This is a genomic window from Streptomyces sp. NBC_01244 (assembly GCF_035987325.1).
Lineage (GTDB): Bacteria > Actinomycetota > Actinomycetes > Streptomycetales > Streptomycetaceae > Streptomyces.
This window is the reverse complement of sequence record NZ_CP108488.1, coordinates 3,941,509-3,999,179: the sequence shown is the minus strand read 5'-3', so window position 1 is coordinate 3,999,179 and position 57,671 is coordinate 3,941,509. Positions and strand designations below refer to the sequence as shown.

Below are 57,671 nucleotides of genomic sequence, written 5' to 3'. Positions count from 1 at the left end.
GGGACTTCGACTCGGCCCTGCTGCCCTACGCCGTGGCCACCGTCTTCCTGGCCTTCGGCGTGGCCTACCGGTACACCGTGTGGGTCTCGGCGCCCAGCGCGCGCCGCCTGTTCAAAAAGGGCTTCGGCAGCTTCTTCTCGGCCGACAACTTCCGCAAGGCGCCCACCGCCGTGCCGAAGATGATCGCCACCTACCTCGGCTTCCAGAAGTTCCTCGGCGCCCGCTCGCGCCCCCGCTGGATCGCCCACCAGCTGATGTTCTGGGGCTGCCTCCTCGCCGCGGCGATCACCTTCCCGCTGACCTGGGGCTGGTTCACCTTCACCGGCGACAGCGCGACGGGCCCCGGGTACGAGATGCGGATCTGGGGCATCAAGGTCCTCGGATTCGACTCCCTGAACATCCTGGGCTGGCTGATGTTCCACGGCCTGGACATCGCCGCCGTCCTCGTCATCCCCGGAGCCTCGTACTTCCTGTACCGGCGGATGAAGGACCGCGGGGCCATGACCGGCCAGCGCTTCGCCTATGACCTGCTGCCGCTGATCTGCCTGATCGTCATCTCCGTGACCGGTCTGCTGCTGACCTTCTCCTCGATCTTCCTGCACGGCGGCGGATACGAGTTCCTCGCGATCCTGCACATGGTGTCGGTGGTGTTCACCCTCATCTACATCCCGTTCGGGAAGTTCTTCCACATCGTCCAGCGCCCGGCCGCCGTCGGCATGCAGCTCTTCAAGTACACGGCCCGCCAGGACGAGCAGGTCTTCCTCTGCAAGCGCTGCGAGGAGCCCATCGACACCACCCCGTACGTGGAGAACCTGCGCGGCACGATGAAGGACCTGAAGCTCGACTTCGACGCCTTCGTTGAATACTGCCCGCGCTGCAAAAGGTTGCTGCGCGGCAGCGTCTACCTGGCCCATGTCAAGAAAGGCTTCAATTGAAACCTCCCGCTCCCGGAGGAGGGGATTCCTGGCTCACGTCGCCTGGGCGGACCAGCGGCCCGTCAGGTCTTCCACGATCAGCGCCAGCCGGGTTGAGACCAGCCCGGAGAACAGCAATGCAAAGGGTGATGCGCGTGCTTGGTTCTCGCTACGCACCGCCCGCAAATCAGGCTACTCGCTTCTGTCGTGGCGCGAGCCCGATTCCTGAAGACGGCGCAATTCTCCGGAGGCTCAAGTGACCGCGACGGACCCCTCGAAGAGGGCCTCGCTGCCCATCGACCCCTCCATCGCCCCGCCCGGCACCCGCAACTTCCGCGACGCCGGAGGCATCCCCGCCGACCAGTGGCACGCCGACCAGAACGGCGAGACCCTGGTCCCCACCCACTGCTGCTTCTGCGGGGTGCAGTGCGGGATGTACCTGCGCGTGGACAAGGGCGGCAAGGTCTTCGGCGTGGAGCCCCGCAACCACGACATCAACCGGATGCGGCTGTGCCCCAAGGGCATCAACGCCTACCAGCAGGTCAACCACCCCGACCGGCTGACCGCCCCGCTGATGCGGCGCTCCCGGGACGAGGAGTTCAAGGAGTGCTCCTGGGACGAGGCACTGGACTTCACCGTCTCCGAGATCCGGCGCATCCAGGAAGCCCACGGCAACGACGCCTTCGGGCTGCTCGGCGGAGCCAGCCTGTTCTCCGAGAAGACCTACCTGGTCGGCAAGTTCGCCCGGGTCGCGCTGAAGACCAAGCACGTCGACTACAACGGCCGCCTGTGCATGGTCAGCGCCGCCGGAGCCAACAAGCTCGCCTTCGGCATCGACCGGGCCGGCAACCCCTTCTCCGACATCCTCCTCACCGACTGCCTGCTCATCGCCGGGTCCAACGTGGGGGAGTGCTTCCCCGTGATGACCCAGTACCTGTGGGGCGCGCGGGACCGGGGCGCCTCGCTGATCGTGATCGACCCGCGCGAGACGGCCATCGCCCGCACCGCCGACATCCACGTCGCGCTCAAGCCCGGCACCGACTCGGCCTTCTTCAACGCCGTACTGAACGTGGTCATCGCCGAAGGCCTCACCGACGAGGCCTACATCGCCGCGCACACCACCGGCTGGGAAGAGGTCAAGAAGACCGTCGCCGAGTACCCGCCGTCCCGCTCCGCGGAGATCTGCGGGGTACCGGCCTCGCAGATCGTCCAGGTGGCACGGGTCTTCGCCGGCGCCGACAGGGCCATGGCCTGGCACGCCCGGGGCATCGAGCACCACTCCCAGGGCGTCGAGAACTGCCTGTCCGTCATCAACCTGTGCGTGGCCACCGGCCACATCGGCAAGCCGGGCGCCGGCTACGGCACCATCACCGGGCAGGGCAACGGTCAGGGCGGCCGCGAGCACGGCCAGAAGTCCGACCTCCTGCCCGGCGGCCGCTCCATCGGCAACCCGGAGCACCGCAAGCAGATCTGCCGGATCTGGGGCATCGAGGAGTCCGAACTCCCCGGCGCGGGCACCTCCATGATGGAGATGGTCTGGCAGATGCAGCGGAAAGAGATCCGCGGCCTCATCGGCATCTGCAACAACCCGTTCGTCTCCCTCCCCAACTACGCGGTGGTCAAGGACGGCTACGACACCGCCGAGTTCCACGCCCAGTTCGACTTCTTCCTCTCCGAGACCGCGGCCAACGCCCACGTGGTCTTCCCCGTCACCACCTGGGCCGAGGACGAGGGCGTGATGGCCAACGCCGAGGCCCGCGTGGTCAAGCACAACAAGGCCCAGGAACCTCCCGCCGGGGTGCGCACCGACACCTGGGTCATCTGCGAGCTCGCACGGAGGCTCGGCGCCGGGAAGCACTTCGACTTCCCCGGCTCCCGCGAGGTGTTCGAGGAGCTGCGCGTCGCCTCCGCCGGCACGGTCAACGACTACTACGGCATCACCTACGACCGCCTCGACGAGACGGGCGGGATCGTCTGGCCCTGCCCCTCCACCGAGCACCCGGGCACCCCCCGGCTGTTCGAGGACGGCCGGACCTACCATCCCGACGGCAAGATCCACATGCAGGTCGTGGAATGGCACCCGCCCATGGACGCGTACACCGAGGAGTTCCCCCTCTCCCTCACCACGGGCCGCACCGTCGCGCACTTCCTCTCCGGCAACCAGACCCGCCGCCTGGGCGCCCTCGTCGAGCAGACCCCCCGCCCCTGGGTGGAGGTCCACCCCTCGCACGGCTTCCGCAACGGCGAACCGGTCCGGGTGGTCACCCGGCGCGGCAGCGAGGTGTTCCCGGCCCTGGTCACCGAGGCGATCCGCCCCGACACCGTGTTCATCCCGTACCACTGGCCCGTCCCGACGTCCGCGAACGCCCTGACCATCGACGCCCTCGACCCCCGCTCGAAGATCCCCGAGTACAAGGTCTGCGCCGCCCGGATCGAGGCCGCCGAACGCGTCGACGAGGTGCCGGCGCCGCCCACCCCGCCGGGGCGTGAGGCCTATCCGGAAGCCCAGGTCTCCCGCACCGACCCCCTGCCCCCCACGGCCCCGCAGGGCCGTGGCACGGCGGAGAGGAGCTGACCCGCCATGATGGGCCGCACGATCTTCATCGACCCGGGTCGCTGCATCGGCTGCCAGGCGTGCGTCTCGGCCTGCCGCGAGTGCGATTCGCACCGCGGCAAATCGATGATCCACCTGGACTACACCGAACCCGGCATGTCCGTCGCCTCCCTCCCCAGCGTCTGCATGCACTGCGAGGACCCGGTCGCACCCTGCGCCGAGGTCTGTCCCGCCGACGCGATCCTGGTGACCGCCGACGGAGTGGTCCAGCAGGCCGACACCACCCGCTGCATCGGCTGCTCCAACTGCGTCAACGCCTGCCCCTTCGGCATCCCGAAGATCGACCTCCAGGCGAAGCTGCAGATGAAGTGCAACCTCTGCTACGACCGCACCGCCTACGGCCTCGCCCCGATGTGCGCGACCGTCTGCCCGACCGGGGCCCTCTTCTACGGAACGCTCGAAGAGCTCCAGGCGGAGCGCCCCGGTGTCCAGGTGGCCGACTCCTTCGTCTTCGGCGACGTCGTCGTCCAGACCGGTGTGGCCATGGTCGTCCCCGCCGACAAGGTCCAGTGGCCCGTCCCCGGCGGCCTGCCCGTCGTCGAGATCAACGGAAAGGACGTCCGGTGAGCGTCACCGAACAGCCCCCTCCGCACCCAGGACGTCAGGGCGACGGCCACGCAGACGGCGGGGCGGCCGCCGATGCCGCGATCGAGCAGCTGCGCGACCGGATCAGTGCCGACTCCCTCACCACCCGCCGCGACTACCTGCGGATCGTGGCCACCGTCTCCGGAGGCCTGGCCATCGGCGGTGTCGGCGTGGCCGCCGGCATCCTGCACCGGCACGGGGACAACGAGGGCCTGCCCGACCCGAAGAAGGTCGCCGACCTGCTGCCCCCCGGCCAGTCCGTGGCCTTCCGGTTCCCGGGCGAGGACGACCGGGCCCTGGCGGTGCGCCTCGGGGACGGCTCCCTCGTGGGCTACTCCGCCGTCTGCACGCACCTGGCCTGCGGAGTGCTGTGGCGGGAGGACCGGGGGCCCGACGGGGAGCTGTACTGCCCCTGCCACGAGGGTGTCTTCGACGCCCGCACCGGTGAGGTGACGGCCGGTCCGCCGCCCCGCCCGCTGCCGAGGATCTACCTGACCGAGCAGGCCGACGGCAGCGTCTGGGCCGTCGCCACCGCCCGGTCGGGAGAGCCGGCCAAGGACGCGCTCTGCCGTCAGTTCGGCGACACCCACCCGCAGGAGTCCGCCCGCCTGGGCTGCCCGGGCTCGGCCCGGGCGGGCGCCACCGAGAGGAGGCCCACATGAGCGAGACTCCGCTGCCGCCCCGCCCGGAGTACCACCCGGGCAGCGCCCAGCCCCGGCTCAACCGCCCCGTGCGCGAGCGGTACCCGCAGATCCGATCCACCAGCGGGTACGGGGACCCGCGGATCCGGAACACGGGCCCGGGCCCGGGAGCCGGCACCGAGCAGGAGCCCGAGCGTTCCTCACGGCTCAACGCGCGCCTCGCCCTGGCCCTCACGGTCGTGATCGGCCAGCTCTGGGCGCTCACGGTGACCGTCAACGAGTGGATGAAGGGAAACACCGGCACGGCCTGGTGGGGAGCGGGATTCCTGATCCTGTCCTTCCTCGTAGTGATCGGACTGTGGCTCCTCGACCCGAAGGACCGATGACCATGTCGATGCCCACGCCGACTTCGTCGGCACCCCGCAGCCACCGCGCCGAGAGCTACAAGCCCGGCGCCACCATCGCCGACTGGCGGCCCGAGGACGAGGGCTTCTGGCAGTCCAAGGGCCACCGGGTCGCCCAGCGCAACCTCTGGGTCTCGATCCCGGCCCTGATGCTCGGCTTCGTGGTCTGGCAGGTCTGGTCGGTGACCGTGGTCAGGCTGAACGACGTCGGGTTCGGATTCTCGAAGTCGCAGCTGTTCTGGTTGACCGCCATCCCCGGTATCACCGGCGGCACCTTCCGCATCCTCTACACCTTCATCGGCCCGATGTTCGGCGAGCGGAAGTTCACCGCCTTCAGCACGATCATCCTGATCGCGCCGATGCTGTGGCTGGGCTTCGCACTCCAGGACACCGGCACTCCCTACTGGGAGCTGGCGCTGATCGCGGCCGTCTGCGGCATCGGCGGTGCGAACTTCGCCTCCTCGATGGCGAACATCGGCTTCTTCTTCCCCAAGCGGGAGAAGGGCAGTGCCAACGGCCTCAACGGCGGCCTCGGCAACCTCGGCGTGAGCGTGGTCCAGCTGGTCGCCCCGCTGGTGGTCACCGCGGCCGTTCTGGGCGCCCCGGCGGGCGGACCCCAGCACGACGCGAAGAAGAACACCGACGTCTGGCTGCAGAACGGCGCCTTCCTCTGGGTGCCGCTGCTGGTCATCATGGCGCTGGCCGCCTGGTTCCTGATGAACGACCTGAAGGTGGCCGCGGCTCCCTTCAGCCAGCAGAAGATCATCTTCAAGCGCAAGCACAACTGGCTGATGACCTGGCTCTACGTCGGCACCTTCGGCTCCTTCATCGGCTTCGCGGCCGCCCTGCCGCTGCTGATCAAGAACAACTTCGAGGGCCAGGGCTACCAGGCCACCACCTACGCCTGGATCGGCCCGTTCATCGGGGCTCTCACGCGCTGGGGCGGCGGCTGGCTCTCGGACAAGATCGGCGGAGCCAGGGTCACCATCCTGTCCTTCATCGGCATGGCGGCGGCCCTCGTCGTGGTGATCTTCGCGCTTCCGTCCGGTGGCCAGGAGGGCGACTTCTGGCCCTTCTACATCGGCTTCCTGGTGGCCTTCGCCTTCTCCGGCCTGGGCAACGGCTCGACCTTCCGGCAGATCCCGGTGATCTTCCGGGACCACCACATGAAGCAGGCCGAGGGCAAGGGCCCCGAGGCGCAGGCCGCGGCGCTCAAGCAGTCGGAGATGGAGTCGGGCGCCGTCACCGGTTTCTCCTCGGCCATCGCGGCCTACGGCTTCTTCTTCATCCCCGCGATGTTCGCGGCCATGGCCGTCACCAACGCGCTGTGGATCTTCATCGGCTTCTATGCCACGTGCCTGGTGGTGTGCTGGTGGTTCTACGCCCGCAAGGGCGCCGAGGCTCCCAGCTGAGCGGGGCCGGTGGCAGGGGCGGCCGTACTCTGGAGGCATGAGCGACGCCCCCGCCACCGACCCGCACGCCCCGAAGTCCGCACGGCAGGAGCCCGCGGCCGAGTCCCGGCCGAAGCCGCGGCTGGACTTCGGCGACCCGCTGGACCAGCAGTCCTCGGACGACACCGACCGGGGCTGGGGCGAGCGGCCGCCCGCCGGCGGGAGCGCGGCCGACCTGGCCCGGTTCCTCGACGAGAAGCCCCCGCACCACGTCTGACCGCAGGGCCCGCCTAGAGCCGCGGGCTCGGAGCGCCGGAGTGGACGTTCCCGCCACCCGCGTCGCGCTGGGCGATCAGCTCGTCGCGGATCTCCTTGAGGACCACCAGCTCGGTGATCTCCATGGTCTCCTGGACGCCCTCCTTCGCCCTGCGGCGCTGCTCCACCTTGGCGAGGTACTTCGCCATCGGCAGGACCATCAGGAAGTAGACGACCGCGGCGGTGATCAGGAAGGTGAGCGCCGCGTTCAGCACCGAGCCCCAGAGGAGCTCCACGCCCGTGGGCTTGCCGTCCGGGCCGACCCCGCAGGGGTCCTTGATGCAGCTCTTGTAGGCGTCCAGACTCTGTGTGCCGATGAGGCCGATCACGGGGCTGATGAGGCCCTTCACGACGGAGTTCACGATGTTCGTGAACGCGGCACCGATGACCACGGCTACCGCCAGGTCGACCACGTTGCCGCGCATCAGGAAGGCCTTGAAGCCTGCCAGGATGCTCTCCTTCTTCTTCTCGCTCACCACTGAGCCTTTCTTCGTATCTGCCGAACATGGAGCCAACGGTTCCGAAAGCTACGGCAGTTTGACCCCGGGGTGTCCAATCGACCCTCACCCCACGGTGACTTGACCGCACGTTCGTACGATTCAACACAACGTCACCGCCAGTCGGGACACGGTCCCCGCCCCCACGAGAGCCCGCGCGGTGTCCCGGGGCACGGACAGCACCACCAGGGCCCCGCCGTCCCCAACACCCTCCTCCGGAGCGGGTACTTCGGCGACGCGTGCCCCCGCCGCCACCACCCGGGGCGGCCCGCCGCGCTCCGCGGCGACCACGTCCACCCGGTCCCCGGGCCGCAGTAGCCGCACCGCCGCCGCGTCCGCGATGCGCACCGGCGCCGACACCAGCCGCACCGCCGCCGCAGGAGGCTGCGCCGCGGGCGGTGCGGAGCCCCGCGAGGCCCGCGCCTCGGTGCCGCCCACCGCCAGTACGGCCGCCACGACGGCCAGCGCGGCCGCGGCCCCGCGCCGCCGGCGCCGCACCGCCCTGCGCAGCCGGTCCCCGGCCCGCCCCACGCGGAGCGGGGCGAAGAGGGGAACGGAGCGCGCGGGGGGACACGTAGCGGAAGAGGGATGCCGGGAGACGGGGGAGGGGCGCACCGGGGCGTGGGTGTGGGCGTGGGTGTGGGGTGAGGAGAGGGAAGGGACACGGGAGTTCGCGGTCATGACGGCCACCACCTGACGGAGTGAGCCCGGACCCCGGGAGCGGAGTCCGGTGCCCGGACCCAGCGCCCGGACGTCCCTCACGATCCGCCCTCCCGCCGGATCCCGCTCGACCCTGTGGAGGATCCCCAGCTTGTGGATATCCCCGTCACTCGCGGGAGTTACCGCCCCACCGAGATCCTCCGCAGCGCCGCCACCGGATCCGCGGCCCGCGTCACCGACCGCCCCACCACGACGTGCGAGGCCCAGGCCGCGAAGGCGGCCCACGGCGTATCGGAGCGGGCGTGCCCGCCCGCCTCCCTGCCCGCCTCCGCGCCCGCCTCCCCACCCGGCAGCGTCACCCCCGGAGTGGCGATCAGCCGGTCCGGACCCAGCAGCGTCCGCAGCGGCCCGGCCTCCCGGGGCGATCCGACGACCCCGTCGCAGCCGGCCTCCGCCGCCAGCCGGGCCAGCCGCAGCACCTGCTCGTCGGTGCTCGCGCCGATGCCGATGTCGGCGAGGTCGCTCCCGGTCATGCTCGTGACCACCGTCAGGGCGAGCACCCGAAGCCGCGGGAACTCCCGGGCGGCGTCCACTGCGGCCGCCATGATGCCCGTACCGCCCATGGAGTGCACGGTCACCACGGACGCGCCCAGCGCGCCCGCGGCGCGCACGGCGCCGGCCACGGAGTTCGGGATCTCGAAGAGCTTCAGGTCGAGGAAGACCTCGTGGCCCTGATCGACGAGCCCGCGTACGAGGTCGGGCCCGGCGGCGGTCAGCAGCTCCAGCCCGACCTTGTAGAAGCCGCAAGCGCCCCCGAGGCGTGCCACGAGGGCCTCGGCGGCCTCGCGGTCGTCGAAGTCGAGGGCGACGATGATCCGGGGGTCGGCGGTGTAGTTCATCCCACCAGTGTCCGGGGCGGCTACGGCAGCTCGATGCCCAGGTCCCAGCCGTCGTGGGCGTGGGTGCACAGGCAGGCGCGGGATTCCGTCGGGGGCAGGGCGGCCACCGCGTCGAAGAGGACCTCGCGCAGCCGGCCGACGTTCTCGCCGAAGACCTTGAGGACCTCCGTGTGGGAGACCCCTTCGCCCGTCTCCGCACCCGCGTCCAGGTCCGTGACCAGCGCCATCGAGGTGTAGCAGAGCCCCAGCTCGCGCGCGAGGACCGCCTCCGGGTGGCCCGTCATGCCGACCACCGACCAGCCGGCCGCGGCGTGCCAGCGGGACTCGGCGCGCGTGGAGAAACGCGGGCCCTCGATGACGACCATGGTGCCGCCGTCCACCGGCTCCCACTCCCGCCCGCGGGCCGCCGCCAGTGCCACCGAGCGGCCCACCGGGCAGTACGGGTCGGCGAAGGTGGTGTGCACGACGTTGGGGACCGAGCCGTCCGGGAGCGGCTCCCCGTCGAAGAAGGTCTGGGCGCGGGACTTCGTACGGTCGACCAGCTGGTCGGGGACGAGCAGGGTGCCCGGGCCGTAGTCGGAGCGCAGGCCGCCGACCGCGCAGGGACCGAGCACCTGGCGGACGCCCACGGAACGCAGCGCCCACAGGTTGGCCCGGTAGTTGATCTTGTGCGGGGGGACGGTGTGGCTGCGGCCGTGCCGGGGCAGGAAGGCCACGGTCCGGCCGGCGAGCTCACCGAGGTAGAGGGAGTCGCTGGGGGGCCCGTACGGCGTCTCCACCTGGATCTCGGAGACGTCCTCCAGGAAGGAGTAGAAGCCCGATCCACCGATGACACCGATCTCTGCATTCGCCATGCGGTCCACCCTAACGGGGCATGCCGAAGGCCCCGCTGTCCCGTGGGGACGGCAGGGCCTCGGATGAAGCTGTTGCGGCCGGTGAAGCCTTGGAGCGCGTCAGGCGGCCGACGAGCTCGACGACGACGAGGAGGTCGAGGTCGAGGACGACGAAGCCGTCGAGGACGAGGACGCGGCCGGGGTGGCGGCCGGCGTCGACGCGGGCTTCGAGGCAGGGGTGCTGCTCGACGAAGCGCCGCGGCTGTCGTTCCGGTAGAAACCGGATCCCTTGAAGACGATGCCGACCGCGGAGAACACCTTCTTCAGGCGTCCGTCACAGCTCGGGCACACGGTCAGCGCGTCATCGGTGAACTTCTGCACGGCCTCAAGGCCCTCACCGCACTCGGTGCACTGGTACTGGTAGGTCGGCACGAATTTCCTCCTGGCACTCTCACTCAATGAGTGCTAACGACGCTCCATGGTGACGTATTCCGGCGGATCAGTCCACCGTCACCGGCACGCGGTGACCCAGGCCACGCTCGTTCACCCCCGCGGCGGGTGCCGCGGAGGTGGCCGAGGCGGCCGGCTTGGACGAGCTGACGATCCGGCTCGGGGCCTTCGGGGCCAGCTTCGCACGCAGTGCCAGCAGGATGGCCAGGGCGAGCACGGTGGCCACCATCGGCACGAGGAACCCGTACGAGGACCCGTGCGCGTCCGTCAGACGGCCGGCCAGGGTCACGGCGCCGGCCTGCCCGAAGGCGACGCCACCGGTGAGCCAGGTGAAGGCCTCGGTCCGCGAGGCGGCCGGGATCAGCTGCTCGATCATGGTGTAGCCGGTGATCAGCGCGGGGGCGATGCACAGACCGACGACCAGGCCGAGCGCGCCGAGCAGGATCATCGAGTTCGCGGCCCACAGGACCGAGGCGGCCGCGGTGAGGCCGATGTAGCCGAGGATCAGGCGGCGGCGCGGGCCGATCTTCCAGGCGATCGCGCCGCAGGCGATGCCGGCGATCATGTTGCCCGCGGCGAAGACGCCGTAGAGCAGACCGTTGGCGCCCGGGTTGCCGATCTCCTCGGAGAAGGCGGCGAGCGAGACCTGCATGCCGCCGAAGACGGCGCCGATGCCGATGAAGGCGACGATCAGGACGCGCAGCCCGTGGAACGACAGGGCCGGAGCGTGCTTCTCACCGTGTGCCGGACGGGCGACGGGCTTGGGCTGCGTGGCGCGCTGGGCGGCGAAGAGCAGGCCGCCGATCAGGGTCAGCGCGGCCTCGGTGATCAGACCGGCCGCCGGGTTGATGCCGGTGCACAGCGCGGTGGCGAGCACCGGGCCGACGACGAAGGTGAACTCGTCGGTGACGGACTCGAACGCGGCGGCCGTGGGCAGCAGCGGGGAGCCCTCGAGCTTGGCCGCCCAGCGGGACCGGACCATGGGTCCGACCTGCGGGACGGATGCACCGGCGGGGACGGCCGCCAGTGCGAGCGCCCAGACGGGCGCACCCAGCAGCGCGAACGCCACCAGGGAGCTGACGGCGGTGGCGTGGACGAGGGCCACCGGGACCAGGACGGCGCTCTGGCCGTGGCGGTCGATGAGCTTGCCCATGACGGGAGCGAACACGGCCATGGAGATACCGGTGAAGGCGGCGACGATGCCGGCGCTTCCGTAGGAACCGGTGGTGTGCTGGACCAGTAGCAGGATGCTGATCGTCAGCATGCCGAAGGGGAGTCGCGCGGCGAATCCCGGGAGAACGAAGCCGAGGGCGCCGGGCGTGCGCAGGAGCTGCCCGTAGCCGGGTCGGGTGGACGTGGCGGACTTGTCGGTCGTGACCGCGGATGTCACGGCCTGGCCTTTCCGCTGCCTGGTAGAACTCCCCGTCTGCGGACGATGCGGCGCCTTGTGAGCGATCGCACCCGTACATGTGGGAGCCCCGAGAGCTGTCCTCTTGCGCCAAACCGAGTGATACCTGGGCGCCCACTGCGGGAGGGTGCCACGGCCGCTTTGCGGTCGCGCCAGCTCTGCGTCAGACAGAGTTGGTTCGATGTGTTGTTCCTTAATCGTACAGGCAGATCGGCCGGTACGCCCTGTGATTCGGGCTACAGGGCGTGTCTTCACCTGCGATTAACTGGAGCTTCGCATTCAGGTCCTACGTAAACAGGGCTGAATCCGGACGGAAACCGTCGAATTCGAAGAATTAGAGCGCCGCTCTAACCCTTGGCGGAACCCTTTGCGGGACCCTTGGCGGGACCTTTCGAGGCCCCCTTGGCCGAGCTCTTGCCGGAGCCCTTGGCCTTCCCGCCCGAGGCCGCGCCGCCGCCGTCCCCGCCGGTCCCCAGCCAGCCCGCCAGCTTGCCGCCCCGGGCCACCGCCCGCAGCCGCGCCTCCGCGGCGTCCCGTACCGGGTCCGTGGCCACCACCAGCAGCTCGTCCCCGCGCCGCAGCACGGTCGACGGTGCCGGTACGAAGCTCCGCGCGTCCCGTACGACCAGCGTGACGGAAGCCCCCGGCGGCAGCCGCAGCTCGCTCACCTCGACGCCGTGCATCCGCGAGGCGGGCGGGATCGCGAAGGACAGCAGGTGTCCGCGCAGCTTCTCCAGCGGCGCCGACTCGATCCCCAGGTCGGAGGCGGCCTCGTCGCTGTTGCCCAGCTTCAGCTTGCGCGCGAGCCAGGGCAGGGTCGGGCCCTGGACCAGGGTGTAGACGACGACCAGGACGAAGACGATGTTGAAGACGCGCTCGCTGCCCTCGATCCCGGACACCATGGGGATGGTGGCCAGGATGATGGGCACGGCCCCGCGCAGGCCCGCCCAGGACATGAGCGCCTGCTCCTGCCAGGGCAGCCGGAAGGGCAGCAGCGAGACGAAGACCTCCAGCGGCCGGGCCACCATCGTCAGCACCAGCCCGATGATCACCGCCGGCCAGAAGTCGTGGACCAGCTCGTGCGGGGTGACCAGCAGGCCCAACAGCACGAACATGCCGATCTGGGCGATCCAGCCGAGCCCGTCCGCGAATCCCCGGGTGGCGGGCCAGTGGGGGAGCTTCGCGTTCCCGAGCACCATCGCCGCCAGGTACACCGCGAGGAAGCCGGAGCCGTGCGCCATCGCGCCGGCCGCGTACGCGGTGATCGCGATCGCCATCACCGCGATCGGGTAGAGGCCCGAGGCGGGCAGCGCCACGTGCCGCAGCCCGTACGAGCCCAGGAAGCCCACGGCCAGTCCGATCGCGACGCCGATCGCCAGCTCCAGCGCGATCTTGCCTATGAGGACGTACCACTGGTCGACCGGCCCGACGGTCGCGAAGGCCACGACCAGGATGACGACGGGGGCGTCGTTGAAGCCGGACTCGGCCTCCAGCACACCCGTCACCCGGGAGGGGAGCGGGACCTTGCGCAGGACCGAGAAGACGGCCGCCGCGTCGGTCGAGGAGACGACCGCGCCGATCAGCAGGGCCTGCCGCCATTCGAGTCCGACCAGGTAGTGCGCGCCCGCCGCGGTCACGCTCACGCTGACGGCGACGCCGACCAGCGACAGCACGATCGCGGCCGGCAGGGCCGGCTTGATCTCTTTCCACTTCGTGCCCAGACCACCCTCGGCGAGGATCACCACGAGGGCGGCATAGCCGATCACCTGGGTCAGCTCGGCGTTGTCGAACACGACGTTGCCGATGCCGTCCTGGCCTATCGCGACGCCTATGCCGAGGTAAATGAGCAGGCTGGGGAGTCCGCTGCGCGAAGAGACGCGTACCGCCGCCACGGCGACGAGCAGCACGAGCGAGCAGACCAGCATGAGCTCATTGAGCGTGTGGACAGTCAGCGGGCGGCCCTTTCCTCGATGTGCCAGGCGGCGGCGGAACGGCGGACCGGCCGACGACGGGTCGACGGATCGTTCCGGCGCGGGCACGGACGGCAAGTACTTCGTTACCTTACCTAATCTTTGGTGCGCCCTTTACTCGTTAGCCACATTGTGAAACGCCTGCGGGGCCCTGTCCTCATGACCCCTCGTCACGAGCCGCCGGCCAGGGGCCGACCACGAGCCCGACCCCTGGCGGATCACCGGGGGCGGTCCTGCGCCTATGGTTGCTCCCAGCACTCCCAGGACCACCCTGCCCCTCTAAGGACAGCGATGCCCGCCAACGAAACCGCCCCTTCCGTCAAGAAGAAGGGACGACGCGCCCGTCTGATCGTGCTCGTCCTGGTGCTGGCGCTCTTCGCTGGCCTCGGGTACGGGGCGTACTGGAGCGTGGACAGCGTGCGGGCCTCGTTCCCGCAGACCACCGGCTCCCTCAAAGTGCCCGGCCTGACCGGGACCGTCGACGTCAAGCGCGACGCCAGCGGAATCCCCCAGCTGTACGCCGACTCCGACGAGGACCTCTTCCGCGCGCAGGGCTTCGTGCACGCGCAGGACCGGTTCTGGGAGATGGACGTACGCCGCCACATGACCTCCGGGCGGCTCTCCGAGATGTTCGGCGCCGGCCAGGTCGAGACCGACGCCTTCCTGCGCACGCTCGGCTGGCGCCGGGTCGCGCAGCAGGAGTACGACACCAAGCTGTCGGCCGACACGAAGAAGTACCTGCAGGCCTACGCCGACGGGGTCAACGCGTACCTGAAGGGGAAGTCCGGCAAGGACCTCTCCGTCGAGCACGCCGCCCTCAAGCTCAGTGACTCCTACGCCCCCGAGCAGTGGACCCCGGTCGACTCGGTGGCCTGGCTCAAGGCGATGGCCTGGGACCTGCGCGGCAACATGCAGGACGAGATCGACCGTGCGCTGATGACGGGCAAGCTCTCGCAGGCGCAGATCGACCAGCTCTACCCGCCGTACCCCTTCGACCGGAACCGTCCGATCGTCGAGGGCGGCACCGTCAAGGGCGGGAAGTACGCCCCCGCGGCCGGTCCCGGCTCCGGCAGCCCCGTGGGCTCCGGCTCCACCACCACCGGCGGGCAGGGCGGCGCCAACGGCTCCCAGGTCTCCGCACGGACCGCCGGCGAGACCGGGCTGGCCGGCAACGCCACCGCCCAGGGCGCCACCGTGGGCCTGCGGACCTCGCTCAGCGCGCTGGCCGACACCCTCGACACGATCCCCGCGATCCTCGGCCCGGCCGGCAGCGGCATCGGATCGAACTCCTGGGTCGTCGCGGGCAAGTACACGACCACCGGCAAGCCGCTGCTCGCGAACGACCCGCACCTCTCCCCGCAGCTGCCCTCGGTCTGGTACCAGATGGGCCTGCACTGCCGGGCGGCTTCGGCCTCGTGCCGGTACGACGTGGCCGGCTACACCTTCTCCGGCATGCCGGGCGTGATCATCGGCCACAACGCCGACATCGCCTGGGGCATGACCAACCTCGGCGCCGACGTGACCGACCTCTACCTGGAGCAGGTCAAGCCCGAGGGCTACGTCTACGACAACAAGGTGCTCCCCTTCACCGCCCGCGAAGAGGTCATCAAGATCGCCGGCGGCGGCGAGAAGAAGATCACCGTCCGGTCCACGAACAACGGTCCGCTGATCTCCGACCGCAGCGACGAGATCACCACGGTCGGCGCCCGCGCCCCCGTGAGCAGCGCCGCCCCGGACCGCGGCAACGGCTACGGGGTCTCCCTGCGCTGGACCGCGCTGGACCCCGGCAAGTCGATGGACGCCGTCTTCTCGCTCAACCGGGCCAAGAACTTCCAGGAGTTCCGCACGGCGGCCCGCGACTTCGAGGTCCCCTCGCAGAACCTGATCTACGCGGACAACAAGGGCGCCACCGGCAACATCGGCTACCAGGCCCCCGGCCGGATCCCGATCCGCGGCGGCGGCGCGGACGGCAAGATGCCGACCCCGGGCTGGGACTCCAAGTACGCCTGGAAGGGCGGCAAGGACGGTAACGCCGGCTACGTCCCGCAGGACGAGATGCCGTGGGTCTACAACCCCGACCGCGGCTTCATCGTGACCGCCAACCAGGCCGTCACCGAGAGCGGCGCGGGCAAGTACCCGTACCTGCTGACCACCGACTGGGGCTACGGCGCCCGCAGTCAGCGGATCAACGACCTCATCGAGGCGAAGATCAAGGACAGCGGGAAGATCTCCACCGACGACATGCGCACCATGCAGATGGACAACAGCAGCGAGATCGCCGCGCTGCTGACCCCGATGCTGGCCAAGATCGACGTCTCGGACCCGGACGTCCGCTCCGCGCAGAAGCTGCTGGAGGGCTGGAACTACACCCAGGAGCCCGACTCGGCGGCCGCCGCGTACTTCAACGCGGTCTGGCGCAACATCCTCAAGCTGGCCTTCGGTGACAAGATGCCCAAGGAGCTGCGCGTCGAGGGCAGCTGCATGAACGTCCCCGAGTCGACCACCGGGCCGGCCGACGACCTCGTCAAGATGGTCCGCGAGTGCGGTGAGCGCGCCTCCGACTCGGCGCAGCCGGACGGTGGCGACCGGTGGTTCGAGGTGGTCCGCCGCCTGGTCAAGGACGAGAAGTCGCAGTGGTGGCAGGCGCCCGCCGTCGGCCGCACCGTCGCCGCCACCACCAGCCGCGACCAGCTCTTCGCGCGGGCCATGAAGGACGCCCGCTGGGAGCTGACCGCCAAGCTCGGCAAGGACCAGTCGACCTGGAGCTGGGGCCGGCTGCACCAGCTGATGCTGAAGAACCAGACGATCGGCACCGAGGGCCCCGGCTACCTCCAGTGGCTCCTCAACCGCGGCCCCTGGAACCTGGGCGGCGGCGAGGCCACCGTCAACGCCACCGGCTGGAACGCCTCCAGCGGGTACGGGGTCACCTGGGTGCCCTCGATGCGCATGGTGGTGAACCTCGCCGACTTCGACAAGTCCCGCTGGATCAACCTGACGGGCGCCTCGGGGCACGCGTACCACGACCACTACACGGACCAGACGACGCTGTGGGCCAAGGGTGAACTGCTGGACTGGCCCTTCGGCAAGGACGCCGTGGGCAAGGCCACGGTCGACACCCTGACCCTCCAGCCCGAAGGTTCGTGAGCTCGGGTTCCGGGCCGTCTAGGCACTGAAGCGGATCACCCCCGACGGGGTGGCCACCGCCCGTACGGGGTGGTCGTGCGGTTCCTCCGGGACCCGCGCGACCACCTCGTCGTCGTAGAGGAGCACGACCAGCGCGGGATGCGCCCCGGCGCGCTCCAGCCGTTCCAGTACCCGGTCGTACGAGCCTCCGCCCCGACCGAGCCGCATCCCCCTCCGGTCCACGGCCAGTCCGGGCAGCAGTACGGCGTCGGCGCCGGTCACCGCGTCGGGGCCGAGGCGGGGACCGGCGGGCTCCAGGAGCCGCATCTTCCCCGGGTGCGCGGCCTCGGCCAGGCTCTCCGGGCCTTCGTACGCCGCCCAGTCGAGGTCGTTGTCGGGCAGCAGGACGGGCAGCAGCACACGGGTGCCGGCCGCCCGCAGGGCGTCGAGCAGCTCGCGCGTGCCGGGTTCGGAGCCGATGGAGACGTAGGCGGCCACGGTGTGGGCGGAGCCGAGTTCGGGCAGTTCCAGGGCGGAGCGGGAGAGGGCGCGGGCCGCGGTGCGCAGGGCGTCGGCGGACAGGGCGCGGCGGGCCGCGAGGAGTTCGCGGCGCAGGTCCGTCTTGGCCGTCGCAGGCCGGTTCTCGGTCACGGTTGTCTCGTATCCCTTTCTATGGGGGTAAAGCTGATCATGTTCATCTGAATCTCACTCGGGCCTCATGACGAACGACTATCGTTCCGCCCATGACTCAGTTGCACCCCGTGATCAAAAAGGCCGTCATCCCGGCCGCGGGCCTCGGCACTCGGTTCCTTCCCGCTACCAAGGCGACACCCAAGGAAATGCTTCCTGTGGTGGACAAGCCGGCCATCCAGTACGTGGTCGAGGAGGCGGTTTCGGCAGGCCTCGACGACATTCTCATGATCACGGGCCGTAACAAGCGTGCTCTCGAAGACCACTTCGACCGCAACTACGAGCTGGAGTCCGCGCTCATCGCCAAGGGCGACGACGACAAGCTCAAGAAGGTCCAGGAATCCAGCGACCTGGCCACCATGCACTACGTCCGCCAGGGCGACCCCCGGGGCCTCGGCCACGCCGTGCTCTGCGCCGAACCGCACGTCGGCGACGAACCCTTCGCCGTCCTCCTCGGCGACGACCTCATCGACCCCCGCGACCCGCTGCTGCGCCGGATGACGGAGATCCAGCAGAGGGCCGGCGGCACCGTCGTCGCGCTGATGGAGGTCGACCCCTCCCAGGTGCACCTCTACGGCTGCGCCGCGGTCGAGCCCACCGACGAGTCGGACGTGGTCCGCATCACCGGTCTCGTGGAGAAGCCGGACGCCGCGGACGCACCCAGCAATTACGCGGTCATCGGACGGTACGTCCTCGATCCGGCGATCTTCGGCATACTGCGTGAGACCGAGCCGGGCCGCGGCGGTGAGATCCAGCTGACCGACGCCCTGCAGAAGCTGGCCGCCGACGAGACCGTCGGAGGCCCGGTGCACGGCGTGGTCTTCCGGGGCCGCCGCTACGACACCGGGGACCGCGGGGACTACCTGCGGGCCATCGTCCGACTCGCGTGCGAGCGTGAGGACCTGGGCCCGGAGTTCCGCACCTGGCTTCACCATTACGTCACGGAGGAGATGTAGGACCTTGAGCAAGCCCGAAGCACCGAGGGACACGGCCGCCCCCCAACGCCTCTGGTCGGTGGACGAGCACCTGGCGGACGTCCTCGGCACGGTCCGGCCGCTGGAGCCCATCGAGCTCCAGCTGCTGGACGCCCAGGGCTGCGTCCTCGTCGAGGACGTCACCGTACCCGTGGCCCTGCCGCCCTTCGACAACAGCTCGATGGACGGGTACGCCGTCCGGACCGCCGATGTCCAGGGCGCCAGCGAGGAGTTCCCCGCGGTGCTGACGGTCATCGGGGACGTGGCGGCCGGCGACGGCGAGCTGCCGACCGTGGGCCCCGGCCAGGCCGCCCGCATCATGACCGGCGCCCCGCTGCCCCCCGGCGCGGAAGCCGTCGTACCGGTCGAGTGGACCGACGGCGGCACGGGCGGCGGCGCCGCCACCGGAATGACCCCCGCCAGCGAGTCGCCCGAGGGCGCCGCGGGCGAGGTACGGGTCCACCGCCCCGCCGAGGCGCGGGCGCACGTCCGCTCCCGCGGCAGCGACGTACAGGCCGGGGACCTCGCGCTCGCCGCGGGCACCGTCCTCGGGCCTCCGCAGATCGCCCTGCTGGCCGCCATCGGGCGGGGCACCGTACGGGTGCGTCCGCGCCCGCGCGTGGTCGTCCTGTCCACCGGCAGCGAACTGGTCCAGCCCGGCGAGGCCCTGACGCCCGGCACGATCTACGACTCCAACAGCTTCGCCCTGGCCGCCGCCGCGCGGGACGCCGGGGCCATCGCCTACCGGGTCGGAGCCGTCGCCGACGACGCCGAGACCCTGCGCTCCACCATCGAGGACCAGCTCATCCGGGCCGACCTGCTGGTCACCACGGGCGGGGTCAGCGTCGGCGCGTACGACGTGGTCAAGGAAGCCCTCACGGCCGTCTCCACCGGGGACGACGAGGTGGACGGCGCCGGCATCGACTTCCGCAAGCTGGCCATGCAGCCCGGCAAGCCCCAGGGCTTCGGCACCATCGGCCCCGACCACACCCCGCTGCTGGCCCTGCCCGGCAACCCGGTCTCCTCCTACGTCTCCTTCGAGCTGTTCGTGCGCCCCGCGATCCGCGCCCTCATGGGCCTGCCCGCCTCCGAGGTCAGCCGGCCGAGCGTGCGCGCGGTGCTCAAGGCGGACAAGGCGCTCGGCTCCCCGGCGGGCCGCCGGCAGTTCCTGCGCGGCAAGTACGACGCGGAGTCCGGCACGGTCAGCCCGGTCGGCGGATCGGGCTCGCACCTGATCGCCGCGCTGGCGCACGCCGACTCCCTGATGGTCGTACCGGAGGACGTGACGTCGGTGGAGCCCGGGGCCGAGCTGGAAGTGGTCCTGCTCGGCTGAGGTCCGGCGGATGCGGGTAGCGTGTTGCACCACACAGGCCCTTGCGGGGCCCGGACGGGAGCGGCACGCAGATATGAGTACGCAGAGCAGCACCGGCGGCGCCGCCGGCACCAGGCTGACGCACATCGACGAGGCCGGCGCGGCCCGGATGGTCGACGTCTCGGCGAAGGACGTCACCACCCGGACGGCGCGGGCCAGCGGCCGCGTGCTCGTCTCCCCCCGGGTCATCGAACTGCTGCGCGGCGAGGGCGTACCCAAGGGCGACGCCCTCGCCACCGCGCGGATCGCCGGGATCATGGGGGCGAAAAGGACCCCCGACCTGATCCCGCTGTGCCACCCGCTGGCCGTCTCCGGGGTGAAGGTGGACCTGAAGGTCACCGACGACGCCGTCGAGATCCTCGCCACCGTCAAGACCACCGACCGCACGGGCGTCGAGATGGAGGCGCTGACCGCCGTCGCGGTCGCCGGGCTCACCGTCATCGACATGGTCAAGGCCGTCGACAAGGGCGCGGTCATCACCGACGTGCGGGTCGAGGAGAAGACGGGCGGCAAGTCCGGCGACTGGGCGCGCTCGTGAACGCCCCGCGCGGCGGCGAGGTCCACAGCCACGCCCACGCCCCGGAGGCGGCACCCGTGACGCCCGGGCCCGGCTCGCTGCGCGCGCTGGTCGTCACCGCCTCCAACCGGGCCTCGCAGGGCGTGTACGCGGACAAGGGCGGCCCGGTGCTCGCCGAAGGCCTGAGCGCGCTCGGCTTCGCGGTGGACGGCCCGCGCGTGGTTCCCGACGGGGACCCCGTGGAGGCGGCCCTGCGCGAGGGCGTGGCCGCCGGGTACGACGTCATCCTGACCACCGGCGGCACCGGCATCTCGCCGACCGACCGGACCCCCGACGCCACCGCCCGGGTCCTGGACTACGAGATCCCGGGCATCCCGCAGGCCATCCGGGCCGAGTCCCTGGCGAAGGTGCCCACCGCGGCCCTCTCCCGGGGGCTGGCGGGCGTGGCCGGACACACCCTGATCGTGAACCTGCCCGGTTCCACGGGCGGGGTCCGCGACGGGATCGCGGTCCTGTCCCGCGTCCTGCTGCACGCCGTCGACCAGATCCGCGGCGGCGACCACCCCCGTCCCGGGGGCAGACCGCCGGGGAGCCCGAGCTGAACGGCCCCACCTGGCCGGTGGCGCTGGCGGACGGCGATGTCACCCTCCGGCCGATAAAGCTGCGGGACCAGACCGCCTGGCGCGAGGTCAACCGCCGCAACCGCGACTGGCTCCGGCCGTGGGAAGCGACGATCCCGCCGCCCGCGCCCTGGGGGCCGGTGATCCAGCGGCCCACGTACCGGCAGATGGTGCGCCACCTGCGGGCCGAGGCGAACGCGGGGCGCATGCTGCCGTTCGTCATCGAGTACCAGGGCCGCCTGGTGGGCCAGCTGACGGTCGCCGGGATCACCTGGGGCTCGATGTGCGCGGGCCACGTCGGCTACTGGGTGGACCGGGACGTGGCGGGCCGCGGCGTGATGCCGACGGCGGTCGCGCTGGCGGTGGACCACTGCTTCACCAAGGTCGGGCTGCACCGGATCGAGGTCTGCATCCGGCCGGAGAACGGTCCGAGCCGGCGGGTGGTGGAGAAGCTCGGCTTCCGCGAGGAGGGGCTGCGCCCGCGGTACCTGCACATCGACGGGGCCTGGCGCGATCACCTCGTGTACGCGCTGACGGCGGAGGAAGTGCGCGAGGGGCTGCTGCGCCGCTGGCACCGCGCCCGTCATCCGCAGGGTCCCGCGCAGTCGGCCGAACAATAGAAATCCGATATCTGTTCGAATTCTTTCGCTCAATGACCGATTCGCCCATAACCTGATCCGAAGAATCACAAAAAAAGTCCGTGATATCAGCGAGATCGTGCGACACGCCGTCCCAATTGGCGGATCCGCCCGGCCGCGCCCCTCTACGGTGTGGGGTGTGAGCAGCAGCGGCCTCATCTACGCAGTCATTGTCGGGGCCTGGGCCGCCTACTTGGTGCCCATGTGGCTCCGGAGGCAGGACGAGCTGAACGAAGCCCGTCCGACGGAACGCTTCTCCACCGCCATCCGGCTGCTTTCCGGCCGGGCGGGAATGGAGCGCCGTTACGCCAAGGGGCTGCGTGAGCGCGGTGACGAGGAGGCGCGGCCCCAGCCCCCCGCGGACCCGGACGCCGCGACGGAAACGGTCAAACCCGTGGACGCCGCCGACGCCCGGGCTGTCGTCGTGCCCCCGCCGACCCGGGCCGAGCCGAGATCGGCCGCCTCCGAGCGGGCCGACCGCGTGGAACGGGCCCGCCGCGAGCAGCGCCTGGTCGTCCTGGCCCGCCGCCGGCGCACCACCGCGCTGCTCTTCCTGATCTTCACCCTCGGCGCGGTCGCCGCCGCCGTCGGCGGACTCCAGTACCTGTGGGCCCCGGCCGTCCCCGCCCTGCTGCTGAGCACGTACATCGTGCACCTGCGGGTCCAGGAGCGGCGCCGCTACGAGTTCACCATGGACCGGCGGCGCGCCGAGGCGGCCGCCCGCCACCTGCGCGAGAACCGCCCCCGGCGGCGCCACTCCGAAGATGCCGCGGTGGCCGGCTCCGACCCGGACCCCGCGCCACCCGTCTCCCCGCAGGAGGCCGGCCGGCGCGCCCTGGTCGAGCAGACCGACCACGCGGAGTGGGTGGACCAGCAGCGCGAACGCGAGCGCGGCCCCGCCCGGGGTGACAGCTGGGAGCCCGTCCCGGTGCCGCTGCCCACGTACGTGACGGCCCCGGTCGCCCCGCGCGCCACCGGCCCGGCCACCCCGGACCCCTGGAGCGCGGCCCGCTCCAGCACGGCCGAGCCGACCGAACCCCGCCTGCGCGCCCAGCCGTCGGCTCCGTCGCCGCGGACCCGCCCGCGCGACGCGGCCCGTACGCCGCTCTTCGACCAATACGAGGGCGACGAGCGCCCGCGCGCCGCGAACGAGTGATCGATGACCTGCGCGGACGCTCCCCGACATCGGTTTTGGAGCACCCGCGAGGGGATGCTAATGTTTCACACGTCGCAAGGGCCTGTGGCGCAGTCTGGTAGCGCACCTCGTTCGCATCGAGGGGGTCTGGGGTTCAAATCCCCACAGGTCCACAAACGACAGTTCACGGGTTGCTCCCGGGAACGTCACGAGATCCCGTCCGGTCGGAAGACCGGGCGGGATCTTTTGCGTTCAGGGTCAGGAGTCGCTTCCCGAGCCGCCGCCGAAGCTGCTGAAGTCCTGGCCCGTGCCGAAGTTTCCGTTCAGGTCGCGGTCCAGGGCCGGGGGACGGGATCTCAGGCGGTCCAGGACCGTCGGGGCGCGGGTGCCGGTGATCAGGTTGCGCAGGAGATGGTCCTCGATGGCGGACGGGCCCTCGAAGACGTAGGCGGGGTGCGTGCCCGCCGACTCGGCCTCCGCGAGCAGGCGGCGCGCGGCACGGGTGGGGCGGTGGCCGAAGCGGGAGAGGAGGCCGAGGGCACGCAACCGGCGGCCGATCTCCCCGGTCTCCGGGGCCTCGCGCACAGCCGCGATCGCGGCCGGGACGCCGCGTCCGCGCGAGCAGAACGCCGTGAGCACCGCTTCGACCGGGTGACGGGCGGGCGGTGCGGGCAAGGTCGCGCGGACGCGGGGGCCCGTGATGGTCAGCGCGCCGAGGTCCCGAAGGGCGACCAGGGCGGTTTCGGCGACGCGTTGGGGGCCGCCGGCCAGGTGGGCCAACTCGTAGACGCTCGGATCCGTGTGCATGGGCCCCCCGGTGGGTCATGGTGACGTCCTCGGCCCAGTGTGGGCGCGGTGCCCGGCGGATGGACCGTGATGGTGGGGGGTTCAGAGGCCGATCTGAGGTTCCGGCACCTGGCTGTGGTCGCGGGTCAGGCTCCCGGGTTCAGCGGCTTCGTCATGCAGCGGCTGTTGTCGTGGAAGCGGTAGTGACCGAACTTGGCTTCCGCCATGGTGTAGCCCTCGGAGAGGTAGAGGGCGATGGCCTCCGGCTGCTGGTCGCCGGTCTCCAGGGCCATGCGCAGGCGGCCGGCCGCGCGGGCGTCCGCCTCCAGGGCGGCGAGGATGCGGCGGGCCAGGCCCAGGCCGCGGGCCTCGGGGACCACGTACATGCGCTTCAGCTCGGCGTCGCCGTCGGCGTAGCCCTCGTCGTTCGCCTCGTGGCTGCGCCAGCCGCCGCTGGCGATCGGGGTGCCCGAAGCGTCGTAGGCGAGGAGGTAGAGACCCCGCGGCGGGTCGAACATCGCCGGGTCGAGGAAGGTGACATCGCCCTCGCCGTCATAGCGCTTCTCGTATTCGATCTGTACTTGGTCGTTGAGCTTGACCGCGTCCGGGTGGTCGTACGACACGGCGCGGAGCTGGATCTCCTGAGACATCCGAACAGCGTACGGAACGCTCCGGCTATCGTGCAGGGATGTTCTCTGTGACCTCCGTAAACGTGAATGGAATCCGCGCTGCCGCCAAGAAGGGGTTCTCCCCGTGGCTCGCCGGGTCCGACGCCGACGTCGTCTGCCTGCAGGAAGTACGGGCCGAGGAGGGGCAGATTCCGGACGAGGTGCGGGCGCCCGAGGGGTGGCACACCGTGTTCGCGCCGGCCGCCGCCAAGGGGCGGGCCGGGGTCGCGGTCTACTCGCGGCGGGAGCCGGAGCGGGTGCAGGTCGGATTCGGGAGCGAGGAGTTCGACACGAGCGGGCGGTACCTGGAGATCGACCTGCCGGGTGTGACCGTCGCCAGCCTCTACCTGCCGTCGGGGGAGGCCGGGACCGAGAAGCAGGACGAGAAGTACCGGTTCATGGGGGAGTTCCTCGGCTATCTGAAGGAGCTCAAGGCGCGGGCCGCCGCGGACGGGCGCGAGGTCGTCGTCTGCGGTGACTGGAACATCTGCCACCAGGAAGCCGACCTGAAGAACTGGAAGACCAACCGGAAGAACGCCGGCTTCCTGCCGGAGGAGCGCGAATGGCTCGGGCAGGTCTACGCCGCCGCCGGGTACGTGGACGTGGTGCGGAGCCTGCACCCCGACACCGAGGGGCCGTACTCCTGGTGGTCCTACCGCGGGCGGGCCTTCGACAACGACGCCGGCTGGCGGATCGATCTGCAGGTGGCGACGCCGGGGCTGGCGGCCAAGGCCGTCAAGGCGTTCGTGGAGCGGGCCGAGACGCACCCCGAGCGGTGGTCGGACCATGCGCCCGTGACCGTGGTCTACGAGCTCGGCGTCTGACCCGGCGCCGGCGGGCGCAGGCGCTCCATGGCCATCGTGAGTTCCGCCTCGACCACGCTCTTGGCCAGGGGGCGCAGGCGCGGGACCGCTTCCTCCGCGATGTGCGTGGAGATGAGTTCCGCGAACAGGGCCGCCATCGCGTCCGCGTGCTCGCGGACCCGGCGGCCCGCCTCCAAGACGGCCGAGAGCGGTACGCCCTCGCGGACCAGGGCGGAGGAGACGTCAAGGAGCCGGCGGCTGACGTGGACGATCTCCTCGCCGTCGGTGACGAGGTAGCCGAGGTCGAGCGAGGCCGCCAGGTTCTCCGGGGTGACCTCACCCTCGAAGTAGTCGGCGAGGGCCTCGGGTGTCAGGCGGACCGGGGTCTCCTCGGACCAGCCGATGCCGAGCAGCTCACCCAGCTGGCCGACGTCGCGGCCGTTTTCGAAGGCGACGGTCAGCTCGGCTATCCCGCCGAGGGTGTGGCCGCGCTCCAGCAGGGCGGCGATGGTGCGCAGCCGGGCCAGGTGGTGGTCGTCGTACCAGGCGATGCGGCCCTCGCGGCGGGGCGGCGGCAGGAGCTTGCGCTCACGGTAGAAGCGCAGGGTGCGTACGGGTATGCCGGCGGCCTCGGCCAGCTCTTCCGTGCGGTATTCGCGCACTGTGGTCCTTGCTTCGGTGGCTTCGGCGGCTTGGATGGGGCGCGCTGCGTCCTGTGTCGCATTGTGCGGCACGTGCGCAGCCTAGGGCGTACTCCCGGTAACTTTCCCGGCGCGACCCCTACCCATGAGTACGGGGCTGCTCTACTCTCCCGATTGTGCCAGTGATTGCTGGCAGCATCCGAATGGGCGTTGGCATCGGCATCCGAAGGTGGCTGGCATGGGCGGTGGCATGGACGGGCGCGAGCAGGAACGCGAACACGTACGCGTGGCGGTGATCGGGTCCGGGTTCGGCGGGCTGGGCGCCGCGGTGCGGCTGCGGCGCGAGGGGATCACGGACTTCGTCGTGCTGGAGCGCGCGGACTCCGTCGGCGGCACGTGGCGGGACAACAATTACCCGGGGTGCGCCTGCGACGTGCCCTCGCACCTGTATTCGTTCTCCTTCGCTCCCAATCCCGACTGGCCCCGCACCTTCTCCGGGCAGCCCGCGATCAGGGAGTACCTGGAGCACGTGGCCGACACCTTCGGGCTGCGCCGCCACATCCGGCTGAACCACGAGGTCCGGATGGCGCGGTGGGACGCGGACGGGATGCGGTGGGAGATCGAGACCTCGGGCGGGGACCTCACCGCCGACGTGGTCGTCTCCGCCACCGGGCCGCTGTCGGACCCGAAGATGCCGGAGATGCCGGGACTGGCCGGCTTCCCCGGCAAGGTCTTCCACTCCGCCCGCTGGGACCACGACTACGACCTGCGCGGCAAGCGCGTCGCCATGATCGGTACGGGCGCCTCCGCCATCCAGATCGTGCCCGCCATCGCGCCCGAGGTGGAGCGGCTCACGCTCTTCCAGCGCACCCCGCCGTGGGTCATGCCGCGCACCGACCGGGCGATCACCTCGGTGGAGCGCTGGCTGCACCGCCAGCTCCCCTTCACCCGGGCGGCCCGCCGCGGGCTGCTGTGGGGGATACGCGAACTCCAGGTCAGCGCCTTCACCAAGCGTCCCAACCAGCTCGGGCTCGTCGAGTCCCTCGCCAAGGCGAACATGGCGCGCTCGATCAAGGACCCGGAGCTGCGGGCCAAGCTGACGCCCTCGTACCGCATCGGCTGCAAGCGGATCCTGCTGTCGAGCGAGTACTACCCGGCGCTCGCCCGGCCCAACGTGGACCTCGTGGCCTCCGGGCTGAAGGAGATCAGGGGCTCGGTGCTGGTCGCGGCCGACGGGACCGAGACCGAGGTCGACGCGATCGTCTTCGGCACCGGCTTCCACGTCACCGACATGCCGATCGCCGACCGGGTGGTGGGCGTGGACGGCAAGACCCTCGCGGAGGTCTGGAAGGACGGGATGCAGTCGCTGCGCGGGGCCACCGCAGCGGGCTTCCCGAACTGGATGACGATCATCGGGCCGAACACCGGGCTCGGGAACAGCTCGATGATCCTGATGATCGAATCGCAGCTGAACTACATGGCGGACTACATGCGCCAGCTGGGCGTCCTGGGCGGGAAGGTCGCCCTCGCCGCGCGGCCGTCCGCGGTCAACGCCTGGAACCGGCAGGTCCAGACCCGCATGGAGCGGACCGTGTGGAACACCGGCGGCTGCACCAGCTGGTACCTGGACGCGCAGGGCCGCAACACCACGGTCTGGCCGGGCACCACCGGGGAGTTCCGCCGGGAGACGCTGGGCGTGGACCTGAGCGAGTACGAGGTCGTACGGGTCCGCGAGCGTGAACGGGTCCCGGTGGCCGGTGCGGCCGAAGCGGTGCAGGAGGAGGCCGCGTGAGCCGCCTGACGCACGTGACCGCGGGCCCCTACGCCCCGCCGGCCGCCCGCCGGGAGCTGGTCGCCACCTCCGCCGACGGTTCGCGCCTGCACGTCGAGGTGCACGGCGAGGACGGAGCCCCGGCCGTCGTGCTCGCGCACGGCTGGACCTGTTCCACCGCCTTCTGGGCCGCGCAGATACGGGCCCTGTCCACCGGGCACCGGGTCATCGCCTACGACCAGCGGGGTCACGGCCGCAGCCCCGCCGGCTCCCTCTCCGGCTACGGCACCGCCGCCCTCGCCGACGACCTGGTCGCCGTCCTGGAGGCCACCCTCGCCCCCGGCGAGAAGGCCGTCATCGCGGGCCACTCCATGGGCGGGATGACGGTCATGGCCGCCGCCGCCCGGCCGGAGTTCGCCGAGCACGCCGCGGCCGTGCTGCTGTGCAGCACCGGCAGCGGCCGGCTGGTCGAGGAGTCGCAGGTCCTGCCGTGGCGCGCCGGCCGCGCGAGGACCCGTATCACCGGGGCGGTGCTGGGCTCCCGGGCCCCGCTCGGACCCGTCACCCCCGTCGCCCGCAAGGTGCTGAAGTACGCCACGATGGGCCCCGGCTCCGCGCCCGAGAAGGTCGAGGCCTGCGCGCGGATCGTCCACGCCTGCCCCACTCGGGTGCGGCACGCCTGGTCCGGGGTGCTGGCCGCCCTGGACCTGGACGCGCAACTGGCCGCGCTCACCGCGCCCACCGCCGTGCTCGGCGGCAAGAGCGACCGGCTGACACCGATCGTGCACGCCCGAGGGCTGGCGGCCGCGCTGCCGAACTGCGTGGGGCTCACCGAGCTGACCGGGGTGGGGCACATGAGCCCGATCGAGGCCCCGGAGGCCGTCACCGCCGCCGTGCGCGAGCTGGCCGGGGTGTACCTCGCCGCGGGCACCGCCCCTGACGTCCCCATCGTCCCCATCGCCCCTGTTGCCGCCGCGGTCCCCGCCGCCGCTGCCGCCCCCGCCGTCCCGAAGTCCCCGAACCGCAAGCCCGCCAAGGAGAAGACGCCGTGAGTGCTCGCAGGAGTCTGGAAGGCCAGGTCGCCGTCGTCACGGGGGCCGCGCGCGGGGTCGGCGAACTGCTCGCCCGCAAACTGTCCGCGCGCGGCGCGAAGGTGGCCCTCGTCGGCCTGGAGCCCGAGGCCCTCAAGGAGGTCTCCGAGCGGCTGCACACCGACAGCGACCACTGGTACGCCGACGTCACCGACCACGAGGCCATGGCCCGGGTCGCGCAGGAGGTCAAGCAGCGCTTCGGCAAGGTGGACATAGTGGTCGCCAACGCAGGCGTCGCCTCCGGCGGGCCCTTCGTCGACTCCGACCCCGACGCCTGGCGCCGGGTCATCGAGGTCAACCTCATCGGCGGCGCCGTCACCGCCCGCGCCTTCCTGCCGGTGCTGATGGAGAGCCGCGGCTACTTCCTGCAGATCGCCTCCCTCGCGGCGATCACCCCGGCGCCGATGATGACCGCCTACTGCGCCTCCAAGTCCGGGGTCGAGGCCTTCGCGCACTGCCTGAGCGCCGAGGTCGGCTACAAGGGGGTCAAGGTGGGCGTCGGCTACCTGTCCTGGACCGACACCGACATGGTGCGCGGCGCCGACCAGGACGAGGTCATGCGCGAACTGCGCCAGCGGCTGCCGTGGCCGTCGAACCGGACGTACCCGCTGGGGCCGGCCGTCGACCGGATCGTGGCGGGCATCGAGCGGCGCTCGGCGCACGTGTACGCGCAGTGGTGGCTGCGCGGCATGCAGGGGATCCGCGGGTACCTGCCCGCGGTCATCTCGACGGTCGGACAGCGTGAGATGAAGCGTTTCGAACCGCGACTGGCCAGTGTTTCCAAGGGACTTGTGGGGGCCGGCGGGGCCGCGGACGAGCAGGAGCGCAGCCCGAGCCGCTGATCGGAATGCGAGGAATGTCCACCTGGGTGAGACTGGTCGGGTTCCCCTTACCGAACACCGCTACAGGAGTGAGGACACATGGGCATCAGGGACCAGTTCCAGGACAAGGCGAAGGAACTCGCGGAGAAGGCGAAGGCGTCCGGCAAGCAGGACGAGGCGTCCGAGCGCGCCTCGCAGGCCGCCGACCAGGCCCAGGACAGGGCGCGTGACGCCTTTGACGAGAATTTCGACAAGTAGCGGTACCCCGTAATACGCACTGAGGGGTGCGACCCGCCGTCCCGGGTCGCACCCCCTTCGCATGCCCTACGGTCCCCCGCCCCGCGGGGTCATCCCCGCGGCGGCAGCTTCGGGCGGCGCCGGTCCGGTACGTCCGTGTAGCCGGGCGGTACCGCGGCCGGGTCTTGTTCCAGCAGCTCCAGTGCCAGGTGCACGGCGTCGTCGAGCTGCGCGTGCCGCCCCTCCGCCCAGTCGAGCGGGGTGCGCAGGATCGGCAGGTCGGGCTCCACGCCCTGGTTCTCCACGGACCAGCCGTACTCGGGGAACCAGGCGGCGTTCATCGGCACCGTGATCACCGTGCCGTCGCCCAGGGTGTGCCGGCCGGTCATGCCGACCACCCCGCCCCAGGTGCGCTGGCCGACGACCGGGCCGAGCCCCAGCAGCTTGAAGGCGGCAGTGATCATGTCCCCGTCGGAGGAGGTCGCCTCGTCGGCCAGGGCCACGATCGGGCCCCGGGGCGCGTTGGAGGCGTAGGAGACGGGCTGCGCGTTGCGGGTCAGGTCCCAGCCGAGGATCGAGCGGGTCAGCTTCTCCACCACCAGCTCGCTGATGTGCCCGCCGGCGTTGCCGCGTACGTCCACGAGCAGGGCCGGCTTGGACATCTCGGCGCGCAGGTCGCGGTTGAACTGCGCCCAGCCCGAGCCGCCCATGTCGGGGATGTGCAGGTAGCCGCAGCGGCCGCCGCTGACCTCCCGGACCACCTCGCGGCGTTTGGCCACCCAGTCCTGGTAGCGCAGCGGGCGGTCGTCGATCAGCGGGACGATCGCCACCCGGCGTGCGCGGCCCTGTCCCTCGGCGGGTTCGAAGGTGAGCTCCACGGTGGTGCCGCCGGCCGCCGACAGCAGCGGGTACGGCCCGGTGACCGGGTCCACCGGCCGGCCGTCCACATGGGTGAGGACCGCGCCCTCGCGGATGCCGGTGCCCGCGAGGGGGGAGCGGGCCTTGGAGTCGGAGGACTCGCCGGGCAGGATCCGGCCGACGACCCAGGCCCCGTCGCGGGGGAAGAGGTTGGCACCGAGCAGGCCGATGGCCCGCTGGTAGTGCGGGGGTCCCTCGTTGCGGCGGGCCGGGGACACGTACGCGTGCGAGGTGCCGAGCTCGCCGAGGACCTCGCGCATCAGGTCGGCGAACTCGTCGGGGGAGGCGACCCGTTCGACGAGGGAGCGGTACTGGCGCAGCACCCCGTCCCAGTCGATGCCGCACATCCCGGGCTCCCAGAAGTAGGCGCGGATGAGCCGCCCGGCCTCCTCGAAGGCCTGGCGCCACTCGGCCGCCGGGTCCACCTCGTGCAGGATGCGCCGCAGGTCCAGGTAGACGGTGGAGTCGCTGTCGCCCGACTCGGTCGCCGGGACGGCGCGCAGGTCGCCGTCCTCGTTGACCACGAGCCGGGTGCCGTCGCCGCTGACCGCGAACCAGTCCAGCCCGGAGGCCAGCTCCGTCTTGCGGGCCTTCGTGAGGTCGAAGTACTCCAGCGTCGGCTTGCCGCTGACGTCGGCCGGATTGGCGAAGGTCTCGCCGAGCGCGCCCGAGATCGGCCAGCGCAGCCACACCAGCCCGCCGCCGCTCACCGGGTACAGGGCCGAGTACTTGGAGGCCGACACGGGGAAGGGCGTCACCCGGCTCTCCAGGCCCTCCACCTCCACGGTGACCGCGCCGTCGCCGGACTCCGAGTCCCCCTCGACCGGGTCGAGTCCGCCCGCCGCCGGGCGCCCGTCGGGGGAGAAGGCGAAGGGGGAGGGCGTGGCCGAGGACAGCGGCACCAGGTAGGGGCGGCAGCCCAGCGGGAAGGACAGGTCGCCGGTGTGGACGTCGTAGACGGGGTCGAAACCGCGCCAGGACAGGAAGGCGAGGTAGCGCCCGTCCCGGGTGAAGACCGGATTCTCGTCCTCGAAGCGGCCGTTGGTGACGTCCACGACCGTGTGCGCGCCGGGTCCGGAGATCCGGGCCATCTTGATCTGGCGCAGCGAGCGGCCGATGCCCGGGTGCGACCAGGTCAGCCAGCAGCCGTCGGGGGAGAAGGCGAGGTCGGTGACGGGGCCGTTGTCCGAGCGGATCAGCTCGCTGGCCTCGCCGTTGGACTCCTCGGTGGCGTCGATGAGCAGCAGCCGGCCGTCGTTGGAGGCGATCGCGAGCCGCTCCCCGTCCGGATCGGAGAGCAGCTCCAGTACGCGTCCCAGCGCGCCCGAGGCGAGCCGGCGCGGCTCGCGGTCGCCCGAGGCGCGGGGGAGGTAGGCGATCTCGATCGCGTCCTCGCCCTCCGCGTCGGTCACGTACGCCACCTGCCCGCCGCTGCCGAGCATCTCGGGCAGGCGGACCCGTACGCCCGGGGTGTCGGCGATGGTGCGGGCGGGCCCGTCGCGGTGCGTGAGCCAGTACAGGCTGCCGCGCACGACGACGGCGCTGGCCCGTCCGGTGGCGTCGACGGAGAGGGAGTCGACGTGGCTGGCGGCCGGGACCTGGTAGGTGCGGCGGCCCGCGCGGGGGCCGCCCAGGCGGACCTCCAGCTTGCGCGGGGAGGCGTCCGGGGCGAGCGACTCGACGATCCACAGATCACCGGCGCACTGGTAGACGATCCGGGAGCCGTCGCTGGAGGCGTGCCGGGCGTAGAACTCCGCGTGGTCGGTGTGCCGGCGCAGGTCCGTGCCGTCGGGCAGGCAGGAGTAGACGTTGCCGATGCCCTCGTGGTCGGAGAGGAAGGCGATCCGGCCGTCCACGAACATCGGCGAGTCCAGGTGGCCGTCGATGTCCTCCAGCAGCCGCTGTCCGTGCAGCCACAGCCGGCCGGTGGCGCCGCCGCGGTAGCGCTTCCAGGCCGCGGGCTCGTGCGGGGGCTTGCCGGTCAGCAGCAGGGTGCGCCGCTCGCCCGGCTCGTCGCCGTCGGGGGCCTCGTCGTGGACGGCGATGTCGGAGACGGGCCCCCAGGGGAGCGGGCCGCCGGGGCTTCCGTCGGTGGGCAGGCTGTAGGCCCAGGCGAAGTGGGAGAAGGGCTGGCCGTGCGAGGAGACGGCCAGGATGTCGCTGCGGCCCTCCTTGTCGGGCGGGGTCCAGCCGCAGACCCTGGTGTCGGTGGCGCCCCAGTAGCTGAGACGGCGCGCCGGGCCGCCCCCGACGGGGGCGAGGTGGATCTCGGGGTCGAGGCTGCGCCAGGTGGTGAACGCGATGTGCTTGCCGTCGGGGGAGAACCGGGGATGGCCCACCCGGGTCCGGTCGACGGTGATCCGCCAGGCCCGGCCGGCGGGCTCTCCGGGGGGTACCAGGGGCGCCACCCAGAGGTCGTCCTCGGTGGCGAAGCACAGCAGATCGTCGTGGAGATGGGGGAACCGGAGGTACGCCGCGTCGTGACTCACCCCCCAATGCTTTCCGCGCGGAGGGGGGCTGGCAACTCGTACAGGTGATCCAGGGCGCCTCCATGGGGCCTCGACGGGACCGTGATGGGATGTCCGTGGGACCTCCCGCTGGGTGGCGGCGGGCGGCCGGGGCGTGACCGACACCACTCCCCCAAGCGAAACGGAACGGTTTCGTTTCGCTTGGCGGCGGGGTATGGTCTATCCGTACGAAACGGTTTCGTTCGGTTGGGCAAGGTCGGGAGGAGACGCCGAGATGGTCGAAGAGGCGATGTCGCGTCGAAGCCGGATCACCCCCGAGCGGGAAGCCGAACTCCACGGGGCGGTCCTCGACCTCCTGCGCGAGGTCGGCTACGAGGCGCTGACCATGGACGCGGTCGCCGCCCGTACGAAGTCCAGCAAGGCCACCCTCTACCGCCAGTGGGGGAGCAAGCCCGAGCTGGTCGCGAAGGCCCTGCGCTGCACCCAGCCGGTCTCCCTCCGGGAGATCGACACGGGCAGCATCCGCGGGGACTTCGGGGTCATGATCGAGAACTCCGACGACGCCCAGATGGCGAAGGACACCGCGCTGATGCGGGGCCTGACCCACGCGGTGCACGAGAGCCCCGAGCTCCACAAGGCGCTGCGGGACCTGCTGGTCGATCCGGAGATCAACGGTCTGCAGCAGATGCTGCAAAGGGCGGTGGACCGAGGCGAGATCGCCCCGGACTGTCCGGCCCTGGCCTTCGTGCCGCACATGCTCATCGGGGCGTTCATCGCCCTCCCGCTCATCGAGGACCGGTCCGTCGACCGGACCTTCCTCGGTGACTTCATCGACGCCGTGGTCTTCCCCGCCCTCGGCGTCTGATCCCGCCCGGCTGCTCACCCGGCAGCCGCCCGCACGCGCTGTCCCCGCGCTCGAATCCTGCCTCTCCTGACACGCCGCTCTCGTCGTCGGAACGGCATTCCATGCCCTGATCCATCCCACGACCCGAACGGGAGAACCACCGACGTGGCCACCTTCCTTTACCGACTCGGCAGGGGCGCCTTCCGGCGCCGCCGATTCGTCGCCCTCGTCTGGGTGGCGCTGCTGTTCGTCGCCGGATTCGGCGCGGCAACTGCGTCCACACCCACCTCAGGCTCGTTCTCCATACCCGGTACGGAGGCCCAGAAGGCCTTCGACCTGCTGGACCAGCGCTTCCCGGGGATGGCCGCCGACGGCGCCACCGCCCGCATCGTGATCAAGGCCCCGGCCGGCGAGAAGGTCGACTCGGAGGCCGTCAAGCCCCAGGTCGAGAAGATCGTCAGTGAGCTGAAGGACGGTCCCGGCAAGGACCAGATCTCCTCGGTCACCAGCCCGTACGAGGCCAAGGCCGTCAGCCAGGACGGCTCCACCGCCTACGTGAGCGTCAAGTACAAGGTCAGCGGCATGGAGCTGACGGACGCCACCCGCGAGGCGCTGACGGAGTCCGCCACGGCCGCCAAGGCCGACGGACTGAACGTCCAGATCGGCGGCGACGCCCTGCAGGCCGCCCCCGAGACGGGCTCCGGCGAGATCATCGGCATCGCGATCGCCGCGATCGTCCTCGTCATCACCTTCGGCTCGCTCATCGCCGCGGGACTGCCGCTGCTGACCGCGCTGATCGGCGTGGGCATCGGCATCTCCTCCATCACCGCGCTCGCCAACGTGCTGGACCTCGGCTCGACCACCTCCACCCTCGCGATGATGATCGGCCTCGCGGTCGGCATCGACTACGCCCTCTTCATCGTCTCCCGCTACCGCGCGGAGCTCGCCGAGGGCCGTGAGCGCGACGAGGCCGCCGGCCGTGCCGTCGGAACCGCCGGTTCCGCCGTGGTGTTCGCCGGTCTGACCGTGGTCATCGCCCTCGTGGGCCTGGCCGTCGTCAACATCCCGATGCTCAGCAAGATGGGCTTCGCCGCCGCGGGCACCGTGGTCCTCGCGGTCCTCGTCGCCCTGACGCTGGTCCCGGCCCTGCTCGGATTCGCCGGCAAGAAGGTGCTGCCCGCCGGCACGAAGTCCCGCTTCCTCGGAAAGGCCAAGCCGGTCGCCGAAGGCGCCGAGCCCAAGCCCAACGGCGGCACCCGCTGGGCCCGCTTCATCCTGCGCCGCCCCGTCATGGTGCTGCTCGCGGGTGTGATCGGCCTCGGCATCATCGCGATCCCGGCGAGCCGGCTGGAGATGGGCCTGCCGGACGACGGCGCCCAGCCGGTGTCCACCACCCAGCGCCAGGCGTACGACATGCTCTCCGAGGGCTTCGGCCCCGGCTTCAACGGCCCGCTGATGGTCGTCGTGGACGGGGACAAGGCGCTCGCCGACCAGACCGTCGAGCGGATCAAGGGCCTGGACGGCGTGGCCGCGGTCATGCCGGCCACCCAGAACGAGGCCAAGGACGCCGCCGTCATCTCGGTCATCCCGAAGGACCGGCCGTCCTCCGTGGAGACCGAGGACCTGGTCCACGAGATCCGCGACGGCAGCGACAGCGGCAAGGTGTTCGTCACCGGCGCGACCGCGATGAACATCGACTTCTCGCAGAAGATGAACGACGCGCTGCTGCCCTACCTGGCACTCGTCGTCGGCCTCGCCTTCCTGCTGCTCATGCTCGTCTTCCGGTCGATCCTGGTCCCGCTCAAGGCGGCCCTCGGCTTCCTGCTCTCGGTGGTCGCCGCCCTCGGCGCCGTCGTGGCGGTCTTCCAGTGGGGCTGGCTCGGCTCGCTCTTCGGGGTGGAGCAGACCGGTCCGATCATGTCGATGATGCCGATCTTCATGGTCGGCGTGGTCTTCGGTCTGGCCATGGACTACGAGGTCTTCCTGGTCACCCGCATGCGTGAGGCGTACGTCCACGGGGAGCGGCCCGGCCAGGCCGTCGTCACCGGGTTCCAGTACAGCGCCCGGGTGGTCGTCGCCGCGGCCGTCATCATGATCGCGGTGTTCTCCGGCTTCATGGGCGCCAGCGACCAGATGGTGAAGATGATCGGCTTCGGCCTGGCCATCGCCGTCTTCTTCGACGCCTTCGTCGTCCGCATGACCATCGTCCCGGCCGTCCTCGCACTGCTCGGCCACAAGGCCTGGTGGCTGCCGAAGTGGCTCGACCGGATCCTGCCGAACGTGGACGTGGAGGGCGAGAGCCTGCGCAAGCACCTCGGGGAGTCCTCGGACGGCTCCGGTCCCGACAAGGACCGCGAGCTGGCCAACGTCTGACCCGTCGGCCCGCAGTACGCACGCGCAACGGCCCCGCACCGAGAGGTGCGGGGCCGTTGCGCGTGTCGGGCCGTCCGGATCGGGCGGGCCCCGCTGGGCCTAACGGGTGGCCGCGGGCGCGGGCGCGTACGTACGGCGCAGGAAGCGGCGCAGGGCGGCGATGTCGAACTGGACCACCGCGACCCCCTCCGGGGAGTGGAACTCGACGACCGCCTGGACGCGCCCGCAGGGCCAGACGCGCACGTCGCCGGTCCCGGTCGGGGCCTGGAGGCCGGCCTCGAGGAGGGCGCGGGGGAAGACCCACTCGTTGTCGGTGCCCTCGGGGGAGAGGTCGGCGGGGAAGACGATCCGTACGGCCAGTGGCTCGTCGGGGACGAAGCGCAGGGCGACCGGGATGGCCCGGTAGAGCGGGTCGTCGGTGATCACTCGGGCACGCACGCGTTCCTCGATGAAGGGGGCCTCGATGAAGGAGGCCTCGGCGAGGGGGGCCGTGGCGGTCGCGGACCGGGTCGCGGTGGCACCTGCGGATGGATTCTCGGCGGCGGCTGACATCGACAAGACTCCTCGAATCGGAACATTTGCGTCCGTATTGACCCCAGCCTCGCACATTCCCACGAATCCGCGCGGAGCTATTTGTGATGCCACCGCTCTTGCCAACGATTCGCAATTGGGCACTATTCTTGAACGGCTAAAGACTTTGTCAGTTCAACGGACCGCTCGCCGGACCGCAGGAAGCGGAGCAGAACCATGCATGTGCCCGACGGCTTCATCGATGCCCCCGTCTCCATTGCCGCAGGTGTCGCCGCCGCCGGAGCCGTGGCGGTCAGCCTCCGAGGCGCCCGCCGGGAACTCGACGAGCGCACCGCGCCGCTCGCCGGCCTCGTCGCCGCCTTCATCTTCGCCGTACAGATGCTCAACTTCCCCGTCGCGGCCGGAACAAGCGGCCACTTGCTGGGAGGCGCGCTCGCGGCGATCCTCGTCGGCCCGTACACGGGTGTGCTGTGCGTGTCCGTGGTCCTGCTCATGCAGGGCCTCCTGTTCGCCGACGGCGGCCTGACCGCCCTCGGTGTCAACATCGTCACCATGGGCGTCGTCACCGTGGTCGTCGCCTACGCCGTCTTCCGCGGGCTGGTCAAGCTGCTGCCCGGCGGCCGCCGCTCGATCACCGTCGCCGCCTTCGCCGGAGCCCTGCTCTCCGTGCCCGCCGCGGCCGCCTTCTTCACCCTCCTCTTCGCCCTCGGCGGCACCACCGACGTCCCGCTGGGCAAGGTGTTCGGGGCCATGGTCGGAGTCCACGTCCTCATCGGCATCGGCGAGGCCGCCATCACCGCCGCCACCGTCGGCGCCGTGATCGCCGTCCGCCCCGACCTCGTCCACGGCGCCCGCGGCCTGTCCGCCCCGCTGAAGCTGCGCGTCGGCGGCGAACTGGTCGACGCCCCCGCCGCCCCGGCCGCCGTGCCCGCCCCGGCCCGCTCCACGAAGCCCGTCTGGATCACCGGACTGGTCGCCGCGCTGGCCCTGGCCGGCTTCGTCTCCTTCTACGCCTCCGCCAGCCCCGACGGACTGGAGAAGGTCGCCGCCGACAACGGCATCGACCAGAAGGTCACCGAGCACGCGGCCGCCGACTCCCCGCTCGCCGACTACGGAGTCAAGGACGTCTCCGACGCCCGCCTCTCCGGCGGCCTCGCCGGGATCATCGGCGTGGGTGCGACCGTCGTGGTCGGCACCGGCGTGTTCTGGACCGTCCGCCGCCGCCGCAGCGCCGACCCGACCGCCGCCTCCACGGCCGTACCGGCCGCCTGACATGGGCGCGGGCCACGCCCACAAGCTCTACCGGCCCGGGAACTCCCCGGTCCACGACCTGCCGCCGCACTGCAAGCTCGCCGCGACCTTCGGCTTCGTGATCGTCGTCGTGTCCACCCCGCGCGAGGCGGTGTGGGCCTTCGGCCTGTACGCCCTCCTCATCGCGGCGGCCGCGGCCGTGGCCCGGATCCCGGCCGGCTTCCTGCTGCGCCGGCTGCTGATCGAGGTGCCCTTCGTCGCCTTCGCCGTCCTGATGCCCTTCGTGGCGCAGGGCGAGCGGGTGGAGGTGCTCGGCATGTCGCTCAGCGTCTCCGGCCTCTGGGGTGCCTGGAACGTGCTGGCCAAGGGCACCCTCGGCGTGGCCGCGTCCGTACTCCTCGCCTCCACCACCGAGCTGCGGGCCCTGCTGCTGGGCCTCCAGCGGCTCAAGCTGCCGCCGCTGCTCGTCCAGATCGCCTCCTTCATGATCCGGTACGGGGACGTCATCAGCGACGAACTGCGCCGGATGTCCATCGCCCGGCGCTCACGCGGCTTCGAGGCGCGCGGGATCCGCCACTGGGGGGTCCTCGCGAAGACCGCCGGAGCCCTGTTCATCCGCTCCTACGAGCGCGGCGAGCGGGTCTACCTCGCGATGGTCAGCCGGGGCTACGCCGGCTCCATGCCGTTGATCGACGAGGTGACGGCCACCCGCGCCCAGTGGGCGTACGCGGCCGCGCTCCCGGTGACGGCGCTCGCCGTCTGTCTGATGGGATGGACCCTTTGAACGACCCTGTGAACGCCTCCCAGGCCCCCACCCCGCCCTCGCTGGAAGTCGCCGGCCTCGCCTACGCCTACCCCGACGGCCACCAGGCCCTCTTCGGGGTCGACCTCACGGTCGGGCACGGGGAGCGGGTGGCCCTGCTCGGGCCCAACGGCGCCGGCAAGACCACCCTGGTGCTGCACCTCAACGGCATCCTGACCGGCGGCGTCGGCTCCGTGAGCGTGGCCGGGCTGCCCGTGGAGAAGCGGAACTTCGCCGAGGTCCGCCGCCGGGTCGGCATCGTCTTCCAGGACCCCGACGACCAGCTGTTCATGCCGACCGTCCGGGAGGACGTGGCCTTCGGCCCGGCCGCCGCCGGACTGCGCGGCGCCGAGCTGGAGGAGCGGGTGCGGGCCGCCCTGGAGCAGGTCGGGATGGCCGCCTTCGCGGACCGGCCCCCGCACCACCTCTCCTTCGGGCAGCGCCGCCGGGTCGCGGTGGCGACCGTACTGGCCATGCGGCCCGAGATCCTCGTCCTGGACGAGCCGTCCTCCAACCTGGACCCGGCCTCGCGCCGCGAGCTCGCGGACATCCTGCGCTCGCTGGACGTCACCGTGCTGATGGTCACGCACGACCTGCCCTACGCGCTGGAGCTCTGCCCGCGCGCGGTGATCCTCAGCGAGGGGACCATCGTGGCGGACGGCAGGACCCAGGACGTGCTGTGCGACGAGAAGCTGATGCGGGCGCACCGCCTGGAGCTGCCCTTCGGCTTCGATCCGCGCTCCGTAGCGGTGGCATAAGCGCCGGTCGGAGGTTGTTGCACACCCCGTGGACATCAAGGGTGTGGTGGCGGAGGGCTTCGAGCCCGTCAGGGACGCGTTCGTACGCAACTTCGAGGTGCTCGGGGACCGGGGCGCGGCGGTGGCCGTGTACCGCGACGGCCGCAAGGTCGTGGACCTCTGGGCCGGCACCAAGGACGCCGACGGGGGCGCCGACGCGGGCGCCGACGGCGGCGGCGCGGAGCCGTGGGCCGAGGACACCGTGCAGATCGTCCGCTCCGCGACCAAGGGCGTGGCCGCGGCCGTACCGCTGCTGCTCCAGCAGCGCGGACTGCTGGACCTGGACGCGCCGGTGAGCTCGTACTGGCCGGAGTTCAAGGCGGGCGGCAAGGAGCGGACCCGGGTCCGTGACCTGCTCGCGCACCGCGCGGGAGTCCCGGCCCTGGACCGCGGGCTGACGGTGGCCGAGGCCGCGGACGGGGTCTCCGGAGCCCGCGCGGTCGCCGCCCAGCAGGCCTTCTGGGAGCCCGGAACCGAGCACGGCTACCACGCGCAGACCTTCAGCTGGCTGCTGTCCGAGCTGGTGCTGCGGGCGACCGGCCGTTCCCTGGGGGGCATCCTGGCCGAGGAGATCGCGGAGCCGCTGGGCCTGGACTTCTGGATCGGCCTGCCGGAATCCGAGGAGCACCGGGTGGGCCGGGTGGCGCCGGTCGATCCGCCGCAGAGCGCGGGCACGCTCAGGACCCGGCCGAAGCGAAACGTTTCCGCGGCCTACGCCGATCCGGAATCCCTCACCCGCCGCGCCTTCGCGGCCATTTATCCGCTGCCGGACGAGAACGACCCCGCCTACCGGGCGGCCGAGCTGCCGGCCTCCGCGGGCATCGGCACGGCCCGCGCCCTGGCCCGCTTCTACGCGGCCACCATCGGCGTGGTGGAGGACGGCGCGCGGATCTTCACCCCGGCCACCACCGCGCTGGCCGGCAAGGAGTTCTCCTCGGGCCCCGACCGCGTGCTGGTGGTCAACACCCGCTTCGGCCCCGGCTACATGCTGCACGGCCCCGCGTCCCCGCTGCTGTCCCCGGCCTCCTTCGGGCACCCGGGCCGCGGCGGCTCGCTGGCCTTCGCGGACCCGGAGGCGGGCATCGGCTTCGGCTACGTCACCAACGCCCACGCCAAGTCCGTCACCGCCGACCCGCGCGCCCAGGCCCTGGTCCGGGCCCTGCGCTCCGCGCTGTAGCGGGGGCCCCGACAAAGGACGTCGCGCGGGCGGTGCGGGGAGCGCTAGGGCCTGTCGTCACACTCCCGTCGTCGCCCGAGGCAGGCGGGAGTTTGACGACAGGCGCTAGCGTGCCGTCATGACGACCAGCACGCACCCCCTCTTCGCCGGAGCCCTCGCCGCACTGGGCCTGGAGCCGGACGTACGGAGCTTCCCCGACGGAACCCGGACCGCCGCCGACGCGGCCGCCGCGATCGGCTGCGAGCTCAGCCAGATCGTGAAGTCGCTGATCTTCGCGGCCGACGGGATTCCCGTACTGGTGCTCATGGACGGGGCCTCCCGGGTGGACGTGGAGGCGGTGCGCCGCGAACTCGGGGCGGGCGCCGTGACCCGGGCCGACGCGGCACTGGTCCGCGAGACCACGGGCTACGCCATCGGCGGGGTCCCGCCCTTCGGGCACCGCACGCGCACCCGGGTCCTCGCGGACCGCTCCCTGCTGGCCCACGAGGTGGTCTGGGCCGCCGCGGGGACCCCGCACACGGTCTTCCCGATGGATCCGCGCGAGCTGATCCGGCACGCGGGAGCCGCGCTGGCCGACGTACGGGAGGGCTGACCGGGGCGGGACGCCCGGGCAGCCCCGGGCGTCGCCGCTCAGCCCCGCTCAGCCCGCGTTCAGGACGGCCGCAACGATCGGGCCCGCCGCGTCGCCGCCGTGGCCGCCGCCCTCGACCATCGCCGCGGCCGCCACGTCCCCGCTGAAGCCGGTGAACCAGCTGTCCGGGTTCTGCGCCCCGTCGACCTCCGCCGAGCCGGTCTTCGCGCCCTTGTCGGAGCCGTGGACCGCGGACATCGCACCCTGGGCCGTCCCCGCGGTGGCCGTCAGCTTCATCATCCGCACCAGCTGCGCCGCCACCGAGGGCTTCATCCTCCGGGTGGCCTTCGCGATCTCGCGGCCGTCCAGCGAGGCCTTGACGACGACCGGCTGGCGGAAGACCCCGGTGCGGGCGGTCGCCGTGATCGAGGCCATGGTCAGCGGGTTCATCTGGATCCGACCCTGGCCGATGTACGCGGCGGCCGCCGCCGGACCGGTCGCGTCCGGGACCTTCCCGTCGACGGTGGGCACGCCGACCTTCCACTCGATGCCCTCGCCGATGCCGAAGACCTCACGGGCCTCCTTCGGGAGCGCGTCGTCGTCGTCGACCGGCTTGATCTGCTTGATGAAGGCGGTGTTGCAGGACTGGGCGAAGCTCGTCGCGAAGGTCTCGCCGTCCAGCTTGAAGCCCTTCAGGTTCGTGAAGGTCTTGCCCTCCCACTGCACCGCCGCCGGGCACTCGGCGACCTTGTCCGCCGCCACCAGACCCCGGTCGAGCAGCATCGCGCCGGTCACGATCTTCATCGTGGAGCCGGGCGCGCGGGCTCCGCTGAGGGACGCGGGGAAGCCGTCCCCGCGGTGGTCGGCGATGGCCAGGATGTTCCCGGTGCTCGGCTGGACGGCGACCACCGAAGCCTGCGGGAACTTCAGGACCGCCTTCTCGGCCGCCGCCTGGACGTCCGCGTCCAGGACGGTCCCGATCTCCCCGGGCTTCCCCTCGACCAGCGTCAGCAGGGTCCGCCGGGGTGCCTCCTGGGCGACCGGCTCGATCCACAGCTCGGCGCCGCTCTTGCCGCCCTGCCGCTCCCCGTACGTCTTGCGCAGGCTGTCGAGGACCGGGCGCAGCGACGGGTACTTCTCGGCCGTCAGCTCCCTGCCCTTGCGGTCGACGGCCTTGACCGGCGGGTTGGCCGGGGCGCCGCCGCGCAGCTTCTCGCCCTTCTGGAGCTGCGGGTGGAGCACCGAGGGCTGCCAGTCGACGAGCGGCAGCCCGGTGGTGTTGCCGCGGACCACGGTCAGCTTGGACTCGTAGGCGAGGGGCTTGGTGACTCCCTCGTAGGTGACCTCCGCGGCGACGGAGTACGCCACCGTGGTCCCGGTCTGCGTGCCGGGGGTGATCGCGACCTTGGACACGTAGGCCTTGGCCGTGAAGTCGCCGAGGGCGCCTTGCGCCTCCGCCGGATTGTTCGTCAGGTCGGCCCCCGCCCGGGCGTCCCCGGCCGTCCACGCGGCGAAGAACGCCTTGGCGGTCGCCGCGGCGTCCTCGTCGCTGACCGGCCCGCTGCCCTTGGCGGGCACCGCCGGGCCGGTCGCGCTCGTGCCGGGGGCGCCGTTCCCGCCGGCGTCCCCCACCAGCGCGTACACCCCGTATCCCGCTCCGCCCACCATCGCGAGGAAGACCCCGCCGACGATGGCACCCTTCGCAGCCCCGTTCATCCCCATCCCCGTTCCCCGTGCGTCCCGACCCCCGGCCGTTGAACGCTGAACACGTTCAAGGAGGCCGTGGAGTAGACCTTACGTCGAACAGACAAACGGTTCAGGGGTTTGGTTGCCCCGGGACATCAGGGATCGCCCGCCCCACTAGACCCAGGTGTCCAGCCACATCCGGTTCTGCCAGGAATCCATCGGGATGGTCTGGCCGGTGTAGATGGGCCAGAAGTAGATGAAGTTCCACACGATCAGGAGCACCAGCACGCCCGCCGCCACCGCGCCCAGGGCGCGGCGGCGTTCCGAGGAGCCGGCCGGGCCCAGCAGGGCGCCGATCATCATGGCCACCGCCAGGCACAGGTACGGGACGAAGACCACCGCGTAGAAGAAGAAGATGGTCCGCTCCTGGTAGTTGAACCAGGGCAGCAGGCCCGCGCCCAGCGCGCACGCGATCGCGCCCGCCCGCCAGTCGCGGCGGAAGAACCACCGCCACAGCACGTACATCAGCGCGAAGCAGCCCGCCCACCACAGCAGCGGCGTACCGAGCGCCAGCACCTCGCGCGCGCACTTGGCGGTCTCCGTCGCCGGGCAGCCGTCGGTGCCGGGTGCGGGGGACTCGTAGAAGTAGGAGACGGGACGCCCCAGGACCAGCCAGCTCCACGGGTTCGACTCGTAGGTGTGGCCCGAGGTCAGGCCCACGTGGAACTTGTAGACCTCCGTCTCGTAGTGCCACAGGCTCCGCAGCCACTCGGGCAGGAAGGACAACGAGCTGTGCTGGTCGTTCTTGGCGGCCCAGTCGCGGAAGTAGCCGCCCTTGCCGTTGTCGGGGGAGAGGATCCAGCCGAGCCACGAGGCCACGTAGACGGAGATCGCCACCGGCACGAGGGAGAGGAAGCCGGTCCAGCTGTCGCGGCGCAGCATCGCCGCGTACGGGGTGCCCGCGCCCGCCGTGCGGCGGGCGGCCGCGTCCCACAGGACGGTCAGCACGCCGAAGAAGGCCAGCACGATCAGGCCGTTCCACTTCGTGCCGAAGGCCAGGCCCAGGCTGACCCCGGCCAGGAGCCGGTACGGGCGCCAGCCCAGCTTCAGCGTCTCCGCGATCCGGGCGTCCGGGCGGGTCCGCCCCTCCTCGTCCACCGGGAGCGCCGCCGCGAGCCGGGCCCGCACCTTGTCCCGGTCGATCACCAGCGATCCGAAGGCACCCAGCACGAAGAACATCAGCACCAGGTCGAGCAGGGCGGTCCGGCTCATCACCAGGTGCAGGCCGTCCACCGCCAGCAGCAGGCCGGCCAGGCAGCCCAGGAACGTCGACCGGAACAGCCGCCGCCCGATCCGGCACAGCATCAGTACGGAGAGGGTGCCGAGCAGCGCGGTCATGAACCGCCAGCCGAACGGGTCGAAGCCGAACATCCACTCGCCCAGGCCGATCACCCATTTGCCGACCGGCGGATGCACGACGTAGCCCGGGTCCAGCGGGAGGGAGACCCCGTCGGGATTGGCGAGGATCGACTTGTCGATGTCCTTGGGCCAGCTCGCCTCGTAGCCCTGCTTGACCGTGGCCCAGGCGTCCTTGGCGTAGTACGTCTCGTCGAATATCACCGCCTTCGGGGTGCCCAGGTGGGCGAACCGCAGCACCCCGGCGACCAGCGCCACCAGCAGCGGTCCGGCCCACGCCAGCACCAGCTCCCAGCGCTCCGCGGCGGCCGGTCCGATCCCCAGCTGCGCCCACAGCTGGGCGGAGGGCCGTGCGTACGGCGGCACCAGGCGGGTGCGCACGTCCGGCTGCCGCTTCGCCCCGGCGGGCGGAACGTAGCCGAAGCCGCGCAGACGGCGCAGCCAGGCGGACGGCTGGTCGGCGGGGTCCGGGCCGGGCCCGGCCTCGGTGGCGGGCGGGGCCCCCGCAGGGCTGGGCGGCGGCGTCGCGGTACTGGTCACCGGCACATCGTAGGGAACGACCCTGTGCCGGACCCAGGGGGACGGGAGTGTGGGGCGCGGCGGTTGGGGCGGCTGAGAGGATGGGGCGGTGACCACTGACCAGCCCCGCTCCGCCGAAGCCCCCGCCCCGGCCCCCTCCACGGCGTCATTTCCCGATGGGCAGGGGGCCGGCGTACTCGTCCTCGCCGGGACGCCCATCGGCGACCTCACCGACGCCCCGCCGCGGCTCGCATCGGAGTTGGAGCGGGCCGACGTGATCGCCGCCGAGGACACCCGGCGGCTGCGCAGGCTCACGCAGGGGCTCGGCGTGCACACCACCGGGCGCGTCCTGTCGTACTTCGAGGGCAACGAGTCCGCGCGCACCCCCGAACTGGTCGAGGCCCTGGAGGCCGGCAAGCGCGTCCTGCTGGTGACGGACGCCGGCATGCCCTCGGTCTCCGACCCCGGCTACCGGCTCGTCGCCGCCGCCGTGGAGAAGGACATCAAGGTCACGGCCGTCCCCGGGCCCTCCGCCGTCCTCACCGCGCTCGCCCTCTCCGGGCTGCCGGTCGACCGGTTCTGCTTCGAGGGCTTCCTGCCGCGCAAGGCCGGCGAGCGCCTCGGCAAGCTCCGCGAGCTCGCCGCCGAACGCCGCACCCTCGTCTACTTCGAGGCCCCGCACCGGCTCGACGACACCCTGGCCGCGATGGCCGAGGTCTTCGGCGTCGACCGCCGCGCCGCCGTCTGCCGCGAGCTGACCAAGACCTACGAGGAGGTCAAGCGCGGCGGGCTCGGCGAGCTGGCCGCCTGGGCCGCCGAAGGCGTGCGCGGGGAGATCACCGTGGTCGTCGAGGGAGCCCCGGCCGCGGCCCCCGGCGATGTGGACGCCGAGGAGCTGGTGAACCGGGTACGGGTGCGCGAGGAGGCGGGGGAGCGGCGCAAGGAGGCCATCGCGGCGGTCGCGGCCGAGGCGGGGCTACCCAAGCGAGAGGTGTTCGACGCCGTGGTCGCGGCAAAGAACGCGGCACAGAAGTCGCCGTGAGACGGTAAAGAGCTAACCTGAAAAGCAAAGCTCAGACCGCGCACCGGGCGCTTTGGGCATGACTCGCCCAAGGACCGTCCAACACTGGACAGGGCCTGATGCGCTCCCGCCCGAAGAGGCGTCCACTGGCTATGGCACCAGTGGAACAAGAGGAGCTGGCATGAGTGAGATCGCCGAACCCCAACCCGTCTCCGTACCCACCGCTTCTACCGTCACCGCCCCGGCCGCCGCCGCGGCTCCCGCTCCCGCGGCCGTGCCGACCGTGCACGAGGCGTACTCCTTCGCCTGCATGAAGTGCGGGTACGGGTGGGAGCAGGGATACGAGATCGAGCACCACACCGACGGCCGGGGCCTGCCGTTCATCGTCTACACGGCGAACGGCGAGCGGGTCCCCTCCCCCCTGTCCAACCCGACCTGCATGAACTGCGGCGGCCACGTGGTGCGGATCATGCGGGAGGGCCAGGTCAAGTCCGTCATCGGCATGCTCGACCAGCTCTACCACCACCGCGCGGCCCCCGGGATCGCCGGCCCGGTGCCCGCCGGGTACACCACGAGGGCCCCCAAGCCCCATAAGGCCTCCCTGCACGACGCCCCCGGACCGGTCCCGGTGGAACGGCCCGGCCTGATGGCCCGGCTGCTGGGGCTCTTCCGCCGGTCATAAGATCGGCCGCATGAGCCGTAGTACGCCGAACGACGCGCCGCCGCCGCTGCCCGAACCGCTCCGGGTGGCGGTCGCCGACTCCCACACCCACCTGGACATGCAGTCCGGCACCGTCGAGGAGGGCCTCGCCAAGGCCGCCTCCGTCGGGGTCACCACCGTCGTCCAGGTGGGCTGCGACGTGAAGGGCTCCCGCTGGGCCGCCGAGACCGCCGCCGCCCACGAGAACGTGCACGCGGCCGTGGCCCTGCACCCCAACGAAGCCCCCCGGATCGTGCACGGGGACCCCGACGGCTGGTCGCGGCAGGGCGCCCGGACGGGCGGCGGCGAGGCCGCCCTCGACGACGCGCTCGCCGAGATCGAGGCCCTGGCCGCCCTCGCGCACGTGAAGGCGGTCGGCGAGACCGGCCTCGACTACTTCCGGACCGGCCCGGAGGGCATGGCCGCGCAGGAGCGTTCCTTCCGCGCGCACATCGAGATCGCCAAGCGGCAGGGCAAGGCCCTGGTCATCCACGACCGCGAGGCGCACGCGGACGTGCTGCGCGTCCTGCGCGAGGAGGGCGCCCCCGAGCGGACCGTCTTCCACTGCTACTCCGGCGACGCGGAGATGGCCCGCGAGTGCGCCGCCGCCGGCTACTACATGTCCTTCGCCGGGACCGTCACCTTCAAGAACGCGGCGCCCCTGCGCGAAGCCCTCGCGGTGGCCCCGCTGGAGCTGGTCCTCGTGGAGACGGACGCCCCGTACCTCACCCCGGCCCCGTACCGGGGACGGCCCAACGCGCCGTACCTGATTCCGCTGACCGTACGGGCGATGGCCGCCGTCCGCGGCCTCGACGAGGACGCCATGGCGACGGCACTGGCGGCCAACACGGCCCGCGCCTTCGCCTACTGAGGCCCCCCGCACCAGCTCCTCACCCGTTCGCCACGTTCCGTAGCCGCCCGGCTTTGTAGCGTGACGGCCGCTCCGCTAGGGTGCCGTGCCCGAAGCAGCCGGACGGACCAGTGGAGCGAGCGCGATGAGCGATGTGGCCTGGCCGGCCGGTGGACGCGACCCCTGGGCCGCGGCCCCGGACCCGACCGCGGAACCGGGCCTCCACCCGGACCCGTTCCTCGCCCCGGGCGCGGGCCGGGACCTGATGGATCCGGACCTGATGGATCCGTACGCGGACCCGTACCCGGACCCGGGGACGCCGGCCCCGGACCCGGCCGCCGGACCGGTGCCCTACCGGGTCCCGGATCCGTACGCGGGGCGTGGAGCAAGCCCGGACGCGGATCCGTACGCGGATCCGGGGGCAGGCCCGGACGCGGATCCCTTCCCGGACCCGGCGCCGGGCCGGGCTCCGGACCCGTTCCCGGGCCCGGCGGCGGATTCGGGCCCGGACCTGCTCCCGCGCCCGGGTGCGGACCGGGACCCGGACCCGGGAGCGCTCACGGAGCCCGCGGTGCCGGCGCCCCGCGGCGGCGGGCGTCGGCGGACGGCCGCCGAGCCCGGGGCGGGCCGCCGGGCCCGCGGCCGGACCCCCGCCCCGGCCGGTCCCGTCCCGGGCCCCGCACTCGAGCCGGAGCCGCCGGCCACCGGCCGCCGGCGCCGCACCGCGCCGGCGGCGCCCCCGGACACCGCCGCCGCCCCGGCCGGACCGGCCCCCGCGGGGACCGGACGGCGCCGGGGCGGACTCGGCACGGTGCCCGCGCCGGCCGTCCCGGCCCCCGTCCCGGCCGTCCCGGCCCCCGTCCCGGCCCCCGGCGGCGGCCCCGCGCCCGGTCCGAGGCGGCGCCGGAGCGCCGCCCCCGCTCCCCGGGACACCTGGCGGCGCATCGTGCCGCAGGCCTTGGTCGTCGCGTTCCTGGCGGGCGGCACCACCGCCTTCGTCGCCGCCGACAAGGCCGTCCGCCTCACCGTCGACGGAGTCCCGCGGACCCTGCACACCTTCGCCGACGACGTGGACGAGCTGCTGGCCGCCGAAGGACTCGGCATCGGCCCCCACGACCTCGTCGCCCCGGCCGGGGCGGAGGTCCTCGACGACGGCGACGAGATCGTGCTGCGCTACGGCCGCCCGCTGAGCCTGACCCTGGACGGACAGCGGCGCGAGGTGTGGACCACCGCCCGCACCGTCGACGGCGCACTGCGCCAGTTCGGCATCCGCGCCGAGGGCGCCTACCTCTCCGCACCCCGCACCGCCGCCGTCCCCCGGACCGGCCTGACCCTCGCCGTCCGCACCGAACGCAGCATCACCTTCATGGCCGACGGCCGCGAGCGGGCGATCCGCACCAACGCCGCCACCGTGCAGGAGGCCCTCGACGAAGCCGGGATCACCCTCCACGGCCAGGACGCCACCTCCGTGCCCGCCGGCTCCTTCCCGCGCGACGGCCAGACCGTCACCGTCCTCCGCATCACCGGCACCCGCGAGATCCGCGAGGAACGCATCCCGTACGCGACCGAGCGGGTCAAGGACCCCGACCTCTTCGCCGGCACCGAAGTCGTCGAGCGCTCCGGACGGCCCGGAGCGCGCAGGGCCACGTACAGCCTGCGCACCGTCAACGGGGTCCGGCAAAGGCCCCGCAAGATCGCCGAGGAGACCGTCCGCGAGCCCGTCAGCCAGCTCGTCAAGGTCGGCACCAAGCCGCTGCCCACCTCCGTCCAGGGCGCGGACGGCCTCGACTGGGGCGCGCTGGCCCGCTGCGAGTCGGGCGGCCGGCCCGGCGCCACGGACCCCTCGGGCACGTACGGGGGGCTCTACCAGTTCGACGTGCAGACCTGGCAGGCCCTCGGCGGCAGAGGCCGCCCGCAGGACGCTCCGGGCCCGGAACAGACGTACCGGGCGAAGAAGCTCTACGTACAGCGGGGGGCGAGTCCCTGGCCACACTGCGGCCGTACCCTTTATCGGTGAGCACCGCAGAGCAGCAGCCCGAACCCGCCGTACCGGCGACCGGTACGCCGGAGACCTCCCCGTCCGAGACCGCCCCGCCCGAGATGTCGGCCCTCCTCGGGGCGGCCGACATCCGGGAGCTGGCCGCCGTACTCGGCGTACGGCCGACGAAGCAGAAGGGCCAGAACTTCGTCATCGACGCCAACACGGTGCGCCGCATCGTGCGCACCGCCGAGGTCCGGCCCGACGACGTGGTCGTCGAGGTCGGGCCCGGACTGGGCTCGCTGACGCTCGCACTGCTGGAGGCCGCCGACCGGGTCGTCGCCGTCGAGATCGACGACATCCTGGCCGCCGCGCTGCCCGCCACCATCGAGGCGCGGATGCCCGAGCGCAAGGACCGCTTCGCGCTGGTCCACTCCGACGCGATGCTGGTCAAGGAGCTGCCCGGCCCGCCGCCGACCGCGCTCGTCGCGAACCTCCCCTACAACGTGGCCGTGCCGGTCCTGCTCACCATGCTCAGCCGCTTCCCGAGCATCGAGCGCACCCTGGTCATGGTGCAGGCGGAGGTCGCCGACCGGCTCGCCGCCAAGCCCGGCAACAAGGTCTACGGAGTCCCCTCCGTCAAGGCCAACTGGTACGCGGACGTCAAGCGGGCCGGCTCCATCGGCCGCAACGTCTTCTGGCCCGCGCCGAACGTGGACTCCGGGCTGGTCTCGCTGGTGCGCCGGGCCGAGCCCGTGAAGACCACCGCCACCCAGGCCGAGGTCTTCGCCGTCGTGGACGCCGCCTTCGCGCAGCGCCGCAAGACGCTCCGCGCGGCGCTGTCCGGCTGGGCCGGGTCCGCGGCGGGCGCGGAGGCGGCGCTGGTCGCCGCCGGAGTCTCCCCGCAAGCCCGCGGCGAGTCCCTCACCGTCGAGGAGTTCGCGGCGATCGCCGAGCACAAGCCCGCCGCGGAGAGGCCCGCGCTGTGAGCGGGACGATCACCGTACGGGTCCCCGCGAAGGTCAACGTCCAGCTGGCGGTGGGCGCGGCCCGGCCGGACGGCTTCCACGACCTCGCGAACGTCTTCCTGGCCGTCTCCCTCCACGACGAGGTCACCGCGACCGCCGCCGCCGGACTGACCGTGACCTGCGCGGGGCCGGACGCCGGCAAGGTGCCGCTCGACCGGACCAACCTGGTGGCCCGGGCCGCGGAGATCCTGGCGGAGCGGGCGGGGCTGAGCCCCGACGTGCACCTCCACATCGAGAAGCGGATCCCGGTGGCGGGCGGCATGGCCGGCGGCAGCGCCGACGGGGCGGCCGCCCTGCTGGCCTGCGACGCCCTCTGGGGTCTGAAGACCCCGGTCGGGGACCTCCTCGACATCTGCGCGGAGCTGGGCAGCGACGTGCCGTTCAGCCTGGTCGGCGGGGCGGCGCTGGGCACCGGGCGCGGGGAGATCCTGACCCCGGTCGCGGCCGGGACCTTCCACTGGGTGTTCGCGGTGGCCGACGGCGGGCTCTCCACCCCGGCGGTGTTCCGCGAGTTCGACCGCCTCACCGCCGGTACGGACGTCCCCGCCCCGCAGGCCTCCCCGGCCCTCCTCGCGGCCCTGGCCTCCGGTGACCCGGACGAGCTGGCCGCCACCCTGGCCAACGGGCTCCAGCCCGCGGCCCTCTCGCTGCGGCCGGCGCTGGCCGACACCCTGGCGGCGGGTACGCAGGCCGGGGCGCTGGCCGGGATCGTCTCCGGCTCCGGCCCCACGACGGCCTTCCTGGTCCGCGACGCGGAGTCCGCGATGAAGGTGTCCGCAGCCCTGGAAGCCTCCGGCACCTGCCGCGGCACCCACCTGGCGATGAGCCCGGCCCCGGGCGCGACCCTCCTCTGACCAGCTGCGGGTGCGCCGCTGCGCGGCGCCGAGTCCCCTACCCGGCGTCAGCCAAATCCAGCCCCTCCGGCGTTTGAGGAGCGGGGTCTGGGGCGGAGCCCCAGGGAACGGGCGAAGGGCGGGTAGGGGAACTCCGTCCGCGCAGCGGGATCGGGGGCGCCGGCCCCGGGTACCTAGGGGGGACTGAGTATCCGCGCCCTGTCGCGGCCCCCGCCCGCGCGGGACCGTAACCCCATGGGAGCCAGCGCACAAGACATCGCCGATGCCACCCCCGCCACCCGGGACCGCTACGTCGACCTGCTCCGGGTCGCCTCGCTCGGGACGGTCATCGCCGGGCACTGGCTGATGGCCGCCGTCAGCGGCGACGGCATAGGGAACCTGCTCGCCGTCGTGCCGCCGCTCCAGGTGCTCACCTGGGCGCTGCAGGTCATGCCGGTGTTCTTCTTCGTCGGGGGGTTCTCGCACGCCCTGTCCTACCGGTCCCTCGCACGCCGCACCGACGGCCCGGTGTACGCCGCCTTCCTGCGGGCCCGCCTGCGGCGGCTGCTGCGGCCCACCCTCGTGTTCGTCGCCGTCTGGACCGCCGTCGCCCTGACCGCGCAGCTCCTCGGCGGGGGCGGCGGCCGGCTGTCGGGGGCCGCGTTCCGGCTGGTCACGCAGCCGCTGTGGTTCATCGGGATCTACCTCGCGATGGTCGCCCTCACCCCGCCCCTGCTGACCCTGCACGAGCGCTACGGCTGGGCCGCCTTCGGGGCCCTGGCCGCGGCTGCCGCCGCCGTCGATCTGCTGCGCTTCGCGGGCGGCGTCCCGTACGCCGAGTTCCTGAACTTCGCCTTCGTCTGGCTCGCCGTCCACCAGCTCGGCTTCCTGCGCGCCACCGGCCCTGGCCGTGGGCAGCTCCGCCGTCCCGGCGCCCTCGCCGCCGCCGGGCTCGCCGGGGCCGTCCTGCTGGTGGCGTACGGGCCGTACCCGCTGTCCATGGTCGGGATGCCGGGGGAGAAGGTCTCCAACATGGCCCCGCCCACCCTGGCCCTGCTCGCGCACGGGATCTGGCTCGTGGGCGCCGTGGAGCTGCTCAGGGCCCCCGCCGCCGGCTGGCTGGCCCGGCCCCGGGTCTGGCGCGGGGTGGTCGCCGCCAACGGGGTCGCCATGACGGCCTTCCTCTGGCACCTCACCGCGATGCTCGCCGTGTACGCCGCCCAGCTCGGCCTCGGCTTCGCCCTGCCCGAGCCCGCCGGGGCGGCCTGGTGGGCCCAGGTACCGGTCCGGTTCCTCGCCGCCGCCGCGCTGACCTGCGTACTCGTCGCGGTCTTCCGCCGCTTCGAGGCGCCCGCCGGGAGCACCGCGCACCCCGGCGCCGGCGCCGGCCCCGGCTCGGGCCCCCGCGCCGCCCTCGGCACCGCGCTCTGCCTCCTGGGCGTTCTCGGGCTCTCCACGACCGGTCTCGGCGGGCTCCTGGAAGGCCACAGCGCCACCCTGATCGCGCTCCCGGTCACCGCGCCCGCCGCGATCGGCATGGCGCTGGGCGGCTGGCTGCTGGTGGAACGGTCCGGCACTTCGCGGAGGGTTAGGCTGAGGGGCTGATCCACACCCCTTCCCTGGAGCGCTCCTGATGGCCGTCAACCTGGTCAATGTCGAGGCAGTCAGCAAGGTGTACGGCACCCGTACCCTGCTCGACGGCATCTCCCTCGGCGTATCCGAGGGGGACCGGATCGGTGTCGTAGGCCGCAACGGCGACGGCAAGACCACCCTCATCCGCATGCTCGCCAAGCTGGAGGAACCCGACATCGGCCGGGTCACCCAGAACAGCGGCCTGCGCATGGGCGTGCTCACCCAGCACGACTCCCTCGACCCCTCGGCCACCGTCCGGCACGAGATCATCGGGGACATGGCCGACCACGAGTGGGCCGGCAACGCGAAGATCCGCGACGTCCTGACCGGCCTCTTCGGCGGGCTCGACCTGCCCGGCTTCGGGCAGGGCCTGGACACGGTCATCGGCCCGCTCTCCGGTGGGGAGCGCCGCCGCATCGCGCTCGCCCAGCTGCTCATCGCCGACCAGGACCTCCTCGTACTCGACGAGCCCACCAACCACCTCGACGTCGAGGGCATCTCCTGGCTGGCCAAGCACCTCCAGGAGCGCCGCTCCGCGCTCGTCTGCGTCACCCACGACCGGTGGTTCCTCGACCAGGTCTGCACCCGCATGTGGGACGTGCAGCGCGGTGACGTCCACGAGTACGAGGGCGGCTACAGCGACTACGTCTTCGCCCGCGCCGAGCGCGACCGCATCGCGGCGACCGAGGAGTCCAAGCGGCAGAACCTGATGCGCAAGGAGCTCGCCTGGCTGCGCCGCGGCGCCCCCGCGCGGACCTCCAAGCCGCGCTACCGCATCGAGGCCGCCAACGAGCTGATCGCCGACGTGCCGCCGCCGCGCGACAAGTCCGAGCTGATGAAGTTCGCGAACGCCCGCCTCGGCAAGACCGTGTTCGACCTGGAGAACGTCACCGTCCAGGCCGGCCCCAAGACCCTCCTCCAGCACCTCACCTGGCACCTGGGCCCCGGCGACCGCGTCGGTCTCGTCGGCGTCAACGGCGCCGGCAAGACCTCCCTGCTGCGGGCCCTCGCCGAGGCCGCCCGCACTCAGGGCGAGGTCCAGCCGGCCGCCGGGTCCGTGACCGTCGGCAAGACCGTCAAGCTGGCCTACCTCTCGCAGGAGGTCGGCGAACTCGACCCGTCCCTGCGGGTCCTGGAGGCCGTGCAGCGCGTCCGCGACCGGGTCGACCTCGGCCAGGGCCGCGAGATGACGGCCGGGCAGCTGTGCGAGCAGTTCGGCTTCACCAAGGAGAAGCAGTGGACGCCCGTCGGCGACCTCTCCGGTGGTGAGCGGCGCCGGCTGCAGATCCTGCGCCTGCTGATGGACGAGCCCAACGTCCTCTTCCTCGACGAGCCCACCAACGACCTCGACATCGAGACCCTGACCCAGCTGGAGGACCTCCTCGACGGCTGGCCCGGGTCGATGATCGTGATCTCGCACGACCGGTTCTTCATCGAGCGCACCACCGACACGGTCATGGCCCTGCTCGGCGACGCGAGCCTGCGGATGCTCCCGCGCGGCCTCGACGAGTACCTGGAGCGCCGCCGGAAGATGATCGACGCGGCCGCTCCGGCGCCCGCCCCGGCCGCCGCCGGAAAGTCCTCGGCCTCCGGGGACGCGCGCGCCGCGAAGAAGGAGCTGCAGAAGATCGAGCGGCAGCTCAACAAGATGACGGACCGCGAGAGCAGTCTGCACGCCCAGATCGCCGAGAACTCCACCGACTTCGACAAGGTCGCCAAGCTCGACGCCGAACTGCGGGAACTCATCGCGGACCGGGACGACTTGGAGATGCGCTGGCTGGAGCTCGCCGAAGACGCGTAGGGCGCGGGGCCCGCGCGCCCCAACTGGCCGATAACGACGGCATCACGGGCCGGTCCTCCCTTGGGAACAGGGGTCGGACCGGCCCGGCGCGGTTCTCGTCGGCAGTGATAGAAAGGGCTTCCTCCCACACCCGAAGCCGAAGGTATGCGCTGATGACCGAGCCGCCCCAGCCGCCGAACCAGCCGCCGAACCCTTCCGGTTACGGGCACCTGCCAGGGCCCCCGCAGCCCGGTTACGGTTTCCCGCCGCAGGGCGAGAACCCGTACGCACAGCAGCCCGCGCCGCAGGGGCCGTACGGCCAGCCGCCGCAGGGCCCGTACGGCGCGCAGCCGCCCGGGGGCTACGGCTTCCCGCCCCCGCCCCCGCACATGGCCCCCGGCGCCCCCGGCATGCCGCCCGGGCCGCCCGGCGGGCCGAAGAAGAAGCTCGCCGTGCTGATCGCGGCCTCCGTCGCCGGCGTGCTCGTCCTGGGCACCGGCGGCTACTTCGCGTTCTTCGCCGGCAAGGACAAGGGCGCCGACCAGGTCATCGGGCAGGACACCACCCCGCCCGCGGACGACAAGGCCTCGCCCTCCGCCTCCGCCTCCGTGGACAAGGGGGACGGCAGCGGCAACGGCGGTGAGGAGGAGGAAGACCTCAACGCCGGCCGCAAGCAGGGCGAGAGCAAGGTCCTCTGGTTCAAGAGCAGCAAGATCGACGGCCCCGGCGGGGGCGTCGACTCCAAGGGGCAGTGGATCGTCGGCGACACCGTCGTCAAGTCCGTCTGGAAGTCGGTCACCGCCTACGGGGTCAAGGACGGCAAGGAGAAGTGGACCCTCACCCTCCCCGCCGTCGTCTGCGGGGTCACCGACATGACCGCGGACGGCAAGACCGTCGTCATGTACAAGAACGGCGAGTCCAGCAGCGCCGACTGCAACCAGATGCGGATGATCGACCTCAAGGCCGGCAAGGAGGGATGGTCGAAGGAGGTCCCCAAGGAGGGTCTCTTCGACATCTTCACCAGCCCGGACCTCGCCCTCACCGGCGACTCCCTCGTCGTCAACCGGATGGGCACGACCAGCGCGTTCAAGGTCAGCACCGGGGACAAGCTCTTCACCAACAAGGTGGAAGAGGGCTGCCGGCCCGGCGACTTCGTCGCCATGAACGGCAAGATGCTCGCCATCGCGACCTGCCAGGACGCCGACAAGACCGTCCAGGTCATGGACGCCGACCCGGTCACCGGCAAGGGCACCTGGATCTACAAGCTCCCCAAGGACTTCCAGGTCAAGAACGTCTACTCGCTGGACCCGATCGTCCTCGACCTCGGCAACGGCGACAAGGAGCGCTCCATCGTGGTCCTCGGACCCGACGGCAAGAAGCGCGCCACCGTCTCCGGCGAAGGCAGCTTCCCGGTCGGCTGCGGCGGCCTGTTCAACCGTTCGCTCCAGAGCTGTGGTTCCTCCAACGTGGACGCGAACACCCTCTACCTGCCCACCAAGCCCGACGTCGGCAAGCCGAACGAGATCGTCGCCTTCGACCTCGGCACCGGCAAGGTGAAGTGGCGCACCCCGGCAGGCGAGGGACGCACCCTCACCCCGCTGAAGGCGGCGGGCGGCCAGGTCGTCGTCTACCGAGAGGCGGAGAGCGAGAAGGGCGGCGAGGTCCTCACCATCCCGGCCGGCGGGGGCACGCCCACCGCGGTCCTGCGCAACCCGTCCGGCCCCGCCGCCCCGGTGGAGAGCTCCTTCCTCTCCCCGAACGTGGACTACGTGGACGGCCGGCTGTTCGTCTCCGCCTCCCACCTGCAGGCCGACAACAAGAGCGAGAAGTTCCTGATGGTCTTCGGCAAGTGAGCGACCGCCCCGAGAACGAGCAGTCCGCCGAACCGCCCACCGAGAGGCAGTAGCACCGATGAGTACCCCGCCGCCCCCCAGCCAGCCGCCGTCCGGCGGGTTCGGCGCGCCGCAGGACCCGCCGCCGGGCGGCTTCTCCGCGCCCCCGCCCCCGCCGGCGCCCCCGGCCATGCCGGCCGGCCCCCCGCCGCCCCCGGCCCAGCCGCCGACCGTCCCGGCGCCGGCCGGGTCCCCCGGCGGGCAGGCCTCGTACGGGTATCCGCAGGAGCAGTCCTACGGCTACCCGCAGCAGCCCGGCACCGCGCCCATGTACGCGGCCCAGAGCCCGGCCGTCCCGGCCGGCGGCCGCGGCGGCAACGACGTCCGCACGCAGCTGATGATCGTCGGCGCGGCCCTCCTGGCCATCGTCCTCATCGTCGGCGGCGGCTTCTGGTACGTCTCCGGCGAGGACGAGGGCTCCGGCAGCCAGCCCGTGGCCGGCGGCAGCGAGAGCCCCGGCGGCGACAAGGCCCCGGGCGGCGGCGGCACCGAGAAGGCACCGGCCAAGACCAAGTCGAAGACCTTGGTCAACGTCCCGATGCCGGAGTCGAAGGAGATCGTCCAGATCCCCGGGTCCTGGCTCACCGACACCACCTACGCCAAGTCCGACATGGCCAAGGTCGTCGGCTACAACCTGGCCGACGGCACCAAGAAGTGGGAGATCCCGCTCGGCGCCAACGTCTGCGCCGCCAGCCGCTGGGTCTCGGACAACAAGACGGCGATCCTCTTCGACGAGGCCATGCCGACGGCCGAGAAGAAGTACCCGCAGTGCAGGCAGGTCGGCGTCATCGACCTGAACACCGGCAAGCTCCTGTGGAAGGCGACCGCCAAGTCCCAGACCGGCGGCGACAAGCCGGTCGTCCTCGCGGAGGTGACCGTCACCGGCCAGACCGTCGCCGCTGGCGGCCTGAGCGGCGGCGCCGCCTGGAACCTCGCCGACGGCAAGGTCCTGTGGTCCGCCAAGACCGACGCGGACCGGTGCGAGGACCTCGGCTACGGGGGCGGCCCGGCCCTCGCGGTGATCCGCCGCTGCGGCCAGCACCCGGACTACGTGCTGCACGCCCAGAGCCTCGACCCGGTCAGCGGTGCGCCCAAGGGCTCGTACAAGCTGCCCGCGGGCATCGACTTCGCCCAGA

51 protein-coding genes and 1 tRNA gene (2 of these 52 only partly in view) are annotated in these 57,671 nt (G+C 72.1%); 37 read left to right on the top strand and 15 right to left on the bottom strand.

From position 1 onward, the window contains the following. The 7 genes from OG247_RS17695 to OG247_RS17665 all read left to right on the top strand — a co-directional run. Window positions 1-935: the 3' portion of an MFS transporter gene (locus OG247_RS17695; RefSeq protein WP_327253150.1), read on the top strand. 160 nt of this gene lie to the left of the window's left edge; 935 of the gene's 1,095 nt are visible here — the last part of the coding sequence; the start codon falls outside the window, past its left edge; the stop codon is at window positions 933-935. 235 nt (window positions 936-1,170) lie between these two features. Beyond that, complete coding sequence (locus OG247_RS17690; protein WP_327253149.1) at window positions 1,171-3,489, top strand: molybdopterin oxidoreductase family protein; 2,319 nt, start codon at window positions 1,171-1,173, stop codon at window positions 3,487-3,489. A 6-nt stretch (window positions 3,490-3,495) separates the two neighbouring features. Next, window positions 3,496-4,095, top strand: coding sequence for a 4Fe-4S dicluster domain-containing protein (locus tag OG247_RS17685; protein ID WP_327253148.1), 600 nt, complete (start codon window positions 3,496-3,498; stop codon window positions 4,093-4,095). After that, window positions 4,092-4,775, top strand: a complete 684-nt coding sequence (locus OG247_RS17680; RefSeq protein WP_388498051.1) for a QcrA and Rieske domain-containing protein — start codon at window positions 4,092-4,094, stop codon at window positions 4,773-4,775. The genes OG247_RS17685 and OG247_RS17680 overlap by 4 nt, the downstream gene beginning before the upstream one ends. Continuing rightward, complete coding sequence (locus OG247_RS17675) at window positions 4,772-5,140, top strand: DUF6755 family protein (protein WP_243335387.1); 369 nt, start codon at window positions 4,772-4,774, stop codon at window positions 5,138-5,140. Before OG247_RS17680 ends, OG247_RS17675 begins: the two co-directional genes overlap by 4 nt. Window positions 5,141-5,142: 2 nt before the next feature. Next, entirely contained in the window at window positions 5,143-6,570 is a 1,428-nt protein-coding gene (locus OG247_RS17670) for a NarK family nitrate/nitrite MFS transporter (RefSeq protein ID WP_327253147.1), read from the top strand. A 37-nt stretch (window positions 6,571-6,607) separates the two neighbouring features. Beyond that, the gene (locus OG247_RS17665; protein ID WP_327253146.1) at window positions 6,608-6,826 is read left to right on the top strand and encodes a hypothetical protein; all 219 of its coding nucleotides are present in this window, start codon (window positions 6,608-6,610) and stop codon (window positions 6,824-6,826) included. 13 nt (window positions 6,827-6,839) lie between these two features. Here the strand turns inward: OG247_RS17665 and mscL are convergent, their stop codons facing one another. The 7 genes from mscL to OG247_RS17630 form a co-directional block, all read right to left on the bottom strand. Further along, window positions 6,840-7,343, bottom strand: coding sequence for a large conductance mechanosensitive channel protein MscL (gene mscL / locus OG247_RS17660; protein ID WP_327253145.1), 504 nt, complete (start codon window positions 7,341-7,343; stop codon window positions 6,840-6,842). A gap of 120 nt (window positions 7,344-7,463) precedes the next feature. Beyond that, window positions 7,464-8,042 carry a hypothetical protein gene (locus tag OG247_RS17655; protein WP_327253144.1) on the bottom strand — a complete coding sequence of 193 codons (579 nt, stop codon included), beginning with the start codon at window positions 8,040-8,042 and terminating at the stop codon, window positions 7,464-7,466. Window positions 8,043-8,200: 158 nt separating this feature from the next. Then, entirely contained in the window at window positions 8,201-8,920 is a 720-nt protein-coding gene (pyrF, locus tag OG247_RS17650; protein WP_327253143.1) for an orotidine-5'-phosphate decarboxylase, read from the bottom strand. A gap of 20 nt (window positions 8,921-8,940) precedes the next feature. Then, window positions 8,941-9,774, bottom strand: a complete 834-nt coding sequence (locus OG247_RS17645; protein ID WP_327253142.1) for an S-methyl-5'-thioadenosine phosphorylase — start codon at window positions 9,772-9,774, stop codon at window positions 8,941-8,943. Between the two features lie 99 nt (window positions 9,775-9,873). Beyond that, on the bottom strand, window positions 9,874-10,185 hold the full coding sequence (locus OG247_RS17640) for an FmdB family zinc ribbon protein (protein WP_327253141.1): 312 nt from the start codon (window positions 10,183-10,185) through the stop codon (window positions 9,874-9,876). 67 nt (window positions 10,186-10,252) lie between these two features. Further along, a complete protein-coding gene (locus OG247_RS17635) occupies window positions 10,253-11,593 on the bottom strand; it encodes an MFS transporter (protein WP_327253140.1) in 1,341 nt (446 codons plus the stop codon). Window positions 11,594-11,958: 365 nt separating this feature from the next. Further along, entirely contained in the window at window positions 11,959-13,536 is a 1,578-nt protein-coding gene (locus tag OG247_RS17630; RefSeq protein ID WP_327253139.1) for a potassium/proton antiporter, read from the bottom strand. Window positions 13,537-13,872: 336 nt separating this feature from the next. On the opposite strand from OG247_RS17630, the gene OG247_RS17625 reads away from it, so the two are divergent. Then, window positions 13,873-16,725 carry a penicillin acylase family protein gene (locus tag OG247_RS17625; protein WP_327253138.1) on the top strand — a complete coding sequence of 951 codons (2,853 nt, stop codon included), beginning with the start codon at window positions 13,873-13,875 and terminating at the stop codon, window positions 16,723-16,725. Between the two features lie 18 nt (window positions 16,726-16,743). On the opposite strand, the gene OG247_RS17620 is transcribed toward OG247_RS17625, so the two are convergent. Continuing rightward, a complete protein-coding gene (locus OG247_RS17620) occupies window positions 16,744-17,355 on the bottom strand; it encodes a 5-formyltetrahydrofolate cyclo-ligase (protein WP_327253137.1) in 612 nt (203 codons plus the stop codon). A gap of 92 nt (window positions 17,356-17,447) precedes the next feature. On the opposite strand from OG247_RS17620, the gene galU reads away from it, so the two are divergent. The 7 genes from galU to OG247_RS17585 all read left to right on the top strand — a co-directional run bounded on the left by galU (window position 17,448) and on the right by OG247_RS17585 (window position 22,823). Next, window positions 17,448-18,350: a UTP--glucose-1-phosphate uridylyltransferase GalU gene (gene galU, locus OG247_RS17615; protein ID WP_327253136.1), complete on the top strand. Its 903-nt coding sequence runs from the start codon at window positions 17,448-17,450 to the stop codon at window positions 18,348-18,350. 4 nt (window positions 18,351-18,354) lie between these two features. Continuing rightward, entirely contained in the window at window positions 18,355-19,701 is a 1,347-nt protein-coding gene (glp, locus tag OG247_RS17610; protein ID WP_327253135.1) for a molybdotransferase-like divisome protein Glp, read from the top strand. Between the two features lie 73 nt (window positions 19,702-19,774). Next, a complete protein-coding gene (moaC, locus tag OG247_RS17605; protein ID WP_327253134.1) occupies window positions 19,775-20,278 on the top strand; it encodes a cyclic pyranopterin monophosphate synthase MoaC in 504 nt (167 codons plus the stop codon). After that, complete coding sequence (locus tag OG247_RS17600; RefSeq protein ID WP_442813320.1) at window positions 20,275-20,859, top strand: MogA/MoaB family molybdenum cofactor biosynthesis protein; 585 nt, start codon at window positions 20,275-20,277, stop codon at window positions 20,857-20,859. The genes moaC and OG247_RS17600 overlap by 4 nt, the downstream gene beginning before the upstream one ends. A 17-nt stretch (window positions 20,860-20,876) precedes the next feature. Next, complete coding sequence (locus OG247_RS17595) at window positions 20,877-21,497, top strand: GNAT family N-acetyltransferase (RefSeq protein WP_327253133.1); 621 nt, start codon at window positions 20,877-20,879, stop codon at window positions 21,495-21,497. Window positions 21,498-21,654: 157 nt separating this feature from the next. Beyond that, window positions 21,655-22,671 carry a divisome protein SepX/GlpR gene (gene sepX / locus OG247_RS17590; RefSeq protein ID WP_327253132.1) on the top strand — a complete coding sequence of 339 codons (1,017 nt, stop codon included), beginning with the start codon at window positions 21,655-21,657 and terminating at the stop codon, window positions 22,669-22,671. Window positions 22,672-22,749: 78 nt separating this feature from the next. Beyond that, window positions 22,750-22,823: transfer RNA gene (locus OG247_RS17585), tRNA-Ala, on the top strand. Between the two features lie 85 nt (window positions 22,824-22,908). Here OG247_RS17585 and OG247_RS17580 read toward each other — a convergent pair. Both OG247_RS17580 and OG247_RS17575 read right to left on the bottom strand, forming a co-directional pair. Further along, window positions 22,909-23,457, bottom strand: coding sequence for a TIGR04222 domain-containing membrane protein (locus OG247_RS17580; protein ID WP_327253131.1), 549 nt, complete (start codon window positions 23,455-23,457; stop codon window positions 22,909-22,911). A gap of 125 nt (window positions 23,458-23,582) precedes the next feature. After that, complete coding sequence (locus OG247_RS17575) at window positions 23,583-24,086, bottom strand: GNAT family N-acetyltransferase (protein WP_327253130.1); 504 nt, start codon at window positions 24,084-24,086, stop codon at window positions 23,583-23,585. A 38-nt stretch (window positions 24,087-24,124) separates the two neighbouring features. On the opposite strand from OG247_RS17575, the gene OG247_RS17570 reads away from it, so the two are divergent. Beyond that, window positions 24,125-24,928 carry an exodeoxyribonuclease III gene (locus tag OG247_RS17570; protein ID WP_327253129.1) on the top strand — a complete coding sequence of 268 codons (804 nt, stop codon included), beginning with the start codon at window positions 24,125-24,127 and terminating at the stop codon, window positions 24,926-24,928. Here the strand turns inward: OG247_RS17570 and OG247_RS17565 are convergent. Next, the gene (locus tag OG247_RS17565) at window positions 24,910-25,605 is read right to left on the bottom strand and encodes a MerR family transcriptional regulator (RefSeq protein WP_327257518.1); all 696 of its coding nucleotides are present in this window, start codon (window positions 25,603-25,605) and stop codon (window positions 24,910-24,912) included. The two genes, OG247_RS17570 and OG247_RS17565, sit on opposite strands and share 19 nt — an antisense overlap. 181 nt (window positions 25,606-25,786) lie before the next feature. Here OG247_RS17565 and OG247_RS17560 point away from each other — a divergent pair, with 181 nt between their 5' ends. The 4 genes from OG247_RS17560 (at window position 25,787) to OG247_RS17545 (ending at window position 29,489) form a co-directional block, all read left to right on the top strand. Continuing rightward, complete coding sequence (locus tag OG247_RS17560) at window positions 25,787-27,340, top strand: flavin-containing monooxygenase (protein ID WP_442813319.1); 1,554 nt, start codon at window positions 25,787-25,789, stop codon at window positions 27,338-27,340. Continuing rightward, window positions 27,337-28,371, top strand: a complete 1,035-nt coding sequence (locus OG247_RS17555) for an alpha/beta fold hydrolase (protein ID WP_327253128.1) — start codon at window positions 27,337-27,339, stop codon at window positions 28,369-28,371. Before OG247_RS17560 ends, OG247_RS17555 begins: the two co-directional genes overlap by 4 nt. Next, window positions 28,368-29,252, top strand: coding sequence for an SDR family oxidoreductase (locus OG247_RS17550; protein ID WP_266908044.1), 885 nt, complete (start codon window positions 28,368-28,370; stop codon window positions 29,250-29,252). The genes OG247_RS17555 and OG247_RS17550 overlap by 4 nt, the downstream gene beginning before the upstream one ends. Window positions 29,253-29,330: 78 nt before the next feature. After that, a complete protein-coding gene (locus tag OG247_RS17545) occupies window positions 29,331-29,489 on the top strand; it encodes a hypothetical protein (protein WP_327253127.1) in 159 nt (52 codons plus the stop codon). A gap of 89 nt (window positions 29,490-29,578) precedes the next feature. On the opposite strand, the gene OG247_RS17540 is transcribed toward OG247_RS17545, so the two are convergent. After that, window positions 29,579-32,875, bottom strand: a complete 3,297-nt coding sequence (locus OG247_RS17540) for a S41 family peptidase (protein WP_327253126.1) — start codon at window positions 32,873-32,875, stop codon at window positions 29,579-29,581. A 253-nt stretch (window positions 32,876-33,128) separates the two neighbouring features. Between OG247_RS17540 and OG247_RS17535 the strand changes: the two genes are divergently transcribed. Together OG247_RS17535 and OG247_RS17530 are read left to right on the top strand one after the other, a co-directional pair. Further along, a complete protein-coding gene (locus OG247_RS17535) occupies window positions 33,129-33,719 on the top strand; it encodes a TetR/AcrR family transcriptional regulator (protein WP_327253125.1) in 591 nt (196 codons plus the stop codon). Window positions 33,720-33,863: 144 nt separating this feature from the next. Next, entirely contained in the window at window positions 33,864-36,071 is a 2,208-nt protein-coding gene (locus tag OG247_RS17530; protein WP_327253124.1) for an MMPL family transporter, read from the top strand. 99 nt (window positions 36,072-36,170) lie between these two features. Here the strand turns inward: OG247_RS17530 and OG247_RS17525 are convergent, their stop codons facing one another. Continuing rightward, a complete protein-coding gene (locus OG247_RS17525; RefSeq protein WP_327253123.1) occupies window positions 36,171-36,623 on the bottom strand; it encodes an SsgA family sporulation/cell division regulator in 453 nt (150 codons plus the stop codon). 195 nt (window positions 36,624-36,818) lie between these two features. Between OG247_RS17525 and OG247_RS17520 the strand changes: the two genes are divergently transcribed. The 5 genes from OG247_RS17520 (at window position 36,819) to OG247_RS17500 (ending at window position 41,221) form a co-directional block, all read left to right on the top strand. After that, entirely contained in the window at window positions 36,819-37,874 is a 1,056-nt protein-coding gene (locus tag OG247_RS17520; protein ID WP_327253122.1) for an energy-coupling factor ABC transporter permease, read from the top strand. Between the two features lies 1 nt (window position 37,875). Next, the gene (cbiQ, locus tag OG247_RS17515; RefSeq protein ID WP_327253121.1) at window positions 37,876-38,637 is read left to right on the top strand and encodes a cobalt ECF transporter T component CbiQ; all 762 of its coding nucleotides are present in this window, start codon (window positions 37,876-37,878) and stop codon (window positions 38,635-38,637) included. After that, window positions 38,625-39,413: an energy-coupling factor ABC transporter ATP-binding protein gene (locus OG247_RS17510; protein ID WP_442813318.1), complete on the top strand. Its 789-nt coding sequence runs from the start codon at window positions 38,625-38,627 to the stop codon at window positions 39,411-39,413. The genes cbiQ and OG247_RS17510 overlap by 13 nt, the downstream gene beginning before the upstream one ends. A gap of 28 nt (window positions 39,414-39,441) precedes the next feature. Further along, window positions 39,442-40,629, top strand: a complete 1,188-nt coding sequence (locus tag OG247_RS17505; RefSeq protein ID WP_327253120.1) for a serine hydrolase domain-containing protein — start codon at window positions 39,442-39,444, stop codon at window positions 40,627-40,629. Window positions 40,630-40,747: 118 nt separating this feature from the next. Further along, on the top strand, window positions 40,748-41,221 hold the full coding sequence (locus OG247_RS17500) for a YbaK/EbsC family protein (protein ID WP_327253119.1): 474 nt from the start codon (window positions 40,748-40,750) through the stop codon (window positions 41,219-41,221). A gap of 48 nt (window positions 41,222-41,269) precedes the next feature. Here the strand turns inward: OG247_RS17500 and OG247_RS17495 are convergent, their stop codons facing one another. Further along, the gene (locus tag OG247_RS17495) at window positions 41,270-42,916 is read right to left on the bottom strand and encodes a penicillin-binding transpeptidase domain-containing protein (RefSeq protein WP_327253118.1); all 1,647 of its coding nucleotides are present in this window, start codon (window positions 42,914-42,916) and stop codon (window positions 41,270-41,272) included. Window positions 42,917-43,060: 144 nt separating this feature from the next. Beyond that, window positions 43,061-44,842: a dolichyl-phosphate-mannose--protein mannosyltransferase gene (locus tag OG247_RS17490; protein ID WP_442813317.1), complete on the bottom strand. Its 1,782-nt coding sequence runs from the start codon at window positions 44,840-44,842 to the stop codon at window positions 43,061-43,063. Window positions 44,843-44,930: 88 nt separating this feature from the next. Between OG247_RS17490 and rsmI the strand changes: the two genes are divergently transcribed. The 10 genes from rsmI to OG247_RS17440 form a co-directional block, all read left to right on the top strand. Further along, window positions 44,931-45,863, top strand: coding sequence for a 16S rRNA (cytidine(1402)-2'-O)-methyltransferase (gene rsmI, locus OG247_RS17485; RefSeq protein WP_327253117.1), 933 nt, complete (start codon window positions 44,931-44,933; stop codon window positions 45,861-45,863). A 289-nt stretch (window positions 45,864-46,152) separates the two neighbouring features. Next, window positions 46,153-46,524, top strand: a complete 372-nt coding sequence (locus OG247_RS17480) for a hypothetical protein (RefSeq protein ID WP_327257514.1) — start codon at window positions 46,153-46,155, stop codon at window positions 46,522-46,524. A gap of 10 nt (window positions 46,525-46,534) precedes the next feature. Then, window positions 46,535-47,413 carry a TatD family hydrolase gene (locus OG247_RS17475; RefSeq protein ID WP_327253116.1) on the top strand — a complete coding sequence of 293 codons (879 nt, stop codon included), beginning with the start codon at window positions 46,535-46,537 and terminating at the stop codon, window positions 47,411-47,413. A gap of 790 nt (window positions 47,414-48,203) precedes the next feature. Continuing rightward, window positions 48,204-49,409: a ubiquitin-like domain-containing protein gene (locus tag OG247_RS17470; RefSeq protein ID WP_327257513.1), complete on the top strand. Its 1,206-nt coding sequence runs from the start codon at window positions 48,204-48,206 to the stop codon at window positions 49,407-49,409. Window positions 49,410-49,492: 83 nt separating this feature from the next. Then, window positions 49,493-50,359: a 16S rRNA (adenine(1518)-N(6)/adenine(1519)-N(6))-dimethyltransferase RsmA gene (gene rsmA, locus OG247_RS17465; RefSeq protein WP_327257512.1), complete on the top strand. Its 867-nt coding sequence runs from the start codon at window positions 49,493-49,495 to the stop codon at window positions 50,357-50,359. Then, on the top strand, window positions 50,356-51,252 hold the full coding sequence (locus OG247_RS17460; protein WP_327253115.1) for a 4-(cytidine 5'-diphospho)-2-C-methyl-D-erythritol kinase: 897 nt from the start codon (window positions 50,356-50,358) through the stop codon (window positions 51,250-51,252). The genes rsmA and OG247_RS17460 overlap by 4 nt, the downstream gene beginning before the upstream one ends. A 234-nt stretch (window positions 51,253-51,486) precedes the next feature. Beyond that, complete coding sequence (locus OG247_RS17455; protein WP_327253114.1) at window positions 51,487-52,836, top strand: acyltransferase family protein; 1,350 nt, start codon at window positions 51,487-51,489, stop codon at window positions 52,834-52,836. Between the two features lie 28 nt (window positions 52,837-52,864). Further along, window positions 52,865-54,664: an ABC-F family ATP-binding cassette domain-containing protein gene (locus OG247_RS17450; protein WP_327253113.1), complete on the top strand. Its 1,800-nt coding sequence runs from the start codon at window positions 52,865-52,867 to the stop codon at window positions 54,662-54,664. 152 nt (window positions 54,665-54,816) lie between these two features. Further along, a complete protein-coding gene (locus OG247_RS17445) occupies window positions 54,817-56,496 on the top strand; it encodes an outer membrane protein assembly factor BamB family protein (RefSeq protein ID WP_327253112.1) in 1,680 nt (559 codons plus the stop codon). 58 nt (window positions 56,497-56,554) lie between these two features. Continuing rightward, window positions 56,555-57,671 carry the 5' portion of an outer membrane protein assembly factor BamB family protein gene (locus OG247_RS17440; RefSeq protein ID WP_327253111.1) on the top strand. It continues 611 nt past the right edge of the window, so only the first 1,117 of its 1,728 coding nucleotides appear in the window; it begins with the start codon at window positions 56,555-56,557; the stop codon falls past the right edge of the window.

Excerpts from the sequence above, each read along its gene's own strand:
- OG247_RS17685 (WP_327253148.1), top strand. The coding sequence starts at position 3,496 with ATGATGGGCCGCACGATCTTCATCGACCCGGGTCGCTGCATCGGCTGC.
- OG247_RS17675 (WP_243335387.1), top strand. The coding sequence starts at position 4,772 with ATGAGCGAGACTCCGCTGCCGCCCCGCCCGGAGTACCACCCGGGCAGC.
- OG247_RS17670 (WP_327253147.1), top strand. The coding sequence starts at position 5,143 with ATGTCGATGCCCACGCCGACTTCGTCGGCACCCCGCAGCCACCGCGCC.
- OG247_RS17665 (WP_327253146.1), top strand. The coding sequence starts at position 6,608 with ATGAGCGACGCCCCCGCCACCGACCCGCACGCCCCGAAGTCCGCACGG.
- OG247_RS17655 (WP_327253144.1), bottom strand. The coding sequence starts at position 8,042 with ATGACCGCGAACTCCCGTGTCCCTTCCCTCTCCTCACCCCACACCCAC.
- pyrF (WP_327253143.1), bottom strand. The coding sequence starts at position 8,920 with ATGAACTACACCGCCGACCCCCGGATCATCGTCGCCCTCGACTTCGAC.
- OG247_RS17645 (WP_327253142.1), bottom strand. The coding sequence starts at position 9,774 with ATGGCGAATGCAGAGATCGGTGTCATCGGTGGATCGGGCTTCTACTCC.
- OG247_RS17630 (WP_327253139.1), bottom strand. The coding sequence starts at position 13,536 with ATGCTGGTCTGCTCGCTCGTGCTGCTCGTCGCCGTGGCGGCGGTACGC.
- OG247_RS17625 (WP_327253138.1), top strand. The coding sequence starts at position 13,873 with ATGCCCGCCAACGAAACCGCCCCTTCCGTCAAGAAGAAGGGACGACGC.
- galU (WP_327253136.1), top strand. The coding sequence starts at position 17,448 with ATGACTCAGTTGCACCCCGTGATCAAAAAGGCCGTCATCCCGGCCGCG.
- moaC (WP_327253134.1), top strand. The coding sequence starts at position 19,775 with ATGAGTACGCAGAGCAGCACCGGCGGCGCCGCCGGCACCAGGCTGACG.
- OG247_RS17580 (WP_327253131.1), bottom strand. The coding sequence starts at position 23,457 with ATGCACACGGATCCGAGCGTCTACGAGTTGGCCCACCTGGCCGGCGGC.
- OG247_RS17575 (WP_327253130.1), bottom strand. The coding sequence starts at position 24,086 with ATGTCTCAGGAGATCCAGCTCCGCGCCGTGTCGTACGACCACCCGGAC.
- OG247_RS17570 (WP_327253129.1), top strand. The coding sequence starts at position 24,125 with ATGTTCTCTGTGACCTCCGTAAACGTGAATGGAATCCGCGCTGCCGCC.
- OG247_RS17560 (WP_442813319.1), top strand. The coding sequence starts at position 25,787 with ATGGGCGGTGGCATGGACGGGCGCGAGCAGGAACGCGAACACGTACGC.
- OG247_RS17545 (WP_327253127.1), top strand. The coding sequence starts at position 29,331 with ATGGGCATCAGGGACCAGTTCCAGGACAAGGCGAAGGAACTCGCGGAG.
- OG247_RS17535 (WP_327253125.1), top strand. The coding sequence starts at position 33,129 with ATGGTCGAAGAGGCGATGTCGCGTCGAAGCCGGATCACCCCCGAGCGG.
- OG247_RS17525 (WP_327253123.1), bottom strand. The coding sequence starts at position 36,623 with ATGTCAGCCGCCGCCGAGAATCCATCCGCAGGTGCCACCGCGACCCGG.
- OG247_RS17520 (WP_327253122.1), top strand. The coding sequence starts at position 36,819 with ATGCATGTGCCCGACGGCTTCATCGATGCCCCCGTCTCCATTGCCGCA.
- cbiQ (WP_327253121.1), top strand. The coding sequence starts at position 37,876 with ATGGGCGCGGGCCACGCCCACAAGCTCTACCGGCCCGGGAACTCCCCG.
- OG247_RS17510 (WP_442813318.1), top strand. The coding sequence starts at position 38,625 with ATGGACCCTTTGAACGACCCTGTGAACGCCTCCCAGGCCCCCACCCCG.
- OG247_RS17500 (WP_327253119.1), top strand. The coding sequence starts at position 40,748 with ATGACGACCAGCACGCACCCCCTCTTCGCCGGAGCCCTCGCCGCACTG.
- OG247_RS17495 (WP_327253118.1), bottom strand. The coding sequence starts at position 42,916 with ATGAACGGGGCTGCGAAGGGTGCCATCGTCGGCGGGGTCTTCCTCGCG.
- OG247_RS17480 (WP_327257514.1), top strand. The coding sequence starts at position 46,153 with ATGAAGTGCGGGTACGGGTGGGAGCAGGGATACGAGATCGAGCACCAC.
- OG247_RS17475 (WP_327253116.1), top strand. The coding sequence starts at position 46,535 with ATGAGCCGTAGTACGCCGAACGACGCGCCGCCGCCGCTGCCCGAACCG.
- rsmA (WP_327257512.1), top strand. The coding sequence starts at position 49,493 with ATGTCGGCCCTCCTCGGGGCGGCCGACATCCGGGAGCTGGCCGCCGTA.
- OG247_RS17455 (WP_327253114.1), top strand. The coding sequence starts at position 51,487 with ATGGGAGCCAGCGCACAAGACATCGCCGATGCCACCCCCGCCACCCGG.
- OG247_RS17450 (WP_327253113.1), top strand. The coding sequence starts at position 52,865 with ATGGCCGTCAACCTGGTCAATGTCGAGGCAGTCAGCAAGGTGTACGGC.
- OG247_RS17445 (WP_327253112.1), top strand. The coding sequence starts at position 54,817 with ATGACCGAGCCGCCCCAGCCGCCGAACCAGCCGCCGAACCCTTCCGGT.